This is a genomic window from Pseudarthrobacter siccitolerans (assembly GCF_001046895.1).
GTDB lineage: Bacteria > Actinomycetota > Actinomycetes > Actinomycetales > Micrococcaceae > Arthrobacter > Arthrobacter siccitolerans.
The window spans coordinates 283,322-325,313 of sequence record NZ_CAQI01000042.1; the positions used below are offsets into that span (position 1 = coordinate 283,322).

25 protein-coding genes and 1 pseudogene (1 of these 26 only partly in view) are annotated in these 41,992 nt (G+C 58.9%); 10 read left to right on the top strand and 16 right to left on the bottom strand.

Features of this window, described 5'->3' with window-relative positions:
• Positions 1-210, bottom strand: partial view of a DUF4193 domain-containing protein gene (locus ARTSIC4J27_RS10535; RefSeq protein ID WP_050055137.1) — the 5' portion only. The gene continues 90 nt to the left of window position 1, outside the view; the window shows 210 of its 300 coding nt (coding positions 1-210); the start codon lies at positions 208-210; its stop codon lies off the left edge, out of view.
• Between the two features lie 258 nt (positions 211-468).
• On the opposite strand from ARTSIC4J27_RS10535, the gene ARTSIC4J27_RS10540 reads away from it, so the two are divergent.
• A complete protein-coding gene (locus ARTSIC4J27_RS10540) occupies positions 469-1,260 on the top strand; it encodes a DUF6994 family protein (protein WP_050055138.1) in 792 nt (263 codons plus the stop codon).
• Positions 1,261-1,315: 55 nt separating this feature from the next.
• On the top strand, positions 1,316-2,014 hold the full coding sequence (locus tag ARTSIC4J27_RS10545) for a DUF6308 family protein (RefSeq protein WP_152683840.1): 699 nt from the start codon (positions 1,316-1,318) through the stop codon (positions 2,012-2,014).
• A gap of 90 nt (positions 2,015-2,104) precedes the next feature.
• On the opposite strand, the gene ARTSIC4J27_RS10550 is transcribed toward ARTSIC4J27_RS10545, so the two are convergent.
• Entirely contained in the window at positions 2,105-3,316 is a 1,212-nt protein-coding gene (locus ARTSIC4J27_RS10550; RefSeq protein ID WP_050055140.1) for a hypothetical protein, read from the bottom strand.
• A gap of 439 nt (positions 3,317-3,755) precedes the next feature.
• On the opposite strand from ARTSIC4J27_RS10550, the gene ARTSIC4J27_RS10555 reads away from it, so the two are divergent.
• The 3 genes from ARTSIC4J27_RS10555 to ARTSIC4J27_RS10575 all read left to right on the top strand — a co-directional run bounded on the left by ARTSIC4J27_RS10555 (position 3,756) and on the right by ARTSIC4J27_RS10575 (position 14,425).
• On the top strand, positions 3,756-6,419 hold the full coding sequence (locus tag ARTSIC4J27_RS10555; RefSeq protein WP_161799568.1) for a UvrD-helicase domain-containing protein: 2,664 nt from the start codon (positions 3,756-3,758) through the stop codon (positions 6,417-6,419).
• Between the two features lie 1,319 nt (positions 6,420-7,738).
• Complete coding sequence (locus ARTSIC4J27_RS10570; RefSeq protein ID WP_407681126.1) at positions 7,739-7,999, top strand: DUF6994 family protein; 261 nt, start codon at positions 7,739-7,741, stop codon at positions 7,997-7,999.
• A 1,020-nt stretch (positions 8,000-9,019) separates the two neighbouring features.
• Positions 9,020-14,425, top strand: a complete 5,406-nt coding sequence (locus ARTSIC4J27_RS10575) for a DUF3320 domain-containing protein (protein ID WP_050055145.1) — start codon at positions 9,020-9,022, stop codon at positions 14,423-14,425.
• Positions 14,426-14,630: 205 nt separating this feature from the next.
• Here the strand turns inward: ARTSIC4J27_RS10575 and ARTSIC4J27_RS10580 are convergent, their stop codons facing one another.
• Positions 14,631-16,751 (bottom strand): GmrSD restriction endonuclease domain-containing protein, encoded by a 2,121-nt coding sequence (locus ARTSIC4J27_RS10580; protein ID WP_200900793.1) that lies wholly within the window; start codon positions 16,749-16,751, stop codon positions 14,631-14,633.
• A 539-nt stretch (positions 16,752-17,290) separates the two neighbouring features.
• Here ARTSIC4J27_RS10580 and ARTSIC4J27_RS23410 point away from each other — a divergent pair.
• Positions 17,291-17,413 (top strand): hypothetical protein, encoded by a 123-nt coding sequence (locus tag ARTSIC4J27_RS23410; protein ID WP_268794389.1) that lies wholly within the window; start codon positions 17,291-17,293, stop codon positions 17,411-17,413.
• Positions 17,414-18,099: 686 nt separating this feature from the next.
• Here the strand turns inward: ARTSIC4J27_RS23410 and ARTSIC4J27_RS10585 are convergent.
• From ARTSIC4J27_RS10585 to ARTSIC4J27_RS10610, 5 genes and pseudogenes are all read right to left on the bottom strand, one after another.
• A complete protein-coding gene (locus ARTSIC4J27_RS10585; protein WP_050055147.1) occupies positions 18,100-18,948 on the bottom strand; it encodes an HNH endonuclease in 849 nt (282 codons plus the stop codon).
• A 4-nt stretch (positions 18,949-18,952) separates the two neighbouring features.
• Positions 18,953-20,419, bottom strand: a complete 1,467-nt coding sequence (locus tag ARTSIC4J27_RS10590) for an AAA family ATPase (RefSeq protein ID WP_050055148.1) — start codon at positions 20,417-20,419, stop codon at positions 18,953-18,955.
• An 817-nt stretch (positions 20,420-21,236) separates the two neighbouring features.
• A pseudogene (locus ARTSIC4J27_RS10595) lies at positions 21,237-22,204 on the bottom strand (IS481 family transposase).
• 110 nt (positions 22,205-22,314) lie between these two features.
• A complete protein-coding gene (locus tag ARTSIC4J27_RS10600) occupies positions 22,315-22,857 on the bottom strand; it encodes a hypothetical protein (protein ID WP_050055149.1) in 543 nt (180 codons plus the stop codon).
• Between the two features lie 1,025 nt (positions 22,858-23,882).
• Complete coding sequence (locus tag ARTSIC4J27_RS10610; RefSeq protein ID WP_050055151.1) at positions 23,883-25,442, bottom strand: IS1182 family transposase; 1,560 nt, start codon at positions 25,440-25,442, stop codon at positions 23,883-23,885.
• A gap of 143 nt (positions 25,443-25,585) precedes the next feature.
• Between ARTSIC4J27_RS10610 and ARTSIC4J27_RS22500 the strand changes: the two genes are divergently transcribed.
• Complete coding sequence (locus ARTSIC4J27_RS22500) at positions 25,586-26,359, top strand: hypothetical protein (RefSeq protein ID WP_152683842.1); 774 nt, start codon at positions 25,586-25,588, stop codon at positions 26,357-26,359.
• Positions 26,360-26,830: 471 nt separating this feature from the next.
• Here the strand turns inward: ARTSIC4J27_RS22500 and ARTSIC4J27_RS10620 are convergent, their stop codons facing one another.
• The 4 genes from ARTSIC4J27_RS10620 to ARTSIC4J27_RS10635 form a co-directional block, all read right to left on the bottom strand.
• A complete protein-coding gene (locus tag ARTSIC4J27_RS10620) occupies positions 26,831-27,670 on the bottom strand; it encodes a hypothetical protein (protein WP_152683843.1) in 840 nt (279 codons plus the stop codon).
• Positions 27,671-27,971: 301 nt separating this feature from the next.
• Positions 27,972-28,283: a hypothetical protein gene (locus ARTSIC4J27_RS10625; protein WP_050055154.1), complete on the bottom strand. Its 312-nt coding sequence runs from the start codon at positions 28,281-28,283 to the stop codon at positions 27,972-27,974.
• Positions 28,280-29,182 (bottom strand): hypothetical protein, encoded by a 903-nt coding sequence (locus ARTSIC4J27_RS10630; protein ID WP_050055155.1) that lies wholly within the window; start codon positions 29,180-29,182, stop codon positions 28,280-28,282. Before ARTSIC4J27_RS10630 ends, ARTSIC4J27_RS10625 begins: the two co-directional genes overlap by 4 nt.
• A 338-nt stretch (positions 29,183-29,520) precedes the next feature.
• A complete protein-coding gene (locus tag ARTSIC4J27_RS10635) occupies positions 29,521-30,222 on the bottom strand; it encodes a hypothetical protein (RefSeq protein ID WP_152683844.1) in 702 nt (233 codons plus the stop codon).
• A 162-nt stretch (positions 30,223-30,384) separates the two neighbouring features.
• Between ARTSIC4J27_RS10635 and ARTSIC4J27_RS10640 the strand changes: the two genes are divergently transcribed.
• Both ARTSIC4J27_RS10640 and ARTSIC4J27_RS10645 read left to right on the top strand, forming a co-directional pair.
• Positions 30,385-32,133 (top strand): hypothetical protein, encoded by a 1,749-nt coding sequence (locus tag ARTSIC4J27_RS10640; RefSeq protein WP_050055157.1) that lies wholly within the window; start codon positions 30,385-30,387, stop codon positions 32,131-32,133.
• Positions 32,134-32,869: 736 nt separating this feature from the next.
• Positions 32,870-33,334: a hypothetical protein gene (locus ARTSIC4J27_RS10645; RefSeq protein WP_152683845.1), complete on the top strand. Its 465-nt coding sequence runs from the start codon at positions 32,870-32,872 to the stop codon at positions 33,332-33,334.
• Between the two features lie 255 nt (positions 33,335-33,589).
• On the opposite strand, the gene ARTSIC4J27_RS22505 is transcribed toward ARTSIC4J27_RS10645, so the two are convergent.
• The 4 genes from ARTSIC4J27_RS22505 to ARTSIC4J27_RS10665 form a co-directional block, all read right to left on the bottom strand.
• The gene (locus tag ARTSIC4J27_RS22505) at positions 33,590-34,399 is read right to left on the bottom strand and encodes a hypothetical protein (RefSeq protein WP_152683846.1); all 810 of its coding nucleotides are present in this window, start codon (positions 34,397-34,399) and stop codon (positions 33,590-33,592) included.
• A gap of 133 nt (positions 34,400-34,532) precedes the next feature.
• Entirely contained in the window at positions 34,533-37,409 is a 2,877-nt protein-coding gene (locus tag ARTSIC4J27_RS10655; protein ID WP_152683847.1) for a hypothetical protein, read from the bottom strand.
• A gap of 799 nt (positions 37,410-38,208) precedes the next feature.
• On the bottom strand, positions 38,209-38,967 hold the full coding sequence (locus tag ARTSIC4J27_RS10660; protein WP_161799569.1) for a hypothetical protein: 759 nt from the start codon (positions 38,965-38,967) through the stop codon (positions 38,209-38,211).
• Between the two features lie 227 nt (positions 38,968-39,194).
• Positions 39,195-39,503, bottom strand: coding sequence for a hypothetical protein (locus tag ARTSIC4J27_RS10665; RefSeq protein WP_050055162.1), 309 nt, complete (start codon positions 39,501-39,503; stop codon positions 39,195-39,197).
• A gap of 700 nt (positions 39,504-40,203) precedes the next feature.
• On the opposite strand from ARTSIC4J27_RS10665, the gene ARTSIC4J27_RS22510 reads away from it, so the two are divergent.
• The coding region (locus ARTSIC4J27_RS22510) for a galactose oxidase-like domain-containing protein (RefSeq protein WP_152683849.1) at positions 40,204-41,992 on the top strand (1,789 nt) is incomplete at its 3' end.

Genomic DNA, 41,992 nt, shown 5'->3' on the forward strand with positions numbered 1-41,992 from the left:
GAACTCATCGTCAGCCTGCGGGATGACCTGGACGACGAGCTCTTCGGCAATGAACTCGCCACCAGGGGTCAGGCCGTCCAGGGCGTCAGCCTCGTCGAGCTCCTGAACCACGGATTTCGCATCAGGGGCTTTAGCAGTCTTCAGGGCCTCCAGGGAGTTTTCCTGGGATTCCTTGACGTCAGTGCGCAGTTCATCGTAATCGGTTGCCACGAAAGTGCATCTCTTCTCTGTCAGGGGGTATTACCGATCCTGCAACGTACAGGACATGGGAAGAATTCCCTAAAAGAGCGGCTTCATGGGCACACAATCAGAACCGCCGGGAACATGGCATTGCCGACGGTCAGTGGGGCACCTGGGGTTTCAATATCAGGAAGTGGCACCTAATGTGGGGCAAAGCCGACGGCCGCGAAATTTGCGGAACCAACCATCGGATTTGAGCGTCTTACAACTCTGGTCTTTGGGGGAACCTTGAGCAATCCGGAATACCCGCAGCAGCAACAGCCGCGCGTCTTCGATACTTCGTTCGACTACCAGACCGACACCCCTCCAGGGACTGACCCGGACAGTGGCAGTCCAAGGCTCCGGGCGGACCATCAGTTGCTGTGGACCAAGACGCTGAACTCCGGCGTCCTCTTCGAACCGACCGCGCGGCCGAAGCGTACGGACGGCTACCTCATCTTCACCGACCCCTCCAGAGTGATGCATTGGTACGGCAGTGACGCCATCACCCACTCCTACACCGGCCGGGCACGTACGGCGTCTCTGGCGAACGCCATCGCCTCGCTGAATGAGGAGCAGCGGGCCCGCTACCTGAAGCCGCCGTACACCATCGGCAGTGCGATGATCTGGCCCGTCAGGAAGAAGGACCGACCCACGATGAACCAGGCGAGGGGGCTCAGGTCGCTCATCGCCGACCGGATGGATCTGACCCTGGAGTGCATCCGGCGTCATTACGCAGGAGAACCGGAGAGCCCACTGGCCAATGTCATCAACGCGTACGCGGACTTCTTTGCGTTCTTCGACGGATTCAAGGAGTTCGTGGACTTCTTCCACTTTCAAGACCTCGTGACGCCCGACTACGAAGAGGTTCGGTTCTACCTTCCCTTCGACAACTTCAAGCGTTCAGGGATGCCGGCCACAAAAGACGAGTACGTAACGTACCGGGAGGCCACGCTCGAGTTCATCGCGGCTCGGAACCGTCGGATGGCTGAGTGGGTCAAGGAAAACCACCGCGAGATCGAGGTTCGCCATGCGGACTGACTACCCGGCAACGTCTCAGAGTTATAGTCCGCGCATTGAAGCCATAGGGGGATTCATGGAACTACCAGCCATCCTGAAAGAAGAGAACGTCGAAGCCGCAGCCGAACTGCTCCGGCGCTACTACCTCGCACCATCCACAAAGACGGGGCTGCTCAGTACAGGCAGCTACTTTGATGAATGGGCTAACCGCGGAGACGGCCCTGATGTCAGGGACAGGATCACCGATAGCGACGCTGTCGCCGTGTCAATGCTCAGCGTCAAAGTTCCGGCCCAGGCCATCATCGGGCTGCAGGAACAGCCGTTAGCGACGAATATACGAAATCTCCTGGCTGATATACGCACCGACGTGAAGATGAGCGACCTCACGGTCGCGGAAGCAGAAGCCACTCTCGGGGAGGGCAGCCCCTCATGGCTGCTCTGGCAGGAGCTGAGACGCACACCCAAAACGCGCTGGGATGTCGGGGCCACCACAGCCAGCAAGATCATGGCGAGGAAGCGACCGCATCTCATCCCCATCTGGGACAAAGTAATTGGGGCAGTCGTGGGCAAAGGCACCTCTGAAGGCCAGTGGATGAATTGGCACAACCTCTTCATGCAAGACCCGGACCTTGCTGGACGATTGGGGCGCATTCACAAGCTTTCTGAGGTCCAGACACCCGTTTCCGAACTGCGCATCATGGACGCCATCCTGTGGCGCTACGGCAAGGACCATGGCATCAAGGGCGGGCGAGCCGGCAAACTCGGAATCACCTGAGGCCCGCCACTGTCAGCGATGCCACGAGGAACCTGGTCGCATAGCGGGCCAGCGCCCCCGCCAAGTTCGTAGCCGGCCAAGGTCTGCTGACTATAGAGCTCCATCGCCCTTCATCATTTGCTGCGCCAAACGAATCGGATCGTTGGGGTCCTGGGCCGACGCAATTTCATTAAGCTTCGCTGTTAGGTATGCGAGAAGCTCGCGGTTCCACTCCAGTGGCGACCCGTCAAAGGAAATCGGTCGTTCTCTGCCCGCATTCTGAATGGCGCAAACGACCAGACCGTACATCTCCTGTGTGGAGTCGAGGATGAAGTCCTTTAGGGCCGCGTGTTCGGATGCGGCCAGATCACCCTGCTGCCGGTGATGATTACTGTGTTGAAGCAAGCACAGGCTTTGTCCCGCGTATGAGATGTACTTCTCAATGAGCCATTGACCATCCACTTCGTCATTGGTCATGTAGGTCCTCAAGGAGTACCGGTAGAGCATGGGTTGAAGGTACTGCTCCATAAGCGGCCACAGCATCCGGGGGTTGTTGCCGTTTTCAAAGTACCTAAACGACAGCTCTTCCATGGCGGCGTCAAAGGCCGGCAGAGACCGCGCATCCGCAAGGTCAGGTATTCGGACGGCAGGCCTTGAATCCTGGATATGTTTGGGCTCCGGGCGCAGCGGTATGTGGTCCGTTGACGTGTTGTGCAGGCTGGGAGTCAGGGCTTTATCAATAATCCGAAGTAGCTCGGATGTACCCTCCATCGCCTCGCCGTAGAGGTTTGGTGGGAGCCCTTCCAGCCAGACCGCGATGCGCATTCGATTGCCGTCACGGAACCGGAGCGAGGCAATGAGATTGTTCGAAGGCCCTTGATAGTCGATATGGCTGAGCGCCGGAGCGGACGAGGCGGGCATCAATATGGAGCAGGCGTTGAGTTCTCCAAGCTGAGCAAGTATGGGGCTCCCTTCGGCAGGGTCATCCGCCAAGAGGTCGCTTTCCTCGAAGAATCCGATTACACCGTCCTTTGTAATGATCCAGCCATCCCATCGCCGCTCTTCTGCCCCTTCCCCAGATACGTAGGTAGCAGGGAGCATTACTCGATCCCCGAGGAAGGACAGGTCGACTGTCTCGAAGTAGCGGTCCGCTCCTTCCGCCATCGCTTTTACTTCGCGCTCCGCTGTTCCTGCCGGATACCCAGCATCGAATACAGCGCCGCCGGCCGCGCCGAATACCCGATCACACATCTCCTGGACGAGAGCTGCCCTGGCGAAGGGATCCTGGTCGTTCTCGAGTTGCTCCTCGTACTTGCTGATCAACCAGGCCGCTTCTGCTCTTCCAACTATCGGTTGGGGAATACCGGGGATCCTGCTGTTACGAGGCAAGTAGGCTACCTGTCCCATAGCGATAGCAATCGCAGGAGGCGCACCCAGAGCCTCAAGTCGACGTCGGACATCATCGGCTGCGCCGTCCAGTATTCTCCCCATGGTCATATGATCTGACCCCAATGGTTCAACGACAACCCTAAGCCGAGAAACTCCCTGCCTTGACAGCGGCCGAAACCATGTCTTGTGGAGACGGGCCCGGCGGGAAGAGACCTGGTGCGAAGGATTGCCCCCGTCCCGCTCGGTTTGGTCGTGTTGCCTGTAGGCTGCAGATCATCACGAACCCGGTGAACGCACTCGACGACACACAATTCCTCGCTGATACCGTGGAAAGAGGGCAAATGGCCGGTTATTGAACATGTTCAGGGGGAGCATGACGGAATGGAAGCCAGGCTGGTGGGCGCGAGCGTTTAGGGGCGCGGGGTCATGGGGGCTGTCGATAGGCGAGGGTCGTCTGCAGGTCCGCGGGATCCCCCGAGAGGTCGATGCCGATGTAATGGATGTTCAGCGGCTCGCTGTCGATGAGGGCTCAAGGCAGCTCATCATCACCCACGTCCATAGAACAGAAACGGTGCTCAACGGGCTTTCTCGACGCGCGTTGCGGGAGGTCGCGGCTGCGTACCACTCCGAGCTCGACGAGCGACGGCATCTCGCCGCCCTGCTCTCAAAGGCTGAGGAGCAGGGCGAGGCGGCCAGCCTGTGGTGGTCCCGGGTCCGGGATGTGATGGACCGACTCCGGTGGGCGGACCAGGACACGATCGCCGCGCTCGAGGGCTCCCGTCCGGACGTCGCTGTGTGGCTGGCTGTAGACAGTGATCCGAGGCTCTCCGGGCTTCCCAATGGTAAACGTGAGGACCAGCGTGCCGCAGTCGACGCCTGCCGCACCACTGACTTGCCAAAGTGGGCTGCCCAGAGGAACGAGGCGTTCCTGGAGTGGGAGAAAAACGACCTTGCCGACTTCTTCCGCAAGGTCGAGAAGTCGCCGTTGACGGAAGAGCAGACGAGGGCGACGGTCTGCTTCGACAACCGGGTGCGTGTGATCGCAGCCGCGGGCTCGGGGAAGACCTCGACGATGGTGGCGCGCGCCGGTTACGCGATCCAGCGCGGCATCGCAGAGCCGACCGAGATTCTTGCTCTTGCTTTCAACAAAAAGGCAGCCGGCGAACTCTCGGACCGTCTCGTCTCCCGCCTCGGCAATGATGGTGCCGGCGTAGCGTCGAGCACGTTCCATGCCTTCGGGCTGCGTATCATCGGCGAGGCCACTGACCGCAAGCCGTCCCTTCCCGATGACCTGACCGCGGACAACGGGATCGGGCGGCTCGCGGCGATCGTTGATGGGCTCCGTGACCGGGACCAGGCCTTCCGGCGGGACTGGGACCTCTTCCGGCTCGTTTTCGGCCGGCAGCTTCCGGATCTCGGTGATGAAGCCGATCCTGAGAAGTCGGACAGGAACACAGGTACCAGCGGCTTCGGTACTCTCGCAGGGGAGATCGTCAAGAGCCAGGAAGAGGTGATGATCGCCAACTGGCTCTTCCTCAACGGCGTCCGCTACCAATACGAACGTCCCTACGCGTACGACGTCGCGGACGCACACCACCGGCAGTACCAGCCTGATTTCTACTACCCGGACATCGATGTGTGGCATGAGCACTGGGCGCTCGGTGTCGACGGCAACCCGCCGCCACATTTTGACGGGTATGCCGAGAGTATGGCGTGGCGGCGGCACACTCACGTCCGTTACGGCACTCGGCTGATCGAGACAACTTCGGCGACCATCCGGGACGGGTCCGGGTTCGAGCACCTCGAGCAGGAGCTCCGCCGGCACGGAATCCAGCTCGAGGAAGACCCCTTCAGGGAGGCACCCGGGGAACCGCCGATCAGCGACCAGGCGATGGTGGCGCTGATGCGGTCCTTCATGACACACGCGAAGGGCAACCGCCTCACCCCTGACGTGCTGACGCAGCGGGCCGGCCGAACCTTGCGGGCCAGGCTCTTCACTCGCCTGTACGGCGTCATCCTCGCCGAATGGGACAGCCAGCTCCGCGCTGCGGGCCAGATCGATTTCGAGGACATGCTGAATCTCGCAACCGATCACGTCGAGTCGGGCCGGTGGACGAGTCCATACCGGCTCGTCATGGTCGACGAGATGCAGGACACCAGCGCCGCACGCGCGGTGCTGGTGAGGGCGCTGATGAAGACTCCTGGAAACTACCTGTACGCGGTCGGCGACGACTGGCAGTCCATCAACAGGTTCGCGGGCTCAGACCTCAGTGTGATGACCCGCTTCGATAATTGGTTCGGGACAGCGTCCACCATCTGGCTGGACCGCACCTTCCGGTCCCCGCAGTCCCTGTGCGATGTCGCCGGTGGGTTCGTGATGAAAAACCCCAATCAAATCTCCAAGAACGTCCGATCTTCAGCGCCGGAGGCTGACGAGACCGTATGCGCTGTCAGTGTACGGGAGCGCAGCCACTACGGATCGGCCGTTCGGCAGTACCTGGCAACCCTTGACTCAGAGCTCACTGAGCCAGCCACTGTGCTGCTGCTCGGCCGGTACTCCCGGTCCAAGGACGATGTCACCTCGGCGCTGGAAGCCAGATACGCCAACCTGACCATCGAGTTCAACACCGTACACGCCTCGAAAGGAAAGGAGGCAGACTACGTCGTTGTGCTCGGCCTTGAGAGGAACGGATTCCCCAGCATTGTCGAGGATGATGCTCTCCTGCAACTGGCCATGGCCGCCCCCGACTCCTACCCACACGCAGAAGAACGACGCCTGTTCTATGTCGCACTGACGCGTGCCAAGCGCTCGGCGCTCCTGGTCACGCGCGCCGGTAGGGAATCAGCGTTCCTCCTCGAGCTGGTCGGAGATCGTGTCGTCAAGATCCGATCGGCGACAGGCGACGATATCACCCCAGTTGTCTGCCCGAAATGCAAGAAACACACGATGAGGGAACGCAAAGGGCGCTACGGGCGGTTCTTCGGCTGCACCGGGTACCCGACTTGCAAAGGAACGATGAAACCCGCTGATGCTTAAGAGCAGGGAGATGTCGAAATTGCGAGGCCACGGTGTCCAACTCAATCTGGGGCGGTCCGCTCGCCGCCGGGTCGATCCATCGACGGCGGAGCTGTAGGAACCCGGACCAAGATCGTAATATTCCTCAGGGTCCTACCCCCGGTGACCGGACCCTTGCCTTGCTCGAGAATCGCGAGCGCCTCGTCCCGGGGAACCCGTGTGTCAAGCAAGGGTTCGGTAAGCACCAACGTGCCCTTCGTGTTGGCGGCCACGTCGTCGTAGCCGCGGGGTGGGTAGGCAGGCTGCGGCCTGGTTGCCACCCGGCCAATGGCCCTAACCTCTGGACGGGCGTAGTGAATGACAAGGTCGCCTGGAAGGACACGGTCCAAGGTGCGCCAGTGGTCGACTTGCTGGCCGCGACGGTCCTTCAGAGGCGCCCAAAGGGGTCCCACCACCATAGACCGGGTCAAAGTTCACAGACTGCTTGACCCACCAAAACTTTGTGTCCGGGCCGACGGAGACCTTGGTCAGTTGCGCTGTGCGTGTAGATGCTTCCCCATGTATGTCCGCCCAGCTCGAAGCCATGACGACTCAAGGTTGCACGGGTCTGTTCGCCTCCCGACAATCGACGCGGTCCATCCTTTCCACAGCCGAATTGCAGCTGGAACGCCATAGCAACCAGCGGCTTGCTGGCGATTGCCTGACCGCGATCAACTACGACGTACCTGTTGGACTCCCCGAACCTGGTGCGAGAAATGAATTCCTCACTACCGAGCTCATGCCACAGCGCGAGCCCTGCGAATGCTCTGCGGCTTCAGGTCGCTCCAAGATCTCCCCATTCCTACATTCATAACTGATCAAGGTCTCAACTGGACTGTCATTCATAGGTGTCCCTTCTGTAGTAATTCTTCAGAAAGGCTTCTCCTAGCATTGACAGAGCATTTGATTCGGTGTGGGCTCAGCGGTTTCGTTCCGGTTCAATCGAGGAAAGGCCAAGGCAAAGACGCCCGCTAGAATGGATGTGCCATCGTTCACGCGGAACTCTAGGAGTTAGCTTGGCCCACGCAGACGACGCCAACGAGCGGATTTTTACTGCCGAGGATTTGAGTTTTAGCATTACGCGTTCCGAAGGCGAGGAAGCACTGACTCATTTTGGGCGAATGTGGCACTCGGGCAGGATTAGCCGGGACGACTCGAAGGAACAGGCCTACGCAATGGCTGCCGCATTCGCACTTGCGTTAGGTTGGGAAGTTGACCGGGTCCTCAACCTCCTAGTTAGCAATCAGGAGTTCAGGCGCTTGATAGGTGCCTCCGTGCTCTCATTCACCGGAAAAAGATAGATATTACTTCACGACACCGTTCTCTTTGACGGGTTCAAGGAGTTCGTGGAGTTCTTCCACTTCCAGGACCTCGTGACGCCCGACTATGACGGGGTGCAGTTTTTCCTGCCGTTCGACAACTTCAAGCGCTCCGGGACACCCGCCACAACCGCGGAGTACGTGACGTATCGCGAAAAGTCGTTGGAGTTCATCGCAGCACGTGGGCGTCGCATGGCCGAGTGGGTCGTGAAGCATCACCCGGAGACTGAGGTTCGCCAGTAGCGCCAACGCCAAACAGTACGGCATCGCTGGCCTGTTTTCGGAGTGGCCTTGCGGGGGTTGAACAGGTCAGCTCAGGTGCTGCTTCCGCGCTGGTGGCGAACCTGATCCCGCGGCGAAACAACAGGACCCGCCGTCATTGACGGCGGGTCCTGTTGTAGTGGTTCAAACGGTGTCAGTCTAGGTCAGCACCGGTCTGGCTGTCGCCGTTTGTTGCTTCATGTGGCAAGGATCTGGCATCTCAGCCGTCGCACCTACCGGTAGAACGATCCGGGCGTCTGTCCGAAGGCGGGCGCGGGAACACGGTGACGAATGCACTGGGGGAGGAGAAGCAGGCATTGGCCCGGCTGGAGCTGGTTTCGCCACACGATTCAGTCCATGCAAAGTTCGTCACTGCACAGCGGCGAAAGCGTTCACTGAGCCTTCGATCTACCTGCCGACCTCCCCAAGGGCGGCGATGCCGTCATGTCGACTCCTGTACGAACTGAACGTCCTGGAAACGCGGACCGTGAAGTGTCGGGAGCACCGTCGCGGCCTCGCGTGCGGGTCTCACCCTTTCGTCAATGAGAGCGCGGAGAAGGCACCGCGCGGCGGTCCCGGAGCAGGCGATCATCGCTCGCGAAACAAGAGGCCGAGCGCGATGAGCTTACGCCAAGCTCCTTGGAAAACTGTGACGTGTCATACTCGCCTACTTTCAAGGTGATGCGCGTATCGAATACCGGGCCGGCCGCTCCGCCCCGGCGCGGTTCCGGTAATGAGCGTCATATTGGACGGACTCCGGTTGCGGGCGTCTCGGCAGGATCTCTCGGCGGAACCCAATTAGTAGGCAGGCCCAGGTCGTGTCGTTTCCTACCAAGCACTCTAAGTTTGGCCCAGACCTTTACCGAGGTGACGCAATATTGGCCAAGGATTTGCCAATATTGGGTTTCGGGGCCGTTTTGATGTGTGACTATATTGTGCGGCCTGAAGTGCGGTCCGTGCGACGCACGCGCGATCGGTTGGGAAAATTCGAGAAGAGGGATAATGACGCAGTGGAGCCAGCATCAGGCGGCCCTCAAAGTATGGCGTGACGGGCTGGTTGGCCTGACCCGACAGAGCGCGCTCATCAAGTTCCGCGCCCCGAAGGCTTCCTCGCTTCTCATCGACTCGCCGTCCCCGGACGAGGTTTTGGCCCGCCTCCAGTCAGGCAAGACGAACGCATTCCGTGGCGACGTCAACCTGGGCGATCCGGACGCGCCGAACCCACTGCCCGCAGGCACCTTCTTTCACGCCCCCCGGCCCGATGGTGAAGTCGGTCCAGTCGTTCGCAACCTCATGCGCAAGGCGTCAGCAGAGTTCCTCGACCGGGGCCTCTCGGTGTTGTACGTGGCCTTCGGCCTCCTGGACTGGCCCGACGTCGACGACACCGCAATGCTCTCGCCAATTCTGCTGGTGCCCGTCCAGTTGCTGCCCGAGGGCCCGAAGGGCACACCGCGAATAACCGAGGGTGAAGACGACCCGGTGCTCAATCCTGCACTCGCACTTCGCCTCAAAGAATTCGGCATCGACCTGCCGACAGCCGAGGACATCGAGGGGCTCGGAGTCTCCGAGACGCTCGCAGCGGTCCGAGGAGCCTTAGAGAAGAACAAGACCTTCACCGGCTGGACCCTGCGCGACACCACTTACTTGGCGACGTTCTCTTTCGCGAAGGAGGCCATGTTCAAAGACCTACTCGACAACGAAGCCAAGATTCTCGAGCACCCCATCGTGCGGGCCATCGCTACGTCTGACCCGACTCAGCAGTCGCCGGAGTTCCAGTTCGACCCAATCGACCCATTGGACATCGACAGGCTAGCCCCGCCAGAGGTGACACCCCTCGTGCTCGACGCGGATTCCTCGCAGCGGGCGGCTGTCGCTGCGAGTCTTGCAGGCAAGACATTCGTCATGGACGGCCCTCCGGGCACCGGAAAGTCCCAGACCATCGCGAACATGATCGGTGCGCTACTCCACACCGGCAAGACGGTCCTGTTCGTATCCGAGAAGATAGCGGCACTCGATGTGGTGCGCAACCGTCTCGCCGCCGCAGGACTCGGCACCTATGTTCTCGAGCTCCACTCGCACAAGGCGAGCCGCAAGGAAGTGGCGACCGAGCTGCTCAAGACGCTGGACAGCGTCACTAAGCCGCCGATGGCGATGCCGACGCTGGCCCGACAAGGTGTCAAGGAGCGTCGAGAGCAGCTCAACGACTACGCGGCTGCGATGAACGAAGTCCGCGAACCGCTGAACATGTCCCTGCACCAGGTGTTGGGCATGTACTCGAAACTGTCGACGGCACCAATCGCGCCAGTCCCGGAGAAAGCCCCAACCGAACTCACCGAGGCCGAGTACCTCGGGATCCAGGAGACTTTGTCGAAACTTGTTCGCGCGTGGCGCCCCGCGGTGCAAGGCAGGTCGTTCCTGTGGCGCGACGTCGTCGACGACCAGTCACTCGAAGTTCGGCTTTACCAGGCCGAGTCTGCGCTCGAGGAGCTACGCGGCACGGTCGCGCTCAACGCCGAAGTCGTCGACGCGTTCAGCCTGACGGAGCCGTCCGACACACCCCGACTGATCGCGCTCATCGAACACCAGCATCGGCCACACACCAGCGGCATGATGGAGCCATGGCTCACCGCGGACTCCACGCAGTCATTGATGTCCATTCGCGCGGACCTCGGCCGACAAATGGCTCACCTTAAGGACGCTGAAAAGACGGTCACGCAAGCCGCAGGCGTTCCGTGGACCGCTCTGCCGCAACCAGAGGCCATGACACCAAGCCCCGCCCCGGTCACGGTCTCGCCATTCCCTGTGGACCTGCAGACCGTGCCGGCTTCTGATCTGACCGCGACTGCCAACCTCTTCGAGGCCCAGGCGCACTTGCTGGGCGAACGGATGTTGTCCCTGTCCTCGCTCGCCATCAGCCTTGGGCTCCCGCCGGTCTCGATGTTCACCGACGTTGACCGGCTAACCCGCATCATCGACCTACACACGAAGAACGCCAGACCCGACCGAAGTTGGTTTACCCCCACAGGATTGGCTGAGGCGCGCGCAACCGCGACTACGCTCCGCGACCACGTAACCGCTTTGAACGATGCTGAGGCCAAAGCATCTTCCGTATTCACCCCCGAAGCCCTGAAGGCACCGCTGGCTGATCTACAGGACCGGTTCACAAATCTGCACAAGGGCCTGAAGAAACTGTCCGGCAACTACCGCACGGACAAGAAGACCGTCGCCGGACTGCTGGTTAATGCCGCCGACGTCAAGAACGGCATCGGTCACCTCTCCGATGCCATCGCATGGGGCGAGAGCAGCAAGGCCTTCGAGGACTTCGCCGCCGCGCGCGGGGAGACCCTTGGGGCACATTGGACAGGGCGGGAAACCAACTTCGAGTCTCTCAATGCCGCCTTCAACATCGTCGAGGAGGTTCTCACTCTCACCGACAACAACGTGCCGGCACCGCTTGTCACCTACCTGACGACCAGCAGTTCCAACCACGCCCACAAGATCGTGGCCGACACCGCCCGTGCCGACTTCGACGAGTGGAAACGGGGACTCCAGCCCAGTCCGGCGTTGGCCGGCCGTCCTGAACTCATTTTCGAGCCCATCGGCCATGTAGTGGACTGGCTTACTGGCCATGTCGAGCCCATGCGGCAGGCCGCGGCGCGCATCAGTGCCGTGCAGAGCGTCACAGGCAAAAACCACTCGCTCATCGAGGCCAACCACCTCCTCGCACTCGCCGACAACGCAAGGCACGCGACCGAAGAACTGCACGCAGGCGAAGCGGTCTACCGGGGCGTGCTGGGCGACTACTTCAACTTCGGCGACACCGACCTCGAAACCCTCGACGAGGCCATCGCCTGGGCAGTCAGCCTCCGGTCGCTCGCCAACGGGCCCCTGACTGCCGGGCAGGTGAAGACGCTCGGTGTTTCCACACCTGTCGACGCAATGCGTCCTGCTTACGAAAAGTGGACCCAGACCCGCGACCGCGTGATCGAGGCCTTCGCCCCAACCCGTCACCGCGAGCTCTCCGAGGAGCTCGACGACTTCCACGATGCCGTGGAGCTCATGAACGACTTGCGCGCCGACACGGTTGGCCAGCAGGAATGGTTCGACTATCAGCGCGCTTACGGGGACCTCGCCAAGCGGGATCTCGACACCGCCGTCGACTTCTGTATCGAGCAGCGGCTCAGCGAGCACGACGTCCCCAACGTCGTCAAGCAAGCTCTGCTGCGCGGCTGGTCCGACGCAGTCATCCAGGGCGATGCGCGTCTCCGTCCTCTGCTCGCAACCGAACGCGAGGCGCTGATCGAGGAGTACCGCACCCTCGATCGTGACCTGATCAAGGCGGCAACCGCTGACATCATTCTCGCCGCCAACACGCGCCGCCCCGTGAACACCACCATGGGCGAGCCAGCCGTCATTCGCCGCGAGGGCGGCAAACAGAAGAAGCACAAGCCCGTGCGCGAGCTCATGTCGCTTACCCGCAACGTCACGCCCAGCATCAAGCCAATTTTCATGATGTCGCCGCTGGCGGTTTCGCAGTACCTACCCTCTGACATGGAGTTCGACGTCGTCATCTTCGACGAGGCCTCGCAGGTCACGCCCGGCGACGCCATCAACTGCATCTACCGAGGCAAGTCCCTCATTCTCGCCGGTGACGACAAGCAATTGCCGCCCACCTCGTTCTTCGAGCGCAATACCGACGATGACGACGAGGAGGAAACCGACGTCAAGGACTTCCAGTCCATCCTTGAACTCGCCAAAGCCTCCGGCGCGTTCAACAATCTCGGTCTGCGCTGGCACTACCGCTCACGGCATGAAGACCTCATCGCCTTCTCTAACTACAAGTTTTACGAAGGAAAGCTTGTGACCTTCCCCTCGTCCCACACCGAAGGCGACAACGTGGGCGTTGAGTTCTTCCACGCCCGTGGCATGTACCGCCGCGGCGGCGGGGCCTTTAACCCCATCGAAGCTGACAAGGTGGCCGAACGCGTCATCGAACACTTCACGAAGCGTCCCGACCTCACACTCGGCGTCGTGACCTTCTCCGTCGCCCAGGCCGACGCAGTCCAGAACGCCATAGACGAGGCCCGTGTCCGTCGGCGCGACCTCGACCGGTTCTTCGACACCGAAGACCGCCTCGACGGCTTCTTCATCCGCGCACTGGAACAGGTCCAAGGCGACGAGCGTGACGTGATCATCTTCTCGGTCGGTTACGGTCCCGACGAAGCGGGTAAGATCTCGACGAATTTCGGTGCCCTGAACAAGGACAAGGGCTGGCGACGCCTGAACGTCGGAATCACCCGCGCCCGTCAACGCGTCGAGGTCGTCGCTTCCATGCACGCAGGACAGATCCCACCCTCGACCAACGAGAACGTCGAGTACTTCCGGGCGTACCTCGACTACGCCGAGAAGGGATCACAAACCCTTGCCGTCCCCTACTCATCCACAGGCCTCGACCCAGACTCACCCTTCGAGGAATCCGTGATTGCCGCCGTGCAGGGCTGGGGCTACACTGTCGAACCGCAGGTCGGGGCCGCCGGGTTCCGCATCGACATTGGCGTACGCCACCCCGCCTACCCAGGCATGTTCGCCATGGGTATCGAATGCGACGGCTACCAGTACCACTCAGCTCCTGCCGCACGCGATCGCGACAGGCTCCGCGACCAAATCCTCACCGGCCTCGGTTGGCGACTTCACCGCATATGGGGCACAGCCTGGTACCGCGACCGCGCCACCGAGGAACGCCGCCTGCTGGCCGCCATCCAGGACGCCATCAACGCACCCATCGAAAGCCGTACAAAGAAGGCAGTAGCGATCGAACGGCCAGTGATAGAGACGGAACAGGCAGACTTCGCCGCGTCCCCGACCTGGACCACTCCATATCGGCTCGCGCCGGTGCGGACTCTGCCTCGCTGGGTCGACCCCGGCGAAGCCGGCAGCCATCTCCACATGGTCGACGCCATCCAGACACTGGTCGAACACGAAGCGCCACTCCACCTCGACGTCGCCTACGAACGTCTCCGGCACTGGTGGAACGTCGGCCGTATCGGCGCCAATATCCGCGGCAACATCAACCTCGCTGTGCAACGAGCACAGGTTATCCGCGACGGCGACTTCCTGATGATCCCCGGCAGTGACGTGACATCCGTCCGTACTCCCATCGGGAGGGTCGCCCGCAAGGTCGAGCAGGTGCACCTGGAAGAACTCGCCATGGCGGCAGTCTTCACCATCCGCGACGTTGGAGCTGTCAGCCGGTCGGAGGTCGTTCAAGGCATAGCCCGAGTGTTCGGTTGGACCAGAACTGGAGCCACGGTTGATCGGCGTATCAACGAGGCCATAGACCGTCTCATCGTTGATGGCAATATCATTTGCTCAGGCGACGACACCTTGACCCAGGCGAGGTCGCTCTAAGCGCGCCCGTGTGGCATAGGTGGAATCCCGCTGTACACCCGTGGACGATAAACATGCCTGAGTGGTTGACGTATCCACATGCATCAACAGTGAGGTGACCTCCGGGAGCCCTGTGAGGCTTTGCACCTGCGGCCGGCCCTAGACGGCGGCAGCTCGGCAGGATCGGCGCTGACGCTGTTGGTGAAGACCATTTTCACCGGTCGACTCAGTTCTCTGCATCGGCCGGTACTGAAGTTGACAGGCTTTGGAATTGCGCACGAAGGTCCCGCAGCCGACGCCCGTCCGTGACAACCCAGAAGTACCAGCCGTTCGTGGCCTTCTTGCGCAGGTGGTGAGCGGCCGATGACGGCGCGGTGAAACGCTTGCCGTCAAGCTCGATCGATCCGTCCGACCTGACCAGCGCTTCGACGCCCTTGAAGTCGCGGTGCGTGGCGATGAGCTTGTCACCCGGGGAAAGGAGTCCAGCAGCAATCAGGTGCTTGAGCTGGACCCAATCTTCCGCCTTGGCCTGGGGGTCGACTACCTGACCTTTGTGTCCGTCGGGGACAGGCCACACCCTGAGAAGCGTTTCGACCAGGACCTCTGTCCGGTGGTCAATGAGCGATTCACACCACACCTCTCCTTCGGTGTCCGCGACCACGCGCCCGGTCAGACTGATCGTGTTGTGCTTGAGCATCGCGTGCCGTTTGGCCGGCCACGGGCCATTGGAGATCTTCGAGTTGAGGGGAGAGGTCAGGAGTGTCAGGTTGCCGAGGCGGTGCACATGAGCTTGACGGTCCTGCTGTTCTTCAGGTGTGTCCAGTGGCCAGTTCTCCTGCCACTTCTGCGGAAGGATGTGCTCGATAGGAAGCCCCGATCGCACGACTTGTGCCTGCTTGGTTTCGGCGCGGAAGTGGTTCTCGATCGCCTCCAGGAACATGCGCAGGCGAGGGCGTGGGTAACGGCGGTAGGCGGGCTCATCCTTGAGCGCCACCTTGATCTCGTCGTCCCCAGGCCAATACGTGCTGGAGACATTGAGACGGGCGAGGTACCCGGTGACGCGCTCGACCAGTTCGCTGGCTTCGACATCGGAGTTGGCGTGGATAACATCGGCGACGATGCGGCCGAGATCAGAGCCCGTGAGGCGAAGCAGTTGCCGACGGATGACCCAGCTCTCCGCGACACGGATCACGGCGTCGAGAACGTGCTGTGGAAGATCCCTCCCGGGTTCGTACAGCCAGAGCATGAGTGGCTTAAGAAGCTCTATGCCAGCGGCATTCATGCGGTGGAAAGCCATCTCGACAGCACCGAGGTTGCCGTCAGGCCTGAGCGAGGCTTCAGTCCACGACTCATAAAGCGCAGCTTGCTGCTTGATCACGGCGAGCAGGTCTACCATCTTGTGCCCGGCTGTGTGCTCGACGTACGACTTGAATCTGGTGAACGTCGACTGCGGGCTGATCTCCTCACCTGTACGAGAGATCAACCACTGGTTGAAGAAGAGCGAGCTTCGGCTCACGAGGTAGCGACCGACACTGACCTCCTTCGTCCAGAACCTTGCCTCGAAGGGCCAGTCCTCGCGGTAGGCCTTCTTGGTGTCTCCGCCTTCAGCTTCAAGCCGCTGGAACACAAAGTTCCGGATCAGGTCCGCCGCCGTCAGGGGAGTTCCGCGGGCGTTGAGCGTCTCGAAGATCTCCTGCGAGTTCTCGGACGCTTTGAGCTCGATGGTCACCAGCTGCAGGTCATCGAGCAGGACGCGAGCGAGTTCTTTGGCCCTCGCCGCCAATTCGTCTGTGCCAGGGTTCCCGAGCCACTGGGTGACTGCTGTCGTGAAATACCGATGCGCATGAACGATCCGGGATTCATGGTGCTTGAGGTCAGAGTGGTCGACCGGTGGCTCCGCTGTCATGACTTCCAGGAAGGCGTCGTGATCATTGTTGAGGTGCAGAACCTTGAGCGGGCTTTCATCTTCCTCGATGAAGCTCTCGGAGTTGTGCGTCAGGCCTTCCAACTGGCTGGCGTACTTCGAAAGCCCTGCCTGGGCGAGAATGGCGCACGTCGCGTCGGCGAGCAGCTGCAGCGTCGTTAGTCGCTGCTGGCCGTCGATGACATTCCATGTGGTGAGTCTTGCGCTCTCGGCTTCCTGTGCCTGGAGAACGACGGCTCCCAGGAAGTGTTGTGGTGCCAGGTGGGGCTCGTTCATACGCAGCTCTGCGACGCGCCGAATGTCTTTCCATAGTGGCTCCCACTGCTCATCCTCTTTCCAGACGTAGGGGCGCTGGAACAGGGGTATCACAAAGTGCTGTGGCAGGTTGAACAGCTGTAGCGGCGTCCGCTTGAAGGTCTCCACGAGGGTAATCCTGCCGTATGCGTCCGTTGATTGTGGTGAGTCATTCTTCATAGGAGTCACCGTGTCGGCCGGGCAACCGAAGCCGTCACGACTGGGGTGGACGTCCGGTCGCACTGCTGGGAACCCAACGCTCCCCACCGATGCACCGAGATCGGGACATCCGAGGATGGCTCCAGCCCGGTCCCCAAGCCGGGTATTGGAAGGAACACCACGTCATCCGATGCCTCGTCAAAGATGCCCGGATAGCTGGGAGGGCCCCGTCATGGCACTTTCGGCTACTCTATGGGCTAGATGACTTCGTCCGCCGGGCGCTAGTGCAGAAAGGACTCCAGTGCCAGACACTGAAAAATGGTGCGATGCCCTATACTTTCCGCTTGGTCGGCATAAATTCGGAGGGGTGCGATGCCGATTGGATAAGGGGCACATTGGTGATCACTGGTGCGAGGCTCAGGATGAGATGGAATCGAAGTGATCATTCTCGACATTCGCCGGCCAAGGGTGAGCCTCAATTCAGCACCCCAAATCAACAGGAGATGATTATGGACCGCACAGAACTGCAGTCTCGAATCGATGAGCTCATGCGCCAGTATCAAGAACGCGAGATCGATGGCGACACCTATGCTCGGAAGATGATGGAATTAACAACGGCCGCACAAGAATGACTCAACCTCTTGAGCAGCTCCACACCCGGCTGGTGATCTTGGCCGTCCAGGTCGGACCCTGGCCTGAAATGGTGATGTATCGGTCGTCCGCCAATGCCCGGGCGGACATCCGATGCGAGTAGCCTTCGAATATGCCACTCGGACAACCGTCGGTGACCCATGTCAAGACTTTGGACTGTAAGTCGCTGAGTGGCTTAGGGTGCGGTGGCAAAGAAAGTCCAATCCGAGTCGGTCCAAGGCGCAGAGTAACGCCCAGAACCAATGATCGACTCAGTGTGCAACGGATGCGACCCGCCGGCTATTGAGAATAGATGGCGAAGGGGCTGGAGGAGGAGACCCCCGGAGGCAGCGGCAGCATACTGACGGTCCGTCCCTCGGCGAGGAGCAGGACCGCTTGTGTGTGCACGGGGGTGTGTACCCCACCCCCAATTCGTCGCCGAACAGCTTGGATAGCGTCGCCCGCTTGCGCCAACCCTCCGACCGTGACCCTACAGGCTCGGCGAGGCAGTAATGTCGGACTCCAGCATTTGCTGGACGTCGGGCAGTCATGGATCCGCCAGCCCCGGGAAGCTGTAAAGGCCTCGAGCGAGGACTGCACCTTCATGACAGCGTTAATTTGCGGTGACATCTTTGTTCAGGCCACGGCAGTGGGTCACCCAAATTGATGTTTCATGAAGGCGAGTGCGTCACGCCAGTTTCAAGTAGCTGGAGAGATACCAGTCGCTCTCGAGCATGGCCAAATGTGTTGCTCCTTCCCAAGAATTCACGCGGCCGCCCGACTGTTGGAGCGCGGTTAACCGAAGGTGTTTACGGGCTCCTTCCCAAGTCATGGACTGCCCATATGAGGTCCTCAGGAGCGTCTCGAAATTGTCCAGCGATTGAGCGGCCCACGTGCCGAACCTTTTCCAGAGCTTGAAAACAGTCATGTGTTGGTTCAGCCGGGCCTCAAGCTCAGGGTATGGCTGGGGGAGGCCCACCCTAAAATCAACTACTGGTGTCCCGAGGGGACCGCTGATGACAGTGGCGGTCAACCATGGAACGTTGAAGGCAGTGTCGAAGTAGGGGTGTAGTACTGCAGGCTTGTCACGGCCGGGCTTGTACGCACGCTTTTCGAAGTTGCAGTCGCCACATGCGGGCACCAAGTTCGCTGGATGCACGGTCGTCCCAGCAAACTTGGTCTTCGGTAGGTAATGATCTAGTTCTGATGCGTAACCCTCGCCGCAGTAGGGGCAGAGCGCATTCTTGGCCGCGTTCTTGATGCCATTGCGAATCGCCTTTGTGCCTTGGTTGTGACTGAATTGTTTGTCGTAGAGCTCAACCATTGCCGAGCCAAGGAGCCCTGCAACGTCGAAGTCGCTGCCCTCTGCCAGGTCAAACTGGCCATGCGTAGCGAGGCGTTCGAAAGCATCGCACCTCGCCTGGACAGCCGCGGCTGACGCGACATACGGTGAGCGATGCACCTTCTTCTTAATTGTTCCCACTGCGGCTGAGTAGGCGTCGGCCGCGGTGAATGAGGGAGGATTCAGGCTATACACGGTCTTAGTCCTGGTGGTATTCAAGCGAACTTAGAACGAAGCGTCCTTCACTGCCCAGATGCCCTCCAATGGCGTCCATGACCAGTTCCGCCGAGCTGTTGTTCTGATCGAGTAGCGTGCGGAGTACCTGGTTGTATCCGGTCCGGTTGGCGTCGAGATGGAATACTTCAGAAGTGAGGCGAGAGACAGACTCGCCGAATGTCTCTGTGCTGAGCCGCGAGGCACGAAGATCATCCCCGCTCCGTTGGAGCATCCAGATGCATGAGCGTGGCACCTCCTGCAGCACGACAGGTGAATGCGTTGCAATGATTGCGACTCCATTGCGGTCAATCACGAGATCGGAGACTGCTCTTGTCAAGGCAGACAATAGTGGCGGATGCAGGTGTGTCTCGGGCTCGTCAACGAGTATGAGGGAACGCTCCTCGACAAGCTCGACAAGGCGCGTCACTGTCAGGAGGACTATCTTGTGCCCTGAACTCATCGCGGCGAACACTTCGTCCGCATCCTCAGAGTTGATGAGATACTCGAGGCCTGCGTCGGCAAGGATGCCATCCGCTGCTGCGAGTGTTCTAACGGCCGTAAGCCATCGTTCCCGTCGCGGGCCTTTGGAGCAGACGAGGAGGCTCTTGGTGAACTGGGTGCCGAGCGGGTCGCCAGCCCCGCTCGACAAGCCAACAGCATGAACATCCACGGTGTTACCGAGCGGCTCCCGGTTGTCGCGGTCGAACGCAGAGAAGGCTACGTGCACGACGTTTGCAAACGGCACATTTTGTGAGTCGGTAGAAAACTCGGACGGCATCTGGTCCAGGAAGGTTCCGGACGCCCCTACTGAACCGCTGGCCGCTTGAACGAAATCGCGAAGCAAGCGTGACTTGCCGACGCCGTTAGCGCCGATAAGAACATGCACATTCGTCGGTGGCATGACGTCGAGATGAACTCCGAACTCGAGCCTTAGAGGCGGAGCGGTCGAGCCGGACGAGCGCGAATAGCTGAACCGGTACGGCGTTAGTGGCGCCCGCCCCTCAATGATTCGATTGAATTGGACGGCCACAGTTTGTTTCGGGACCGAACGGAGTAGTGAAGTCGTGAGAGCGGGCTCGTCTTGAACGCCTTCGAAGATGGCTGCGTTTTCAGCCACATCACGGAGCGCGCGAAGCGCTTGGCGTCCGATCTCGTTCGGGAGGTTCGCGAGCGCTTCGTAGTATTCGCGGTCCTGTCCTAGTGAATAGAACTCACTGGTGAGCCGCCTAAAGGTGCTCGGCAACGTTGTATGAGGGTCTCGCTCCCTCATTCCTCGAGACGCTATCTTGACGGCACCGATCTCAGTTGCCGCATCTCCGGTGCCGTAGTGGAGCACGTAGCTGGTCCTGTAGTGGAAGTCGTCCCACGCGTCGACGACCAGAGTGAACGTACCGGCTGTCTTGAGTGGCCACGTGTCTTGGCTCACAACGACGAAGCGAGGGGTGATCATGCGTCAATATTTCCAGAGCATCCGCACCCCGGTCGTTGTCGGGTTACTTCCCGTGGCGAGTTTTGGGTCGGGCGATCATTGCCTGGGGTTGTCTTGCTCATCTCCGCCTTACTATGAATTTGCACAATTGTTGCATGAGGTGACGGAACGAAGTCGCTAGACAACGAGGCGCGACTAATTTCAATCGATCGTGCAGCCGTGGCGCCGTTGTGAACATTTAGCCTGCCCGCTTGGACTTCCGGACGACAAATTTCGGAGTCAATCGGCGGCGCACCTGTTGACGGTAGCCTCCGCCTGAAACCGTCTGTCGTGTCCGAGCCCGAGCCCGCATTCCACGAGTGGACCAACCACGCGCCCGTTTGCTCGTCCATCAGACGGACGCTGGATAGCCGAGCGAGCAGGATGCGACCTGGGCATTTGTCCACCCACCTAGTTCTTGAACGTTCGTCAATGAAGTTCCTCTTAGATGGTTTCTCGCGAGGCGCTATCGTCGTCCGGTCAAGCTCAGCCCCATCGACTTGATCGCCGCACCAGGGGCCGATTGAATGCCCAGAATTTTGGCTTGAATATAGGAAACACGGACCGAACTGACCCATCCCGTTTGTTAACATTCACCGGCGTGATCGAATGAGCTGCGTGCCACCGAAGTTGCTATAGGAGGTGGGTTACCAAGATCCCGGAATAACGCGGTATTTGGCGCATTTTGTACGTCTTTCGGGCACCGCAACGACCCACCTCATTAGTAACGTTGGTGGCTTCCTTTTTGCCGATTTCGCCATCGCGTTTGCCGCCGGCAGGAACGATTCCGGGCACCGTCCTAGATGTATTGACCAGAGAGGTTGGTGACGCGGCTGGCCGGTGTCTGACCTTTGAGGGCGGTGTGGGCTCGGTGGTGATTGTAGGCGTGCAGCCAGTCCGGGAAAGCGGCAACACGCTCGGCCTCTGATCGGTAGGGGCGCGTGTAGGCCCATTCCTCGAGCATGGTGCGGTTGAACCGTTCGACCTTGCCGTTGGTCTGCGGCCGGTAGGGGCGGGTGCGTTTGTGCTTGATGTCCGGGCCCAGGGCTTCTGTGAAGGCGCGGGACCGGTAGCAGTTCCCGTTATCGGTCAAGACGCGCTGGACCGTGATTCCATGGGCTTGGAACCAGGCGTTAGCCCGTTTCCAGAACGCTGCTGCAGTTTCCTTTGTCTCGTCGGCGAGGATCTCGGTGTAGGCCAGGTGTGAGTGGTCGTCGACGGCGTTATGGAGGAAGTGGTAGCCGGGCCTGCGGTTGAACGGTGTTCTTGCTTTGTTGCGGCGGCCGGGAGCTCTGCCAGGACGCGGTGTCCGCCTCCGTCGGGGATACGTCCGAGCTTTTTGATGTCTACGTGGATCAGGTCCCCGGGCTTGTCGTGCTCGTAGCGGCGGATTACCCTTCCGGTGCCGCGGTCGAGCCAAGTCAGTTTGGCCAGCCGGTAACGGGATAGCACTCGATGGACGGTCGAGGGGTGGATTCCCAGCAAGTAGCCGATCCTTGCAGGGCCCCACCGGCGGTTCACGCGTACGGCGATGATCCGCCGCTCCGTTCGCGTTGCAGTCCGCTGTGGCGAGGAATGCGGCCGGCTGGATCGGTCTTCCATTGCTTCCGGGCCGTGCTCACGGTAGCGCTCCGCCCAGCGCACAGCGGTCGGAACCGAGACCTGAAACCGTTCCGCAGCACGGCGCAGACTCCAGTGCTGATCCACGACGCATTGAGCAAGCTGAAGCCGGCGGCGAGGGGTCAATAGAGCGTTAGGGTGGGACATGAAGGCCTCCGTGTGTGGAACTGGACTCTAGACAAGCCCCACTCCACCCGGAGGTCTTCTTCATGTCACCAAACCACGCCGGGCGTCACTAACGTCCGTGGACAATACACCTAGAGCGTGGCTGGCGGCGTCAGTGCAACGTCGATGGCGGACTCGACGGCATCACGGCTCTCAACGGTCGGTTGGACAAGAAGCGACTGAATTGCGTTGATCAGCGCCGCAAGCCTGGGCGTTCGGATCGTAGACAGTCGTTCCATCGACGCGGCAAGCGATTCCGTGACCAAGACGTCTACATGGTCTCCGAACGAGCCCGCATGGGACCCGTGAGGAGCTATGTAGCTCCCTCCGATTGCTATGTCGCCCAGGAGCACGACAAGTGGTATGCGCAGCTCGTCCAGAACATCGCCGGCCGCGACTACTGCGATGAAGGGCACGGCATAGGCCGTTGCTTGATATACCGTGCCCTGATGGCAGATGTTCGAGTAGAGTCCGTCACCGATTGCCAGGGATGGATCAGTCCGAAGCGCGGCCAACGATCGTGACACGTCGCCTGCGATGGCGAATGACACGTCGCCCTCAACGCCAAAGGAAACGACGCCTCGTCCGTAGCAGTGCTTTAGCCGGCTCCAGTCGACTTGGTCGAGTTCGTCCAAGGCATCGAAACCTGTCTTGTAGGGGCGATATGGAGTATCCACGCCACCGAGAGTAGCCGGACATGATCAAGGAAAGGACCTTAGGGGCGCGAATGTGCAGGCCGGCGGATGCCTTGAGGGTCTAAACGGCTCCGGCGGAGTTCAGTTGGCCGAGGGTCTTATCGATCGACCCAACTCATGGTCGGATCCGTTGTGACCACAGGTTGACTTTGAGAAGTCGGCGTCTCAAGAATGTGGAGTTGAACTTGCGAGGTAGCTCAACCGAATAGAAGGATGATTGCGCTGACAAACCTGCCCGACGAACGTGAAAGCTTCTCTCCCCGCTCAGGAGCTTTTTATACTGCCAGCTCAGCGCTGGACAACGCTCTATTCCTGTCTAACGAGGCTGGACGAAGAGTAGCTACCTGCTTCGTTGTGACCGTTCCATTCTCGCGGCCAATAGGTGGACGGGAGTATTTCCACGTATACGTCGTGAGTGCACGCCACTGCGCGACCACAAAGGACGGGGACCTGCACAAACTTACTGCCCAATGCTCCTGGATGGGCGACGTGGGAATCCAGTCGGCCGAACTAGACCCCAGCGATTGGTCAACTATAAAGTACGACGAGCTTTGCCAAGATGACGACTGGGTCGATGAAGCCTGGATAGATATTGCCGTGCAAAGGCTAAATTCGGGTTTGTACTCGGATGAAGTTGTTGGAAGATCGATCCGCGCCATACGTGCCGACCAGTTCCTGGAATTCCGCAGGAACATTTATAGCGACGTTGCACCAATAGGCTTACCCACGCTCACAGTCGGCCTACTCCAGTTCGTGCCTGGGGACCCAATGCGCCTAGGAGGCTGCTGAACTAAGGCGGGTTGTAGGCGGGCGGAACGCCACCAATGGCCGTCTAGCGGCGTGTTCTGGTCAGCACCCTTGGGTGCGACAACGGGGTCGTTCCGCCCGCTTGACTTCATTCTGCCTCTGAATCTGGTGCATCGTCCAGGTGATTTTGTTGATGAGCCGAGGGTTCTGACGGTGGCCTATTCCAGCGCCCACGATCCCTCGTTTACGGTCAGTCCGAGAGCGAGCATGCGTCGTAGGTTCAGTCCCGCGATCCGTAGGCGTAGCCAGGCGTTGTTCCGTCTGATGCCCCGGTGTGGAACGCGGCGGTTGCCACGGGTGAGCCAGGCGATGGACCGCTCGACCATGGGCCGGTGCGTGCGGTAGTCGTCTTGGAAGGCCGGATCCGCGGCGCGTTGACGGTGTTCGCGCTGCAGCGCGTCGTGTTCGTGCAGTTGGATCTTGCGTCCCCGTGGCGATGCGGTGCACCGGTCCCGGAGTGGGCAGCCGGTGCAGGCGGCGCCGAACGTGACCCGTCGTTTTGCGGTGATCTTGCGGGTGAGGCCATTCGGGCAGGTCATAGTGCCGGCTGCCTCATCGACGGTGAAGTCATCGAGGGTGAACCCGCCCTCAACGGTCGGGCGCAGCGGCCATGGTTTGATCACCGGGGTATGACCCGTGAGGGCGAGGGCGGCAAGCATGTCCCCGGAACCGTAGGCCGAATCGGCCAGAACCTGGACGCTGGTCCCGCTGATCGTTGGATCCTGGGTAAGCAACCGGGCACCGACCGTCCCGTCGCTGTTTTCCGGCCCCGAGGCTTTGGTCAGTTCCGCGGCGGTGATCAGCCCGGTGTCGGGTTCGATCACGATGTGGGCTTTGTAACCGTCCTGCTGCCTGGATTGGGTCTTATGCGCATGCCGGGCGTCCGGGTCCACGATGGAGATCATCCGGTCCGGGGCGACCTTCCGTGCGATCCGCCACCGCCCGTCGGTCCCGTCAGAATCCTCGGCCGGTTCCACGTCCTGTCCGGCGACCAAGGCCAACAACGCATACGCATCAGCGGCCTTACCCTCGAGCATCTCTGGATCCACCGCGGCGAGCAGGGCAAGCGCGTCGGTGACCAGGGCCGAGATCAGCCCGTCTTTGGCGTCCTGGTCATCCCAGGCGATGTCCGGCTTGCCGGTACGGCTGTAGTCATACCCCTTCGCGTGACTGACCACCAGGTCTTGGCCGCCGGGGACATCCCGGCCAAAGCGCCGGACCGCGGCGATCAGCTGGGTGATCGTGTCTTGCCTGGCGACCGCGTCGTCCAGGACCGTCGAATCCACCGCCCGCCGGCGCTTGCCCTTCAGTACCCCGGTTTCCGCGACGACTTCGGCGATGGCCTCCATAATCCGGTGCGGATTCTTCGAGCCGGCCAGCCGCCTTCGCCAGTACGTCAGCGTGCTCGGATGGAACGCGGTATCAGTCAGCCCGTACCCGCACGCTGCCTTCCAGCGCAGATCGAAGGTCAGTGCCTCCGCGGTTTCCCGGTCAGAGAGGCCCTGCAAGGCCTGCAACACCAGCACCGAGCCGATCACCGGCGCCGGAACCGAAGGCCTGCCCCGGCGAGACGGAAACAGATCCTCCATCATCGAATCCGGGAACAGCCGCCCCCTGTGCCCGGCCAGAAAAGCGAAGACACTGCCCGGAGCCAACAACTCACCGGCCAGCGCCTCCACATCCAAATACCCGCGTTGCGCATCCTCGCGTCCCTGCATAAGACCAGTCTTAATCACCAGCCCCAGCAGTCCAGCCGACGCGCCCGACCAGCGAATATTTCAGCGGTCTCCTAGAGCCTATGGCACATTTTGGTCGGCTCGCCATGGTGCCCGTTGGATCAATCGATGGAAGTTGGGGAAGGATGGCTGCTTATCTTGTAGAAAGCAGTGCCTCCAGGGGAATGAGCGGAGCCCCGGTTTTCGCTCAACTAGACAACGGCGAATACCGGCTCCTGGGCGTCCATGTTGGTCATTTCAAGGAGCGCCAAGAAGCGCAAGATGCTAAGCAGAATCCTGAAGGTCAGGTCCTTCCGGAGCAGGCTGGTCAACAGGCCAATGCACAATCTATCGGGATGCACTCGCGGGTTGGGCTCGTCGCGCCTGCATACAAAATACTCCAGATACTAAGTACTCAACACGTTCTCGATTCTCAAGAGCAAGTCGAATTGAGTGTTCGATGGAACGGCTGGCGCTTGCTGGACAGCAGCTACAGACAACAAGCGGGAGTCTGCCGACCTGAGGTGCAATACGACAACCTGCAAGAGTACGAATCAAGGCATCCTCACGACGAGCACTTCCTGATTCTTCGCCCGACGAATGAGCACTGGCAGTCAGAACGGCAATCGGATGAAGGCTTCGAGCCGTGGAGTGAGGTTGAGGTGGAGGTACTCGGCACGCTCGATGCCGTTCTCGACACCCTTCGAAGTAGCATCGGATTGGCGTCACCGCTCCAAAGTTCGTCGGACGGCATCTTGCTTACTATGAGGGACGAGGGCTACGACGTCACGCTATACCTCAATGATTCCAAGAACGTCGAGGCAGTTGAGGTCAGCCTTCGAGTGGTAGGTGAGAAAGGAAGTGTATACGACCTCGCGCGAGAGCTAAAAGGCATAGTCCAAGACGTCCGGCGCTTCTAGGAAGTGCAAGGCTCCGGTTCCGACCAGCCAGTTGCCGGCCGCGCTGTAACCCTAGTCCTAGTCCTTTGGTTATCGAACAGGTGGACTTGCTTTGCCAATGAGCAACATGAGCGGCTTGAGCAAGGATCCTCGGACCGGGCTACCTTTTGTAGGTATCTGCGAGGTCATTTCGAGATGGCAGGTTTCCGGTGCTGCAAGGTATCCACAATGGAATCTTCTCAGCGCCAGATCTCTCCACACCAGCAGCAGTCGTCCTTGTGTTCCTGGATGACGAGGACCCGTTCTTCTCCGAGCAGGATGATGTCTTCGTAGCTAAACATGGACCCAGTCCAGCATCAGCGGCCGGCCGTCGGTAGGGGAGTCCCGGCGTATGTGGAAAACGGAAATTTCGCTGCCCTGTCGGACCCGAGGAGAAGGACCGGATCTGCCGTAGCGCGTTCCCGCCAGAGGGAAGTCCCTGACCACCAGATGCTAGAAATTTGGAATCGGCAGTAGCTCTTCCCCGAGATCCGGCCAGTTCCAGAGCTGAAGTAATTCGGGTCGTACGTCGCTTTCCAACAGGATTGTGACCTGGGCGTAGGTGAGGGAGTTCGCGACCTCCTCGCCACTCAGCAGGCCAACCACCTGACCGTCCATGGTGTGGGTAAATCCCAGAAGGTCGTGTGTCCTTAGCAGCGCCCTGCGAACAATTTCCAGAACGTCCAGATCTTTGTCTTGGTCTGGGAGTTCGTCTGAAATCTTCCTGAGGCGATAAACTCTTCGAACCCCGTACTGTTCGCCAATTGCGGAGTGTTCCTTGTCCAGCATCATTCCGCCGAACTCAGAATCCCATAGCCGGTCGATCAGCTCAGCGCTCGAGATATCCCAGTCAATATCTGAGGCAATACTCAGCTTGTGCCTTCGGCCGCGGTAGAGGCCGATCTGACAGTTGCTTCCGGCGAAGACCGACTTCTGGTGAACATTTATGTTGCGGGCGCGAGTCAGAGCGGGGCCATACTCGTTGACAGTTATTTCAGGTGGAAGGGTCGCGAGATGCTTTTTCCAGTCCGCCCACCGACCATTGGCCTCAAGTTCCTTGGATAAAATTTCCGAAATCGACCCATATGCAGAAAGAAAAGCACCTAGCGAATAGCGAAACTTTTGAGGATCATGATATCCAGCTTCCATTTGGCTCGCGAAATACACTGCCTCTTTGAAGCGGTCTTCGGTGCCTGGTGTCAGGCAACCGACGACGGAATCTGCATAAATGCATTCGCGTGATCTGAAGCCTCTGGAAAAGAATGCATCGTATGATCCGAATAAGTTACTCATAACGCCACCCCATCCGTGTACTTCCTACAGGTGTTCTGACCATACTGCCCCCTTGTCGACTTTGACGTGCGAAGGACGGGGATGGGTGTCGCAGCCATGCCCTGCCGCATGCTAAGTAGAGCAGGTGCTGAGCGAGACCTTCGCCACCCATGTCAGGCTCGTGTTCAGAGAGGTCGGGGCATCTACCCGTCACTGACTCGCACCAGTCCGCCGGGCGCGGCGAAATATAGGCCAAGTGCGGTCTCTTGGAAGGGCTGCAAACATGCAGGAAAATCAGCTCATACCAAAAGCGATTACGCTTCTACCTCATCCCATGCGGACCGTGCGGGCTCCAGCCGCCGAGAAAGGGCACTAGGTCTTCATCGCTGTAGTCTGCCAGGACGGGAACATCGATCGGTTGAAGCAGGGGATCCTTGGTGTCAATGTAATCGCGGGCCCATGTCAGCCAGGCCAGCCCGCGGTTGACCAACTCTATGTCCGATTCTGAGCCCAGCCTCGTCTCAAGGGCGTCCACGTACCTGCGCAGCGTGCCGGCTTCTGCCCAGGCGTCTGCCTGCATCTTGAGCTGCTCGGCCTTGTGGTGGTCTTGGATCCGTATGCGTGCACGCTTCATGGCGGCCTCCCACCGGCGTTGGGTTTCCTCCTCCTTGAGGCGTGCTTGCTCGCGTTTCCACTCATGTTGAGGTGCTGAATTTCGATCTCGCGAAGTATGGCCGGCAGGGCGGTGTCGAGTTGTTGCCGTTTGCCGTCGCGAAACCGTTCTCGGCGACCGTTGGTTGAGTATTTTTGTGTCAGCTCCAGCTGGAGCCGCCCCGTTGATACGAAATCGGTGTTGTTTACTGTCGTCCAGGACTGGTTGCGGGAGTTGTATTTGGGGATGTATGGCCTTGCGGATCCGCCGTTCGGGGGGAGCTCCCGCATTTCCAAAGGAACAGTGGTTGAGCCGATCGTGATCGCGATATCACCGTCGAGAGTTGTGGGTCTCCTAGTGTCGGTGCGTTTGTGGCTCGAGGGGAGCGTCGCTTCGTAACCGCGGGCTGCACCTTCCGTGGCCAGCGCGTGCAGCAGCCTGGCTGCCCGGGCGACATGCTCTTTCGACACCCTCCGAGTTCCGTCGCGGAACGCTTTGGCGATCGGGTGGTATTTGCTCACCGAATCAGGGACCGGCACGGGGCGCTCGTCAACGTCATCAGGGAAATGGCGAGCCCAACGTGCCTCGTACTTTGGGCGCTGCCATGACCCGACGCCAGCTATCTCGAGCTTGTAGCCCTTGGGGCGCAGGGCTGACTTCATGACGTCACGAATCAGGGCGTCATTGGCGGCGATGTTGACCTCCATAACGCCGCCGGCGGCAATGAGCTTCTGTATGAATTTGTCGGCTTCAGATTCAGGTGTGTGGCTGTCGGAATCGGAGACGTCGGTGCTCTTGAGCAGTTCCACACCCAGTTGGGTGATCCTGGCCGTCCAGGTCGGCCCCCTGCCTGTGATGGTGATGTAGCGATCGTCGGCCAAGGCTCGGGCGGATATCCGATGTGAGTAGCCTTCAAAGACTCCGCCAGGGCAGCCGTCATTGACCCATTCCAGGACTTTGGACTGTAAAACGCTGAGTGGCTTAGTGGGCTGTGGCAAAGGAATGTCCAATCGAGTCGGTCTAAGGGGGCGATGCAACGTCCAGAACCAATGATCTACTCGGTCGTCAATGGATGCGACCCGCAGGCTATTGAGAGTAGCCATCTCTGGCAGTGCGGTGAACCGTATTGAGGTTTCTGGTTCTGTGCAGCGCGAATGCTCCTGGCGAGGAGCCGCACTTGGCAATTTTTGAGCGCACAACGACGGCCTGAAGATTTTCGTTATTCTGTAGATCGTGAGAATTGCCTGCTCAGCCGTTGGATCCTTTTGAGCTGTCGCAATGATGCGTAGAACCCTAACCAGTCGCGGATCCGAGGTTTGGTCAAACCAAGTTCGGAGACGGGATGGTAGTAATCGCGTTCATTCAGACCGAACGGCTCGGGCTTCCCTTCGCGGTAGGTGATGTAGTCGTAGGGCCGTCGGCCAGGTGCTAAGTGGCGCACGAAGAAGATCGCGGAGCCGTCATACTCGTCCCCCTCTGGCGCGATGTCTTCAATCCATTTCCATGGGATATGACCAATTTGGGCCACGTTTGGGGCGGGACGATCTGTTCTCGTAAGAGTGCGGTGTCCTCGGTCGTCGTAGTAGCTTTCTCTTCCGGACAGAATGACTTCCACTCCGATGTGAACGATCTCGATGAGTTCCGCGCTTGAAAACATCCCGCCGCGCCAGGTCACCTTGTTGCTGCCGTCATACCCGCGTTCGTACAGCGCCGCATTCATTATGATGATTTTGCTGTTCAACCCTTCAGTGCGGATCGGCTTCAAGACGTCCCACGCCTTGCTTTCCAGTTCACGGACTCGTTCACGTTGCTGGCGGAAGGACAACTGACGGCCTATGTGAAATAGGGCTAGTGTGACGCCGAGCGAAGCCACAGAGATCGCGAGAGAGACGAAATCTACCCAAGAATAGTCACCATTCACCGTGTAAGTGTACGGAGCGTAGCTCGCCGGCATCATGTCTAGGACGTCCAAATGGAAGGCTAAACGCTTGCGTGGGTCGTCTCACAAACGCGTGGCCCCAAGGCGTGCCGGGAACCCAGGCCCGGATCGCCAGATGTCCGAGTCGATTCGTAGTCTTGGATCATGCCCACCTACGACTGGCCCCTGATTCAGCAGCGAAGCGGTGACTCTATCGAGTCCCTCATTGCAACACTCCTGCGCCGCGAACACGACGATGCACGGCAGATAAATCCATCACAGGGCGATGGCGGGATCGACATCCTCCGCTCAATGGCCGGCGGAATCGAGATTTGGCAGATCAAAGGATTCACGACCTCGATCTCCAGTAATCAGTTCCGCCAGGTCAAGAAATCCTGGAACCGATTCCTTGAGGAACACGTCACCCCCGGCGAAAAGCGAATCGTCCGCTATCACTTGGTCACACCGTGGACACCTACCGAGGAACGCGTCACGGAGTTCGACGAGCTCACTGCAGACTCGGGATTTCCCTGCCAGTGGGACGGTGATGCCTTCATTGCCGGTTTGGCCGACCGCTTTCCCGAAACCATGCAGCGCTTTACCTACGGCGAAGGGGTCTTGGAGCAGTTCATTAGCCAAAAGGCCATGCTCGCTTCCTCGCCAGTCGAAAGAGGCGAATCGCTAAAGATGCTTGATGCCATAGAGACCCGGCAGGATGCCCTCGATGCCCTCCGCGACACAATCCACGACAACTACCGGATCGAGCACGGCACCCGAACTGGGGCCAACAGTAAGGAAATCCCGCTGCCGCTCGATGGTGACCCGGCGGTTTTTCACCGGATGACCTATTTGGGAGATTCCCGCTGGAAATACGAGTCCGTCGTGCCTCGCACGCCTGACGCCGCGGAGATTGACCCGATCAGCATGGACGTCGAATTCCTGGTGAAGCCCGGGACGCCCGAGCACGATGCAGTACGGGAATGGGAGGAGTGGGGTACGCCGTTCCAGGACGTACGGGTCAGGACAACAACTACGGGCGGGCCATTCGCTCATGAGGAACCGGTGGAGTCGACCTTCTCCATCGTCGAAGGCAGCGGTGTCGACCGTCCCTTTATCTACCTGCGGTGCACTGAGAGTAACGGCCAGCGCCGGTTCCGCAAGCCCTTGGTAGTCACCTCGCAGACGGTCGGTTCACAAACAGGCTGGCTACGCCTGGTTCTCGATACTCCGGAGCGGTCGCTCACCTTCGAGCTGCGTTTCAAGCAGGGGGAGAGCGCAGAGGCGAAGGTCCAGATGGGAAACGTCGAGGGGCGTAACCCGGAGTCGGTCTGTGATGAGCTCGAGGAGCTGCTTGGCATTTGCGAGAGCGATGTCGTCTCAGTGGAGACTGACGCGGGGAATGCACTTCTCGGAGCGCATGGCGCTGTCCTCCCCTCTGCGCTGGAGGCCCTCTATCTTCCCGTCGCCCGTCATCTGACCCTGCTTCAGGCACATACGGCTCCTGCACTTGTCATGCCTTCGATCGCTGAGATCACCGACGGTCAGTTCCGACACCTCTCGCTCCTTGCAACTATCTATGGGGGCGATCCTCATTGCTGGAGGTGGACGGAACTCAAGTTCCAGGTTCCCGAGGACGATACCGAGGCGGCATTCATTAGGACCGTAGTCATCGACGCTATCGCCGGTCGTGGCACCATGGTGCAGGTGGAGACACCCGTCTTCCCGTTGGGGAACCGGACCTACACGATCGATCATCCCCTTGCCAGTACTACCCACTCGGTTCAGCTTGAATCGGGCGTCGATCCCGCAACACTGCTTCCCGGAGACACATTCCGACTCGTGCCCGGGACAGACGACACGGTCACAACGGCGAAGGTTGCCGATTGGACTCCCGGGAGCATCCAGTTCAACTGATTCCCAGCGAGCCGTTCGTGAACAGTACGGCGGGCGGCATCCAGGACTGGACGGCGTTTGGAAGATTCAGCTGGGCTACACGGTCTGCTGCGAAACCAGTTCATGACAAGAAGCACTTGGGGTCCGTGCTGGGCTTATTGCGACCCATATCCCGTTTCAACGTTAGTTAGTCGATCTCGTATCAGATGGGCTCCCGCAGGGACCTGTCGCCGTCCGCTAACAACCGGAAAGATGAGCTTTTGGTTGTGCCAGTTCCACCGTTGGACAGCATGAAAATGCCTTTGACCTGCGGAAACGCTGCTACGAGGAGACCCACCCCCTGTTTCATCTTTCACCGGTCAGTAATGTGCATAGGTCCACATGGGTTATTTGGGGCCGATTTGGTGGTATTTGCCCAGCTCAGAGGTGAATTAGCCAACGCACCTAACAACGTTGGTAATTTAGCCGGAAAGTACGCCGTTGCCCTGAATTTTGACGGTCCACGCAACAGGTCCTGCAGCTCCGCCAGGGGTGCTTGGGTACCTTCGTTGTCCTTGCGGCCCGGCTCAACGACGTGTGCGCCGACATACTCCGAAGCCCGAAGGATCGATCCCGCTAGACCAAATGATTCTTGGTCCGTGCTCATGCAGCCTGGGGGGCGGGTTCGCTACTCCTGGAGGAGCTCGCACCACTCCGCGAACGATCCGCAGCATGCTGCCTGGGCGTCCCGCCAGTTGTTTGACGCCGTAGATCTCGCATGCTTTCATGCAAATTCAAGCGGGCGCATCAGCGCAGAGGCCGAGGAGAAGCCATTCTTGGAATCCTTGCTCGTGCAATCAGCAATTTCCGCTATCCTCGTGGAAAGGGTACCGACGACCAGCGCCAGGCTCTTTTGGCCGAGCTTGCGAAGTACCAGGAGCATCTCGAAAAGGTGCGGGACGAGGCAGCTCAAAAATCTCCGGTTCGATCTGCTGAGGATCAGGAGCCCGAATCGAACCGAAAACAAAACCGCGCAGAGCGGCTCGAGACGCTAACCGAGATGGCCCCCTTTGTACTCCAGCTGATAAGGGGAGATTCGGTGCGCGGCACCTGGGATGCACTGGTGCTTCCGGACAAGCGACGCGTTGTCCGGACAGTCATGACGCGGAGCGTCAATCTCTATGCGGAGGCCAAGGGAAAAAGAGGCATCATTTTCGAACGTGGCGAGGCAGTGCGGCGCTGAGAAATTTGTGCAAGTCATGGCTAGCGCCGGCCGATTCCGCCTCGCGTTCCGGACGGCGGCATGAACCTCATTCCAGGAACCGGTTTTTTCGCCTAGTGGTAACAAGCGATAGACACCCGGCGCGGGGCTTCGGGACCACCGGGTGATGTTGCCTGATTCGAGTAGGAGTATTCTTCCTGTGACCGCTAGGTTACGGTCGACTCCAGGAATATGCCCGTAACGTATTCGAGGCCAGCAGTTAGCAATTGGCAACTCTCATTTTGAAACTTTTACCGCGCTGGGATCATCAATCAATGAACGCCAGTTCCTTGTCGAGTTCACGTCGCAGGTAAAATTTGGCTTCCAGATGCCAATCTTCTCTCCCTTGCGCTTGAACTCCCTACCACCGATGGTTTGGCGGGGCGGGCAAAACATCATTTCGGTTTTGAACCCTATAGTTGTCACCTGGAACAGATCTTTCCAGGCCGTCAAAAGTACTGTCGGAGCGAATGCGGTATCGCAACCATACAACACAAAAATCGCGTCCTCGGTAAACCGACTCCTTACATCATCCAGTGTAAAGTTCTGGTTCTTATAGGTGAAATTCAAACTCGCCCGAGTAAGACCGTCAACATCCGCTGCATCAACGGATTCATCGAAGTACACATTTTCGGGATTGATGAAACCGCGGATGCCCACCACAGATAAATTGGCGTGAGTAAAGAAATTCAATCGCTTTATTGATTGTTGCTTGTACTCGGTGATTGCACCCAGTAGGGCTATCATGTTTCCCGGGGACTCCTTAGTTTTTACATCTGTTATTTCAGCATAATCAGCAAACCCCGGATGCCATTGGCCCGCCACGAGCAATTGGATCTCTTTTGCGCCACTAATTGGCGGCTTCCACACAAAGTCTGCCAGTATAGTCACCTCACCATTCTTAGGTGTCTTCAACTTGGGTTTATTGGATTTTGCACCTGCTTTACCGCCTGTGCCGCCTTTCCTGACGTACAACGCGCCTGGCTGCTGGATGCCGCCGTAGCCTCCCTGCGGGCTTTGAAGGTCGCGGTAGTCCTGGTCGGTCATGGTCGGCTGGCTTGAGTCATGCGTCCACGACGATCGCTTCGAACCTCGACATGCGCAGGAGTGTGCTCGTTCTCAAGGGGGCGCGGGCAGGGTCGGCCTGTCCGTGGGTGACCTAGACTTACCCCCATCTCGGTCACGGTAAGGGATAAACGGGTAGTTTGTCGTTTGGGTTACGCAGGTAGACCAGTTTGGTCGGGATGACTACCTCCCACGGCGCGCCCACATAAACAGCACCGACTGCGTGCTTCAAGTTCTTTGCGGTCGGGTCAGGGTACGGCCTGTCGATCGTGATGTTCCAGGCATTCGGATCCCCCGTCGTAGTCTGTTCTACCTTGACGATCCGATACACCTCGAACTTGAGGAGCAACTCGCGGTCTCGGTCATTGGCGACCGCGAGCGTGTTGAGCTGGTCGTTCACAAAGTCCCAATAGAAGCCGCTCTCCGTGAGCTTCAAGACATCGCTGTTCTGGCTCGCCTCTATCAGCCCGGGACGGTCGGAATAGTCGCCCTGCTTGGATTCCTTGAGTTCCTGAATCATTGACACGTATTCATCGTCTCCGGAGACGGGTGGCACCCCACTCGCGCCCCAGATCTGTCCCGTCTTCAGGAACCAGGTGAAGTAGTCTTCCATCCCTGTACGAATGGGAACCTGAACTCGAGCTGCGCCAGCAGTCAGGAATTTGTCGAAAAGCGGGTCACCACAGTCCTCGTCTATCAGCTTGGTCCACTTACACTTACGCGCCCACATGCTGTGGTAAAAAAGATAGCTTGAGTAGTTCCATTCAAAGACCTGTTCGAAGAACTGAATGATTGGAGCGTCCCGTTCGAGCTTCGCAAAATCAATTTCGGGATATCCACAAGGGGCGACCTTCTCCATCATGGAGCCTATACCATTGAAATAGTTGCATAGTAGCATTGCAACAATATGGCGTTTGAGTTCGTTTCTCTCGATCTCACGATTCAGGAATGGGTTGCGGCCCTTGATCTGTATCAGTTCTTCATTCTTGTTATTGCTCGCATTGTATTCGTCCAACTTACGATTGTAGTCGGCCATAATTAAGTTGTAGATCTTAGCTTGCCATTTCTCGAACGCCTCGTTCTTCAGCTCGCAGATGATGCTGACCGTGCCGCTTACTGAGAATGCCAATGTGCTGAAGCCGGCCAGCGCCACGGTGATCGTGCCTTCTTCGCCGTTCATGGACCCGTTGCCGGAACCTCCCCATGTTGCCATTGCCAATGGCAGCGAAACGCCGTCCGCCGCTGCCTGGTGTTCGTTCAACTGATCAACCAGCAGGACTGTATCGCCTATGTGCACTGATAGTGCCACTTCGTCGCGACTATCGCTTCCTCCGCCGAATATGCTCGCGTTTCGTGTGCTCAGGGGGTGCCCGGAATGAGCCCTGACATCGAACTTCATCCGCGCGGCCTTGTAGCCCTCGGGGATGTCCGCTGTTTTGAATTCGTGCGAGGAAAAGCCCGTGTTCTTGCCTGGATCGGGCTTGGTTACGTTGAAACTGAACGCAACCTGAACCGCTGTTTCGGGATCGGGAGGCTGGAGGTCGTCGGCACTCGCGATGGCATACTTGTTCAGAAAGTCACCGTATTTTGCGCGGGTGATAGCTAATGGTGTCTCTGGTGGTTTTGTCGGCGCGTTCCTCTCCTTGTCGCCCAGGATCTTCTCTTGATACAGCCTCTTGAATATCGCTCCGGGCTCCGGCAGGATGGCGTCGAACATCATGTGCTTGCCATAGTTGAAGACTTGGGCGTGGGTCACCTTGTTTACCCAGTAATAGATTCCCGCACGATGGACGGCTCCGGCCTGAGTGTTGTCGATCGAATGCTTATTTCTTTCCTCAACTTCGCTGATTATCTTGGTGATCTGCAGCTTTCGAATCTTTTCCTGCATCTTCGTGACGGACCGGTCCACGATCTCTTTGGCATAAGAGCGTGCAAGGCTTTCCGACTGTGACTTTGAGAAGTCTGCCGTCACATTCGCATGGGGCGTGATGGTAACCGCTTCACCGTATTTGAGCGTCGCGGTGACTCCTGCATCGATCCCTGTCTTCGAGTCGATCGTAGACTTCACCTCTTCCTGAAGTGAGAATTTCTCGGCGACTTGATGGTCTCTCTCCTCGGAGCTAATGGTCTCTTCTTCTGTTTCGGTCGTTTCCTCAGTCCGGAAGAGGTTACGATGACGTCGTACTTTATTTTCACCCGCTAGGATGTTCTCAATGGCGGCGACGTCGCCCTCTTCATATCGGGCGAGGTTTTCTTTGATGATGAAGAGGTCAGCAATGTACGTATTGATGCAAATGCAGTGCCCACTAGGCTTCTGGCAGGACTCGTCGCATTTGCATTGGCACGGCTTTGCGAAACTCTTTTCATCAAACTCCGGCACGCGGGGGAGCACCACCTTGCCCTTCTTTCGGCAGTCGGAGCAACGCGATCGGAGCACCAGCGGCGGGAGCAGGATTTGGCTTACGAGGATCGCATCAAGTAGGTTCGCGCTTGTGCCCTCCCTCACCCGGAGCTCTCCATCTCCGGGGACCGTGCAGAGTTTGAACAAGTAGCAAATTCGGATCAGAAGCTGGTAATCGATGGAATAGTTGATGCTGACGTTTCCTCGATAGATGGCTACTAGCAAATTATCGGCATAGATCGTCCACTCTTTGGCGAGATCAAAGGGTTCCAATGAATTCAGCGTAGCGACAAAGTCCGTAAATTCCGTTGGTTTAATTGGCTTGGATTTGAAATTCAACCAGCCGTACATAGCGCGTATTGCGGGTTGCAGGTCGTCTTTTTCATGGACTATTTGCGCAGCGCGAGCGTATTCTTCTAGCCGATCGGCAACTGACTTGTCGTCGTTGCTTCCTTTGTTGAGGCCGATCAGGTCGTTGGCGAGCGGCGAGTATGTGTCATCGGGGTAGAGAGGCAGTCCAATTATCCGCTTCTGCTCGTCCGAGAGCTTTTCCGATTGCCGCAGCTGCTGGTAGCGGAATAGTTCGTCCACGTAAACGGCCTCCATCGGATGCTGTCAAACCCATTGCGCTCCTCAGAGTCGTCAATCTGCGAACAACCCCGCGGAGAGCGGGTCGCTAGACCGCGCCCTTGATCGCATATTCCTCCGCCGCCCGGCGCATTGTCAAGCAATCGCGTTGACTCATGAAAGATGCCCGCGTGGCGGTATTCGAGGAATCATTTGAGAATGCCCGCGTCGCGCTGGGTCCGTCCGCTCGCTGAGCGCCGGCACCGTTCACTATGAGCAATGGAGCTTTTGATGATCGCCTTCGCAGGTGCCGCTCAATGCCAGATCTGGTCTCAGAATCAGCGGCCGTCCTCGTGCTCCTGGATGACCTGGACCCGTTCCTCTCCGAGCCGGATGATGTCTTCGTAACTGAGCATGGGTCCAGTCCAGCATCAGCGGCCGGAAGCCGGTAGAAAGTCTTGACATTTGTGGAAAACTCGGGCGGCTGCATCGGAGTTCGGGCCCCCGGTTTCGAAGGTAGTCCACCTAGTCGCTGATCACGCACGGCAGCAAGTAGGGCTCAGATCGTTGCTATCCGCAGCCACCTGTCCGGGTGCTTGCTAGTTAGAGACGAATCCGGCCAGTTCTCGAACAGTGTCGCGAAAGCAAGCGACTCGTCTTCGGCCCCTTGCGGGTATTGGATGCAGGCGCGAGGCGTCAGGTGTCGAGGAAGTCCCCTTCGATTCCAAACACCCATCTCAGTGCTGAGAGCTTGGCATTGAAAGACCGGACCCCCAAGCTGAGTCGATCCATGGCGGATAGTCACGTCCAACTGCCCGGATATTCAAGGCGTCGGAGGTGGCTGAGGGGTCTCCACAAGGAGGTCAAAGTTTGCTATGTAGTCGCTCCCATCCCATGCCGCGGACAATGTCACCGACCTACATTCATTCCTGGGAATAGTGATTGCAGAGATGCTGGCGTTACTAACCCCCAGCACTAGTGCGTCTACGTTCTCGCTGCAACCCAACACACTCCTGTACAAGGCTGCAGCCGCAGCGTTTTTGGGCACCTTTACTTGAACGCTCTGGTGGGTCGTCACGGCAACAGCCGAGGGCGGGACCCCACGCGGCTGCAGTGCCGCTGCATACATGACTATCCCGATCGCAGTAGCAGCCCCAGCTAGTGTCATCCCGGCTGCAGTAGCCCCAAAATTCCAGCGCAGGCGTTGAATACTGGCCACCCCGATTAGAGGGCGCAGTCGCGCTTTGTACCACTCGGCCTTATTATGAGCTTCTTCAAACCGAGCGTTTGCGTCAGGATCGTTTGGGTCCGCGGCAGCTGCCTCCCTAAGAGTGCCCTCGTCTGTATATGCCTCCTCAGCGGCTTTGGCGAATGTCGCAAGGTTGGGGTACCCAGCGAGGCCACCATTGCATGTCTTGTCCACAACATTCACTGCGGACCACACCCCCGGTCTGAACAGGTGCCGCTTAAACCACAGTCTCAGCTTGTCCGGCTTCCCGTTAGGTTCGCCGATCAACATGAGTAACTCGCCCATCGTCACCGCGGTCGCAGCGGCAAGCCGCATGGCAAGTGCGAGCATCACCACAACTCCCAGGGTCGCGAGCAGGGCTCCGGCCACTGCGTACTTGAAGCTTTGGGACCCCGGGTCCAAAGTGCCTAAACCCGTAAGGCTCAAGCCGGCAACAACGGTTACCGCCACCGTCCCCAAGGACACGACAAAGACGCGCGCTGTTGAACGAAGACGCTCAGCGGCCTCCTGCCAACGAGTTGCAGGGAACGAACTCTGTGACGTCTCTTTAGCGTCAGGCATCAAACTTCGTCGTTTCTGTCTTTAGCTTTGCGGATGTATTCGACAAGCGGATCATCGGGGCCTCTGTCGCCCAAAGTCGGCCATCGGAAGCCCCGGTTGGCCTCAAGTTTCTCCTCGAGGATCATTGGTGTAGACGGGTCTTCGTCCATTTTTGCTGGCCGCAGGATAAGTTCAAATCTGTCTCCGGGTTCAAGCACGGCATCGTACGCGCCGCTGCTCAATTGCAAATGGACGCCATCTGATTCCGTTACAACGACAGTAAATTTGAGTTCACTGTCCACGTTTACTACGTAGTGGCTCTGCGACATGATGACCCCTACCCTCTTCTTGCGACTTCGCCAGCGAGCATTTCTGCCGACGCTTTCCAGTTATGGCATAGGTTATTCCCGGCCGCAATACCGGCTGAGCCCCGGGGGTAGTCTGTTGAACCTACATGGGCCTGGAACGACATGAACATAACGAGTTCGCATGGGATTGGGTTTCGGAATTCGTTCGTACCGTAGGCTGATCGTGGTCCGCCTACCATCCCAATCCGCTCGTCCAAGAGCACTGACGCTCATGACACGCAGTGTTGATTCCGACGTTGGAGAAAGCTCCCGTAAGACCCCTCCGGCTTTTCGTCTGCGGAAGTGCATACCATCCTCTGTTTGCTTCCACCACTTGGTACGGCAACCGTCAACGCTACCTGGATAAAGCACCATCTCAACAGTGGCATCGAAGCCGAGGGCCCTAAACTCGTGTGGGTTTCCTCGTGGGTGAAGCCTTGAGGCAGGCGGTAACGCTTTAGTAACGTGCTGCACCAAGAATTCAGATGTGGGGAGTGAGTCCGGCCGGTTGAACCGATTCTGGACAGCAGGAGATAACTTGACGAATCGGCCGCGGAACGCGGGGACCAAAACGGGGAGCCGCGTGACCGACTGGAGAGCCCAAATCGGCAGGATGAAGTATCTTGCTCAGAAAATGTCTTGAATCATTCTTCATTGGATTAGCCAATTCAACCAAGGAGTCATGGTGTCAGCGTTTGAGTTATTACCTGCACAACTGGAAATGTCTGGCACTCATGCCGCTGTAACACCTAAAGGAGACGTCCTCTACTTTTCCTATGATCCTGCAGCTGAAAATGAGGTTGGAACCTGCAAGTGGCAGTTGTGGAACCTGGAGCGGGGGACTTTTGGCCCCTCGGGTGATGTCCACAGGAACATATTTTGTGCTGGCCACAGCTGGCTCAGCAATGGGCTCCTTTTGGTTGGAGGTGGACAATCTTGGAACTGGGCCGGGCCTGGCGTGGGAGCCGATCATGATGTACATACTTTTGATCCGGCCACGGCAACTTGGACCAAACATCGCCCCATGCCTTGGGCAAGGTACTACCCCACATGCGTCGCACTGCCCCAGGGCGACGGGTTGATTGTTGGCGGTGCCGCTAACCGCTACTTCCCGACTTTCACCAATGTTCCCAACGATAAGGCGGAAGTATTCTCGATCGCGGACAACCAGGCCGGGAAACCCTTCCAGTTCAACCCTGGCCATATTGTGGATATGTATCCCTTCTTGCACGTAGTACCTTCGGCGGCCGCCAAGAATGGACTTCTCTGGGTATTTTCCCGTAACGCGTGCCGCCTGTGGGACATAGAAACGCGGACCTGGCTCTCCCCACATTGGAAGATGGCTCTCGCCGGCCGTCGAAGCTATCCCCACCAAGGAACAAGCGTCCTCCTGCCGCTGCATCACAATGCCCCTCAGGATGTCCGCATTCTCACCGTCGGAGGGGCGGGGGAAACGTCGCTCTATCCAGTGCCCCACGAAAAAATCCTCGCGTCTGCTGAATGTGAAATCTTCGAGATCAATACAAACGATCCCACCAAGAGCACATGGCGGTCTCCCAAAGGCGGCAGCTTGTCACACGCCCGGTTCATGTGTGATGCCACACTCTTGGCCAACGGTAAAGTTCTCGTCACCGGAGGGGCCGGGGGCGGCGTGGCAGATCACTCGCATCACCCTGTACTCGGAGCTGAACTATTCAACCCGGAGACAGAGACTTGGGCCCCGGCTGGCAACCTCAACCGCAGTCGCATGTATCACTCCACAGCAGTACTTCTGCCTTCGGGAGCCGTTGCAGTTGCAGGAAACACGGAGCACTGGAACCCAGCAAACCCCGTTGAGGACTCAAGCATCGAAATCTATCGGCCTGATTACATGGCAGCTGGTGACAGGCCACGAATAACCGCTGCAACTTCAAAATCCCTCGGTTTGGGCTCAACGAACGTTGAGATAACCGTGGAATCTACTGCGGAGATCGAACGTGTGGCTCTAGTCCGGTGTTCGTCCGCTACACACAGCATTAATTCGGACCAGCGATATGTCACCTTGGATTTTAGAAGGCAAGGTCATTCGAAGCTGCAGCTTCTCATGCCCGGCTCCGCAAGCGTGGCACCACCAGGACCATACATGCTGTTCCTGCTTGATTTACGTGGCACCGCCTCTGAAGCAGTGATGGTGACGGTACGCCATGCGGAACCGACAGGGCCACGCTGGATTGGTCTTCCGGGTTCGGCCAGCGACATCGGAGTTGGTGCTAACGGCACTGCTTGGGTTATTGGTACAGATCCTACGCCGGGGGGCCATGGAATCCATTACTGGACCGGGAACGGATGGCAGGGCATCGATGGAGGGGCCGAAAGAATCGCTGTCGACAATCAGGGACTGCCCTGGGTCGTCAACAACGCCGGAAAGATCTTCCGACGCGAAGGAAACCTTTGGATTGGTCTTCCGGGTTCGGCCAGGGACATCGGAGTTG

Excerpts from the sequence above, each read along its gene's own strand:
- ARTSIC4J27_RS10665 (WP_050055162.1), bottom strand. The coding sequence starts at position 39,503 with ATGTCGCAGAGCCACTACGTAGTAAACGTGGACAGTGAACTCAAATTT.
- ARTSIC4J27_RS10620 (WP_152683843.1), bottom strand. The coding sequence starts at position 27,670 with ATGAGTAACTTATTCGGATCATACGATGCATTCTTTTCCAGAGGCTTC.
- ARTSIC4J27_RS10575 (WP_050055145.1), top strand. The coding sequence starts at position 9,020 with ATGACGCAGTGGAGCCAGCATCAGGCGGCCCTCAAAGTATGGCGTGAC.
- ARTSIC4J27_RS23410 (WP_268794389.1), top strand. The coding sequence starts at position 17,291 with ATGGACCGCACAGAACTGCAGTCTCGAATCGATGAGCTCATGCGCCAG.
- ARTSIC4J27_RS10545 (WP_152683840.1), top strand. The coding sequence starts at position 1,316 with ATGGAACTACCAGCCATCCTGAAAGAAGAGAACGTCGAAGCCGCAGCC.
- ARTSIC4J27_RS22500 (WP_152683842.1), top strand. The coding sequence starts at position 25,586 with ATGGCTGCTTATCTTGTAGAAAGCAGTGCCTCCAGGGGAATGAGCGGA.
- ARTSIC4J27_RS10640 (WP_050055157.1), top strand. The coding sequence starts at position 30,385 with ATGCCCACCTACGACTGGCCCCTGATTCAGCAGCGAAGCGGTGACTCT.
- ARTSIC4J27_RS10610 (WP_050055151.1), bottom strand. The coding sequence starts at position 25,442 with ATGCAGGGACGCGAGGATGCGCAACGCGGGTATTTGGATGTGGAGGCG.
- ARTSIC4J27_RS10645 (WP_152683845.1), top strand. The coding sequence starts at position 32,870 with ATGCTTTCATGCAAATTCAAGCGGGCGCATCAGCGCAGAGGCCGAGGA.
- ARTSIC4J27_RS22505 (WP_152683846.1), bottom strand. The coding sequence starts at position 34,399 with ATGACCGACCAGGACTACCGCGACCTTCAAAGCCCGCAGGGAGGCTAC.
- ARTSIC4J27_RS10555 (WP_161799568.1), top strand. The coding sequence starts at position 3,756 with ATGACGGAATGGAAGCCAGGCTGGTGGGCGCGAGCGTTTAGGGGCGCG.
- ARTSIC4J27_RS10590 (WP_050055148.1), bottom strand. The coding sequence starts at position 20,419 with ATGATCACCCCTCGCTTCGTCGTTGTGAGCCAAGACACGTGGCCACTC.
- ARTSIC4J27_RS10625 (WP_050055154.1), bottom strand. The coding sequence starts at position 28,283 with ATGAAGCGTGCACGCATACGGATCCAAGACCACCACAAGGCCGAGCAG.